28 protein-coding genes are annotated in these 46,002 nt (G+C 33.4%); 12 read left to right on the forward strand and 16 right to left on the reverse strand.

The features are described 5' to 3' along the window. The 4 genes from VGE71_RS13035 to VGE71_RS13050 all read left to right on the forward strand — a co-directional run. Positions 1-209, forward strand: a 209-nt coding sequence (locus tag VGE71_RS13035; protein WP_331138721.1) for a glycoside hydrolase family 97 C-terminal domain-containing protein, incomplete at its 5' end; no start/stop codon positions are given. A gap of 103 nt (positions 210-312) precedes the next feature. Next, positions 313-1,311 (forward strand): aldo/keto reductase, encoded by a 999-nt coding sequence (locus VGE71_RS13040; protein ID WP_331138722.1) that lies wholly within the window; start codon positions 313-315, stop codon positions 1,309-1,311. 18 nt (positions 1,312-1,329) lie between these two features. Further along, positions 1,330-2,229, forward strand: coding sequence for a helix-turn-helix transcriptional regulator (locus VGE71_RS13045; protein WP_331138723.1), 900 nt, complete (start codon positions 1,330-1,332; stop codon positions 2,227-2,229). Between the two features lie 76 nt (positions 2,230-2,305). Then, positions 2,306-2,593 (forward strand): hypothetical protein, encoded by a 288-nt coding sequence (locus tag VGE71_RS13050; protein ID WP_331138724.1) that lies wholly within the window; start codon positions 2,306-2,308, stop codon positions 2,591-2,593. A 56-nt stretch (positions 2,594-2,649) separates the two neighbouring features. On the opposite strand, the gene VGE71_RS13055 is transcribed toward VGE71_RS13050, so the two are convergent. The 15 genes from VGE71_RS13055 to mprF form a co-directional block, all read right to left on the reverse strand. After that, complete coding sequence (locus tag VGE71_RS13055; protein ID WP_331138725.1) at positions 2,650-4,005, reverse strand: serine hydrolase; 1,356 nt, start codon at positions 4,003-4,005, stop codon at positions 2,650-2,652. Between the two features lie 66 nt (positions 4,006-4,071). After that, entirely contained in the window at positions 4,072-6,084 is a 2,013-nt protein-coding gene (locus VGE71_RS13060; RefSeq protein WP_331138726.1) for a DUF2264 domain-containing protein, read from the reverse strand. A 53-nt stretch (positions 6,085-6,137) separates the two neighbouring features. Next, positions 6,138-7,163 (reverse strand): glycoside hydrolase family 43 protein, encoded by a 1,026-nt coding sequence (locus VGE71_RS13065; protein WP_331138727.1) that lies wholly within the window; start codon positions 7,161-7,163, stop codon positions 6,138-6,140. 79 nt (positions 7,164-7,242) lie between these two features. Then, the gene (locus VGE71_RS13070; RefSeq protein WP_331138728.1) at positions 7,243-8,370 is read right to left on the reverse strand and encodes a glycoside hydrolase family 43 protein; all 1,128 of its coding nucleotides are present in this window, start codon (positions 8,368-8,370) and stop codon (positions 7,243-7,245) included. 5 nt (positions 8,371-8,375) lie between these two features. Beyond that, positions 8,376-9,221 carry a glycoside hydrolase family 16 protein gene (locus tag VGE71_RS13075; protein WP_331138729.1) on the reverse strand — a complete coding sequence of 282 codons (846 nt, stop codon included), beginning with the start codon at positions 9,219-9,221 and terminating at the stop codon, positions 8,376-8,378. Between the two features lie 137 nt (positions 9,222-9,358). After that, positions 9,359-13,234 carry a glycosyl hydrolase gene (locus VGE71_RS13080; protein WP_331138730.1) on the reverse strand — a complete coding sequence of 1,292 codons (3,876 nt, stop codon included), beginning with the start codon at positions 13,232-13,234 and terminating at the stop codon, positions 9,359-9,361. Between the two features lie 379 nt (positions 13,235-13,613). Then, complete coding sequence (locus VGE71_RS13085) at positions 13,614-15,593, reverse strand: RagB/SusD family nutrient uptake outer membrane protein (RefSeq protein ID WP_331138731.1); 1,980 nt, start codon at positions 15,591-15,593, stop codon at positions 13,614-13,616. A gap of 13 nt (positions 15,594-15,606) precedes the next feature. Next, a complete protein-coding gene (locus VGE71_RS13090; protein ID WP_331138732.1) occupies positions 15,607-18,939 on the reverse strand; it encodes a SusC/RagA family TonB-linked outer membrane protein in 3,333 nt (1,110 codons plus the stop codon). 711 nt (positions 18,940-19,650) lie between these two features. Beyond that, positions 19,651-20,808 carry a glycoside hydrolase family 88 protein gene (locus VGE71_RS13095; RefSeq protein ID WP_331138733.1) on the reverse strand — a complete coding sequence of 386 codons (1,158 nt, stop codon included), beginning with the start codon at positions 20,806-20,808 and terminating at the stop codon, positions 19,651-19,653. A 46-nt stretch (positions 20,809-20,854) separates the two neighbouring features. Further along, a complete protein-coding gene (locus VGE71_RS13100) occupies positions 20,855-24,946 on the reverse strand; it encodes a hybrid sensor histidine kinase/response regulator transcription factor (protein ID WP_331138734.1) in 4,092 nt (1,363 codons plus the stop codon). 101 nt (positions 24,947-25,047) lie between these two features. Next, a complete protein-coding gene (locus VGE71_RS13105; protein WP_331138735.1) occupies positions 25,048-28,161 on the reverse strand; it encodes a glycoside hydrolase family 2 TIM barrel-domain containing protein in 3,114 nt (1,037 codons plus the stop codon). A 521-nt stretch (positions 28,162-28,682) separates the two neighbouring features. Further along, positions 28,683-29,993, reverse strand: a complete 1,311-nt coding sequence (locus VGE71_RS13110; RefSeq protein ID WP_331138736.1) for a BNR repeat-containing protein — start codon at positions 29,991-29,993, stop codon at positions 28,683-28,685. A 313-nt stretch (positions 29,994-30,306) separates the two neighbouring features. Then, positions 30,307-31,740: an AcvB/VirJ family lysyl-phosphatidylglycerol hydrolase gene (locus VGE71_RS13115; protein ID WP_331138737.1), complete on the reverse strand. Its 1,434-nt coding sequence runs from the start codon at positions 31,738-31,740 to the stop codon at positions 30,307-30,309. 207 nt (positions 31,741-31,947) lie between these two features. Beyond that, positions 31,948-32,595: a DUF998 domain-containing protein gene (locus VGE71_RS13120; protein ID WP_331138738.1), complete on the reverse strand. Its 648-nt coding sequence runs from the start codon at positions 32,593-32,595 to the stop codon at positions 31,948-31,950. Between the two features lie 14 nt (positions 32,596-32,609). Further along, positions 32,610-35,231: a bifunctional lysylphosphatidylglycerol flippase/synthetase MprF gene (gene mprF, locus VGE71_RS13125; protein ID WP_331138739.1), complete on the reverse strand. Its 2,622-nt coding sequence runs from the start codon at positions 35,229-35,231 to the stop codon at positions 32,610-32,612. A 188-nt stretch (positions 35,232-35,419) separates the two neighbouring features. Here mprF and VGE71_RS13130 point away from each other — a divergent pair, with 188 nt between their 5' ends. The 7 genes from VGE71_RS13130 (at position 35,420) to VGE71_RS13160 (ending at position 44,370) form a co-directional block, all read left to right on the forward strand. Then, positions 35,420-36,097, forward strand: a complete 678-nt coding sequence (locus VGE71_RS13130; protein WP_331138740.1) for a response regulator transcription factor — start codon at positions 35,420-35,422, stop codon at positions 36,095-36,097. Beyond that, positions 36,090-37,355: a HAMP domain-containing sensor histidine kinase gene (locus VGE71_RS13135; RefSeq protein WP_331138741.1), complete on the forward strand. Its 1,266-nt coding sequence runs from the start codon at positions 36,090-36,092 to the stop codon at positions 37,353-37,355. The genes VGE71_RS13130 and VGE71_RS13135 overlap by 8 nt, the downstream gene beginning before the upstream one ends. Positions 37,356-37,420: 65 nt before the next feature. Further along, positions 37,421-39,832, forward strand: a complete 2,412-nt coding sequence (locus tag VGE71_RS13140; protein WP_331138742.1) for a TonB-dependent receptor domain-containing protein — start codon at positions 37,421-37,423, stop codon at positions 39,830-39,832. Positions 39,833-39,943: 111 nt separating this feature from the next. Beyond that, positions 39,944-40,705: a phosphatase PAP2 family protein gene (locus tag VGE71_RS13145; protein ID WP_331138743.1), complete on the forward strand. Its 762-nt coding sequence runs from the start codon at positions 39,944-39,946 to the stop codon at positions 40,703-40,705. Positions 40,706-40,732: 27 nt separating this feature from the next. Beyond that, positions 40,733-41,044: a helix-turn-helix transcriptional regulator gene (locus tag VGE71_RS13150; protein WP_331138744.1), complete on the forward strand. Its 312-nt coding sequence runs from the start codon at positions 40,733-40,735 to the stop codon at positions 41,042-41,044. Positions 41,045-41,231: 187 nt separating this feature from the next. Further along, a complete protein-coding gene (locus VGE71_RS13155; protein ID WP_331138745.1) occupies positions 41,232-43,613 on the forward strand; it encodes a TonB-dependent receptor in 2,382 nt (793 codons plus the stop codon). A gap of 13 nt (positions 43,614-43,626) precedes the next feature. Continuing rightward, positions 43,627-44,370 carry a hypothetical protein gene (locus VGE71_RS13160; RefSeq protein WP_331138746.1) on the forward strand — a complete coding sequence of 248 codons (744 nt, stop codon included), beginning with the start codon at positions 43,627-43,629 and terminating at the stop codon, positions 44,368-44,370. Between the two features lie 47 nt (positions 44,371-44,417). Here the strand turns inward: VGE71_RS13160 and VGE71_RS13165 are convergent, their stop codons facing one another. Next, positions 44,418-44,834, reverse strand: a complete 417-nt coding sequence (locus tag VGE71_RS13165; RefSeq protein WP_331138747.1) for an EamA family transporter — start codon at positions 44,832-44,834, stop codon at positions 44,418-44,420. A gap of 271 nt (positions 44,835-45,105) precedes the next feature. On the opposite strand from VGE71_RS13165, the gene VGE71_RS13170 reads away from it, so the two are divergent. Next, entirely contained in the window at positions 45,106-45,933 is an 828-nt protein-coding gene (locus VGE71_RS13170; RefSeq protein ID WP_331138748.1) for a phosphatase PAP2 family protein, read from the forward strand. The last annotated feature ends 69 nt before the right edge of the window (positions 45,934-46,002 follow it).

Below are 46,002 nucleotides of genomic sequence, written 5' to 3' on the forward strand. Positions count from 1 at the left end.
GAAACAAATGGTATATAGCAGCTATTAATGGTGAAAATAAAGAAAAGACAATTCACGTTAATCTGCCGATGCTGAAAGGTAAAAACACAAAAATCATCAAGGATAGTCAAAATTCTGATTCGGAGTTAATGAATAAAAAATTCTCTGGAAATACGGAGCTTGATTTAAAATTGGCTCCAAACGGCGGTACGGTTATTTATGAACTTTAGAAATCTATTTTACTACCTGTAATCTGAATACAATCTTCTGTAATCTGCAAACTTTTAGTTATAGTCTTCTTTCGAAATTTGTATGGAACAAAAATTAGAAAAGATGAAACAGATTAAATTAGGAAATCAAGGATTAATCATTCCTCCAATTGGTTTGGGATGTATGGGAATGACGGGTTTTGAAGAAGGTAATATGTATGGACCTTCAGATGAAAAAGAAGCTATTCATACCATTCATCGTTCGCTGGAACTTGGAGGTAATTTTCTGGATACGGCTGATTTGTACGGTCCTTTAAAAAACGAACAGCTAATTGCTAAAGCTATTGGAAAAGATCGCAGCAACTATATCATAGCAACAAAATTCGGCTGGGAAATTGATGACAGCGGAAAAGTAACTTGGGCCATAAACGGAAGCAAAAAATACATCAAAAAAGCAGTTGAACGTTCACTCCAAAATTTGAATACCGATTATATCGATCTGTATTACATGCATCGTCTGGACAAAAATACTCCAATAGAAGAAACAGTAGATGCTATGAGTGAACTTGTTAAAGAAGGAAAAGTGAAATATATCGGGCTATCAGAAGTGTCTTCTGAAACTATTAAAAAAGCTCATAACATTCATCCTATAACGGCTGTTCAAAGTGAATATTCTTTGTTTGAAAGAACCGTGGAAGAAAGAGGTGTTTTGAAAACACTAGAAGAACTTGGAATCGGTTTTGTGGCGTATTCTCCTTTGGGACGTGGTTTTTTATCAGGACAAATTCGTTCTATTGATGATCTTCCAGAAAATGATTTTCGCAGGGCTATTCCGCGTTTTCAGGAAAAGTATTTTCATAAAAATATTGAACTTGTAGAAGCAGTAGAAAAAATGGCCGAAGAAAAAAAGGTAACTTCTTCTCAGCTTGCACTCTCATGGATCATCAGCAAAGGAATTGTACCTATTCCGGGAACCAAGCGCAGAAAGTATCTCGAACAAAATATAGCCTCGGTGGATATAGAATTGAGTCATAACGATCTTCTAAAACTTGAAAGTATCGTACCTTTGGGAACAGATACCGGAGCTCCTTATGATGAATTCAGTATGGGACTTCTAGACTAACTTTAAAAAGACGCTTTTATGAATACTATTGCATCTGTATCTGCTTTTCATCGCTTACTTTCTCTTCCCGAACCTAAACACCCTATGGTTAGTGTTATCAACTTATCTGAAAGTGTTTTTCTTGATGATGAAGTATGGAAAGGTTTTGTCAATAAATTCTATTGTGTTGCTTTAAAAAGAGAGGCAAAAGGAAAAATCAGATACGGTCAAGGACATTATGATTATGATAAAGGCGTACTAAGTTTTACTGCACCTAATCAGGTGCAGTATTTGGATTATCATAATATGGAATGTGGAGCGGGCTATTTACTCATATTTCACGAAGATTTTCTGTTGAAACATCCTTTAGCACAGCGAATATTTGATTTCGGATTTTTCTCTTATGCAGTAAATGAAGCCCTTCATCTGTCAGAACAAGAAGAAAAATATCTGATCGAAATATTGGACAGAATCGACAAAGAATGCCAACATATTGATCGTCATACTCAGGAAATTATTTTATCACAGATTGATCTGCTTCTAAACTATTCCAGCCGATTTTACGAAAGACAGTTCATTACACGAAAAAATAACAGTCATGCTCTGCTTACAAAATTTGAAAAGTTTATAAATGATTATTACAATGATGACTTGGTAGAAAAAGGTCTTTTAAGTGTTGGTTCAATAGCCGAAGCGATGAATCTTTCTCCTAATTATCTCAGCGATTTTCTTAAAATACATACGGGAAGAAACACAAAAGAACATATTTATGAAAAACTAATCCATAAAGCCAAAGAAAAACTATCGGCAACAGAATTGTCTGTTAGTGAAATTGCATACAATCTTGGTTTTGAACATCCACAGTCCTTTAGTACACTTTTTAAAAAAAGAACACAAATGGCTCCCTTGGAATTTCGGGATAAGATTAGAAATAATTGAAAGTTTAATCGTAACCAATTATCGTATAAAACTAAAATGAGTGGATCTTCGTATATAGAAGTAAAACGATTTTAGTATGGAAAGTTTACCTACCCTTTTTACAAAAATTTTGCAGCTACTTTCAACACGATACAATGGTAGTTTCACTTTAGAAGAATTAACTTCATTTATAAATTCAACTTCAACCATTTCTGCTGCAACTTCCGATAGAATTTCTAATGAAAGAAAAGAACAAGTAGAAATATTGGAGGCTTTAATACAACTGAGTGATGCGGGTTACATTTTTTTAAATCCAGTTACCGACCAAAGTTGCATTACTTTAAAAGGACTTATTAAAATAGACAATAAAGCATATTTCAATTAGTTTTGTCCTTCTCCTAAAAACTGAAAAAATTGTCCTGAACGTCGCTTCAAAATGCATTATTTTATTTTAATCCATTCAAAAATCCCATTCTGACTTATATTAAATTTTGTAACCTTTCCATTTTCTTTTACGAATTCACATTCTGCACCTAAAATATTCTTAAACTGAAATTTTGTTTCCGATTGAAAAATTAATGGAATTGTTCCCTGTCCAGAAATCTTTGCAAGTAAATGCCCATTTTCATTTGTGATGGTTATTGTCCTATTTGTATCTATCGATAAGGTATAAATACCAACATATTGGCTTAGCAAGGCGCTATCTACTTTTACTTCCTTCTGAAATGTTTTGCCCAATACAAGTCTGGCAATATCAACCGACACTTCATCCTTTGGAGCACATTCACAATTAAATAATGCTGCTATAAATACATTCTCTTCGGGATAATAGATTTCATTGCTTAAAAATCCAGTAATTGCACCACCATGTTCAATTGATTTTATTCCATTTACATTTTTTAGTATCCAGCCATAACCATATTCTGTCAGACTTCCATCTTTTAGTTTAAAGGGTACAAATGCTTTTTCTAAGGTTTCTTTTTTTAGAATTTTATAAGAATACAATCCTTCATTCCATTTCCATAAATCTTCAACATTTGAAATCAATTCACCTGCAGCATAAGCAATAGTCATGCTCCAGTAATCAGCATTTTTAAATTTCGCATTATCCTTTCTATAGCCACTTACTCTGTTGGGAATAATGTTATTGGTGGTGTCAAAATAAGTGTGATTTAAAGCCAAAGGTGTCAAAATATTATCCTGCAAGTAAGCTTTATAACTTTTACCCGTTACTTTTTCGATAATATAACCTAATAAATAATAACCCGAATTGCTGTATTTATACTTAGTGCCAGGTTCAAATTCTAATGGAACATTTTTAAAAAGATCAATAAGTTCTTTCGGTTCAAAATCTCTTCTTTCTAAATAAGGTTCCTGAAAGTCAATCTGCATATAATCCTTTATTCCTGAGGTATGAGTCAATAGATTTTCAATAGTTATCTTTTTGATATTTGATGGAAAATCTGGAACAAATTTTTGCAGGCTGTCTTGCAAAGAGATTTTACCTTGCTCTACCAATTGTAAAATCGCTACAGCTGTAAATTGTTTTGTTATAGACCCCAACTTAAAAACCATATCAGGCTTAATAGGTACGTTTAATTCGAGGTTTGCGCTTCCAAAAGCTTTTTTATAAACTATTTTTCCATTTTGTGATACCAATACGGAGCAACCAGGCGTTTCAGCAGAAAAATGTGAAGCTAACAATTTGTCCAATTCTTTCTCGGAACGGAAATTTTGACCATAACTATTCAAACACAAGAAAAGACAAATCGTTTGAGCAAAAAATAAGAGTTTCATCTTTATATCTTTTTTACATTTAACAACACATTTCACTCTATAAAACTAAAATACAAGCTATTACAATCAATTAAAGTCAACTGTTTTCTTTACACCATTATTGAATTGAACTACTACTGAATTAGCAGTCTGTTCAATACTTTTTACTGGAACAAGCTCTTCTTTTTTCCATTTTTCTCCAGACTTTTTCCATAACATCAAAGTCGCATAAACAGTAGATTTTTTATCATTCGGATTAAAGTTATTCGTAACATCAATTACCTTACTGATTTCACTTTCAGGATGTAACCCTTTACAAGAAACAACCTCAGTATTATCCCAACCTAAAAACGGAATCATCGCTACCTGATATTTTCCATTATCAATAATCGTAACTGTTTTTCCTTCTACTTTTTGTGTTGTCGTTTTAATTTCTTTGTTTAATTGAGGAAGAGCATAATGACCTAATCTAACAGAAACAGCCTCAGCACTATTATTTTTATCAATTCTCAAAATACCGTTTGCCAAAGGAATATCAGCCAAATTCATCTGAATTTTTTCATTGGTTTCTAAAACGGCATTGCGGTAATAAACACCATCTTCAAACTTTTTGAAAGTAAATAGTCGCAATGGTTCCCATTCTTGTTTTGCATTTTTAAAAACATAATTCATTGCCACTTCTCCGTTAGAACCATCAGCCTGCCAAAGAAAAGCACTGTTGTAAGACAAACGATTATAGTTTTCTGTTGATCTGAATCCCTGCCAGTCATCTTTCTTTTTTTCGTGACACCAAGCTCTAATTTCTGAAGCTCCAATAGCTGGGTAATCTGTAATTAAAATCTTTGAACCATTTAAGAAATTATTATAGACATTGTCTTTTTTGAATTTGTTTTCCCAATCTCCCTCATTTTCCTTTGCTGTCCAAAACGGATTATCATCTGGCAATAAAAGTCCCATGAAAGCTTTTCCCATCCAATACACACTTCCTCTACAGCTGTAAACCTGAACCGCTGGCTCAAATGCGCCATAAAAACCAAGTGTTGGCACATTGTCTTTCATAAAATCAGGATTCTCTAAAAATTGTTTTAAAACTCCTGATGAAATTCTACGTAACCAGCCATTATTGACTGACGGATCATTTTCTAATCCCATAAAAGGAAAAGCCGCAATTGATGCAATTCTATAGCTAATACTTCTGCCAAACATAATCATCTCGCCATTTTTGCTGAACATCAAAGGATAATTAGAATTAAGATCTCTAAAATTACTTCTGAATTTTGCAGCATATTCAGGATAATATTTGTTTCCGAAATATTCAGCCCAAAGCGAACCATACAATTGAAATCCCCACATACTGTAATAATCGTAAGCAGGACTATCATTATACCAGCCTTCGCCTCTGTAATCGTTTAAACATTTTTGCAGATATTCTTCCAACAGTTTTTCGTTAACTGTGTAACCTTGTTCTTTGAAAAAACTCAAAACGAAAATGTTGAAAAACTTCCAATTAGACGACACTGTTGGTCCATCACCATAACTCAACATTGATTTTGCTAATGCATCTTTTTGATCTTGTGGTAATGGTTTCCAAAGCACTTCAGGATTGGTAAGCAAAGACATCGCTATAGCTCCGTATTCAACCAAATTCTGACTTGGTCCACCATTTTTAGGTCTTGGAACAATATAAGACGGACTATTTGGATCGACTAATTTGCTAAACTGATATCTGTAATAATCAGCAACCTTAATGTTATTGATAACCAAATTCGGATTTTCTTTAAGAAGTGGAGAAGCAATAAATAGCGTTCTGCTCAAACCTTCCAGTTTCTCTGTTGGCACTCTGCCTTCATCCTGCGGATAACTTTTTCCTAGTTGTTTTGGAAACTTCATCGGATCATCCAAATTATGAATGTAGCTAAAAGCACCTTCCAATAAATAAAGTCCAGCATCTTTCCAATGTTGCTTTGTCATTCCAGTATAAGGACTTAGTTTATAATCCGGTTTAACAATTTTAAAAACGGTATTGGTATTTTCTTTTTTTTGTGAAAATAGAGACAGACTAAACATTGTGGTTAAAAGCCACATTTTCAAATTATTCATTCTTAAAGTTTTTTTCAAATTTTTCAATTCAATACATTTCTTGGTTTTCTGTTTTAGGGCAAATAAGGTTTTCCTACCACTAATTTATCTCCCGATAAATCAACCTCAAAAAGTTTTGGTATTCTCACTGTTTTATCTCCAACCTTTTTGTGGCTATGAACCGACATTAGCCATTTGCCTTCAAAAGTTTTAAACAACATTCCATGACCGAAATTTGGAGGCGTTATAGGATCTTTTTCCTGAATCCACGGGCCGTCTAAAGTGCCACTTTTAGAATAAGCTACTCCTTGAGTGTAAACATCATAAATCCAGCTGGTCCAAATCATTCCTAAACGTCCAGAACCTGTATGAAACAAATAAGGACCGTCTGTAACTTTATTCGGTTTGTCATTTCCATTCTTATCTTTTTCTCTGCTCCAAGGCGAATCGCTTGCTTTAAAAAGTAATTTCCCCTCTCCTATTGAACCACTTAAATCTGGTTTGAGTTCTATTTTTTCCATTGTTCCGTTACCGTTTTGCAACCATTCATAACAATAGATCATATAAGGTTTTCCGTTTTTATCGACCCAAAATGTGCCGTCTAGCGTTGGTTTATTGGCTGGTAAATAAATTGCATCTTTCATTGGTGTATAAGGCCCTTCAGCTTTATCACTAACCAAAACATGACTCGCACGACGTTCTATACTGATTCCATCAACGGTATCTATAATCTTTTTTTGATTGGTGAAAGTAGCGAAGTAGTAATATTTGTTTTTATAAAGATGTAATTCTGCCGCCCAAATCATAGGTTTTGGTCCCATCCAAGAATTTGGATCTGTTTTCGCAATATCATACGGACCGCTCCATAATTTTAAATCTTTGCTTTTCCAAAGTCGCCCACCTGTACCCGTCATATAATACATATTGGTTTTCTTATCTGCTAAAATAGCGGGATCACTTAACCTGATCGAGTCTAAAGGGATAGCCTCTTTTACTGTTTTACTTTTCTGAGCAATAGCGAAAAAAAAATAAAAGAGACATAGAAACATCGAAAAAACAAAATGTGATTTTTGTTTAAAATAATTTTGCTGAGTTTTCATTTTTATCATTTTTAAAACCATGGGCATATTTAGTAACTCCTAATTTATAAATTTACTGGTACTTAGCACTGTTTTATTTTTATTGATTTTCTGTAAAAGTGTCTAAATTCCATTTGTCTAACCATTTTATAATGGGTTTATCGTTTTCTAATTTTATTGGAAGCCAAACATAAGTACCATCGATTGGATTTTTTGGATTCCATCGATCGGCCATAAAAATAAACTGATCCTTTTTTCCTTGTACCGGAAGAATATAAGTACTTTGTGAATGAAAAGTAAGTTCTGAATCTTTACCTACACACGGATTCCCTAAAGATTCCCAAGGTCCAAAAATTGATTTAGATTTAAATGATCTTGCTTCATTCGGATCCCAGCCCGTACAACCAGATGTTATCATATAATAATTTCCGTCTTGTTTAAAAATAGCAGGAGCTTCATTATGACCTGCCGGAGCCATTCTCGTCCATTTATTAGTAAAATCTAAATAATCATCTGTAAGTTCTGAAATATGAAGCGTCAAGTTCTCTTCTGAAGAATGAATCAAATAGGCTTTGTCATTATCATCCACATAGACTGTCATATCTCTTGACATTTGTCCTTTTTCAAAATCTTTACGAACCAGCATTCCGTTTTTAATTGCAGTCAGCCATTCTGGAGTCCACCATTTTAAAGAAGTTTCATTATTTAAAGACTTCTTGTTTTCGTCTTTAAAATCTAAAGGCCAAACTCCTTTATTAGGACGATATGATTTTGCAAATTTAAAAGGTCCTTTAGGAGAATCACTTATTGCAACGGCAGCTTTTGCAGCATCATAACCTTGTCCTTTTAGTTCCAAATGAAACCACATTACGTATTTACCTGTCTTTTTATTAAAAATAACTTTCGGACGTTCCATTACACATCCTTTTGTAATTTCTGAATTAGGATCTTGTTCTACTTTTAAAACAATTCCTTCGTTGTGCCAATTGTATAAATCTTTTGAGGAATAACAACTAATTCCTTCTAATGAGGTATTTCCTGAACGGCCAGAAGTTTTATATTCTCCATACCAAAAATAAGTTCCTTCAACGAAAACAATACCGCCACCATGGGCATTAATATGAACTCCATTTGTATCTTTCCATTGTTTTCCCGGAACAAAATAATTGTTTTGCGAAAAAACAAAAGAACATACAAAACTGATAATGATCGAAAATTTTAATTTCATTTTTTTTACTTATTTTTTTGATAAACCCTGATATAATCTATAATGTATTTTGATGGAAGATCGGCTTTGGTAAATTCTCCTCCATTTATTCCTCCAACGGCGAGATTCACCAACAAATAATGAGGTTGTTGAAACGGAATAATTTCCTGATTGGCGGAGTTTATTGTTTTGTCAACCTTAATTTCATTTAATAATTGATTGTCTACATATAACTTAATAGAATGCGCATCCCAATCCATTTTCCAAATATGAAATTGGTTTGCCCATACCTTGTCTTTAAAATCACTTAGTTTAAATGTTTCACTATCCCAGGCTGTTTTAGACTCTTTCGATTTCCATGCTGCATTAGCCAGAATTTTTCCTGTGTAATATTCCATAATATCAATTTCGCCATTTGCTGGCCAATTGCCTTTTATTCCCAAGCTCCAAAAGGCTGGCCACATTCCTTTTCCTACTGGAATTTTAGCTCTCATTTCGAATCTTCCATATTGCCAGGAATGTTTCCCGCGTGTAATTAAACACGAAGAAGTAACTTTTATGGAATCTCTATTTTTGGCAAAATCTTTATGATTTTTAGATACAAAATTCGGATTGATTTTGTTTTCGTTTTTGGCTTCAATAATTAAAAATCCATCTTTACAAACAGCGTTTTCTTTTTGATACCATTGGTTTTCTTCATTCCTTACAAAACCTGTTTCATAGTTCCAGTTTTTTTCATCAGGAGGACCATTTGTATTAAATTCGTCTGCCCAAACCAACTTAAAATCTTCAGAAATCAATTCCTTTTGTTTGTATCTGACGAAACCAAAAAGCAGCATCAAGACAATTCCTAACACCAAAAACTTACTCATAAATCTCATTTTATATTTATTTTTAATCTTAAACAATCTTTGTAAATGCTAAAGATTCTGTATTATGACAAGGGATCTCGAAAGACCCCTCATCACTTCTACACTTAACCAAACTTTACTTATTTTTCTGCAATTCGTTATTTTTTAATGATTCTAAGTGTTGTATCAGGATGTGATTGGATTTTAATCAAATACATTCCCGAAGGCTGATTTTCAATATTCAAATGAATTTTACCATCAACATTTTTGTAATCACCGTTTGAAATTACTTTACCGTCTAAAGTGTAAATTCCGATTCTCGCACTATTTTCGTTCAGCGGCAAAAGAATGTCAAACTGACCATTTGTTGGATTTGGAAATGCGCTGATTGTATAAACACTTCCATCCATATTGGAGCCCGTTATATTTGCATTTTTTGTTGATAAACTACCAGATGACAACGTTTTAACCTGTAAAGCAACAGAGTATTCACTTTCTCCTCCTGCATTTTCTGATGCTACTTTATAGAAATAATCTTTGTTTGCTTCTAAATTAGTATCAGCGAAAATGGTGTCTTTTACATAAGCATTTATGATTTCGTAAGTACCATTAATTGTTGTAGATCTCTTTATTTTATAAGATTCAGCACCTGTTACAGACAACCATTTTAAATTGATTGCTGATGATGAAACCGCTTCTCCAGTTAAATTTGTCGGAACGGCAGGAATAGCTGGCTGATCGTAAACCAATATCGCCGAATATGCCGACTCCACATTGTCTTTACCGATAACTTTAATTCTATATTCTGCATGTGAATGAACCAAATCAATTTTCTCTATAACATTGTAATTGGTTGATTCATAAAAAACTGAAAATGCGCTCTCACCAGCTAACTTTCTTTCCAAAACATATTTATTTACTAACTCCTGATTGGTTCCTGTCCATTTAAGAGTAATATTTTTGTAATCTGAAGAAAGCGTATAACTCAAGGTTTCTACTTTTGTTTTCCATAACGGAATATATTCTCTGCTTGAACTATAAGCTTTTGCCGATGCATTATTGGCATAATATTGTCCGGCAGGAGTTAAAACCGTATAATCTGTTGCTGTTGTTGAAATTACTGGAGCGGTTTGCAGCCAAACATAATTTTGCCAGTTTGGATTTCTTGTTTTAAAAGCATCATTAATGGTAACATACATTGCTCTGGCATCTTGTACCCAATTGTATATCGAATAGCGTTCTACATAATCGGCACCTTCTAAAACAGCCAAAATCGCAGCTAAATCATTTTTATGTTTTGTTGCATTGGCATCTGTCAGCGTAGTCACATCATCTGGGAAATTATTTGCAGTCCAGTTTGCTCCAATATTCCATTCTGTAATCCAGATTGGTCTTTTGTATTTGTCGTAGATGTACTGTAAATCACTTTTCCATTGTGCGGCACTTTTATACCAATAACAATGCAATGCTACATAATCAACTCTGTAATTTTTAGCTTCTGCCTGTGTCATAAAATTCCCCATCCATGCATTGTACGGATCCGAAGTTGCAGGAGAACCTACTCTTAAACCTGATTTTAAAAGCGCTGGCCATGAATCTATTGCAGCTTCAACGGACATGTTCGCCTGATCTGGTCGATCTGGTTCATTAAATCCTAATAAATGAGTGTATCCTTCTTTGGTATAAGCTGGTGCAAATGCTGGCCACCATTGGGTTTGACGAATTGGAACATATTCCACGTTTGGTGTAGTATCCATTCCGGTATTCCAATTGTAATACCAAGTAATATTGGTTGAATTAATAGCTTCTGTACTTCCGCCAGCAAGTCCTTTTTTATTAACCTGATGCCATTTCATTGTTCGAACAAACGAAATTGTTCCATTTAAATTAATTGGTAAAGCTGAAATTTCAAGATCTTCATTTTCTGCAATATAAACTCTGCTGTATCCAGATCCGTCTGCACTTGTAGCAAAAGTTGCCATATATCCTTTTTTTAATTTGAATGATTTAATGGCATTATCAAATGATCCTAAGTTATCAAATGGAGTCACTGTAACATATTGCTGAGAACTTCCTCCAAAATTTTCTTCTGTAAAAACCTGCAAAGGCTTATAATCTGCAACATAAGGCGTAACAACTGAACCTGAACCATAATTGGTAACACTTACAGTTGTACCATTGCTTGCTAAAACGCCGTTTACCGAAACATACTGTAACTGAGTACTGATTACTTCACTAGGTTTGATATTTTCAAAATACAAACTGTTATCTGTAGAAGTTAAGTTTACTGTTGAATTGATTAAAGGATTATAACCGTTTTTAAGGTATAACGAAGCTGTTCCGCTTAAAACTACTTTTGATTTTGAAAAAGCTCCTGTACTTGTATTGCTTGAAATGTTTACAGTTTGAAGTGACGGACTAATCACTTTTTCTGGTGAATAAGCTACGTTTTCGAATGTAACTGAAGTAATTGCCATATCTACAGCTCCAGCTGCATAGTTTTTACCAATTACAATATTTGCTGTCTGTTGTTCCTGAACTTTTAAATCTGCTATTCCAAAAAGTGCTTTGGCTCCGCTAATGTTGATATAATACGTTCCTGCCGTTTGTGATTGAAATAACAAATCTCCCTTTCTTAGTTTATTGACAGCTCCTGATGTAAAATTTTTAGTTTCTAAAACTGTTCCTCCACCATTTGCAGCAGTAGAAACAGATACAGTCATTTGAGAGCCCGGACTAAGATTTGAAATATATTCATATAACCATGAAAATTGGTATCCTTTTGAAGCTTCTAATTGCACTGGAAAAGAATAAACTGAATTCTCTAGAACAGTAGTGTCCCATCTTATATACATTAATCTTCCGCTGTAAACTGAATTATCCGATTCAAAAGTATGACCCGAAGTTACATCCATAAATCGTGTTCCGCTTGTACTGTTTGCGGTATTAAAAATGGATGGAGAGGCAACATTAGTCCATCCATAAGTGGCTGGTGATCCTGCATTGTCATTAAAATAACCGTCCCAAGTATTGATTAAGTTGGAAGATTTAAGTTTTAAATCGGCAATAGCAAAAAGTGCATAATCACCCGTGATAGTCAGGTAGTAATTTCCATCTAAATTTGAAACAAAAGATAAATCTCCTTTTCGCAATTTATTTGCACTTCCTGTTGTAAATGTTTTGGAAGCGATAACTCCCGATCCGTCAGCTCCTGAAGATATTGCTACGTTAAGTTTTACTCCTGGCGAGGCATTAGAAATGAATTCATAAATCCATGAAAATTCATATCGTAAACCTTGCTCCAGTTTGATCGGATAACTATATGTCGCAGCTGAGTAAGCTGCATTATCCCAACGAATGTACATTATTCTTCCGTTGTAAACAGTATTGTCTGACTCGAATGTATGTCCAGAAGTTACATCTAAATATCTTACTCCTGAAGTTGAATTCGCGGTATTCCAAGGAAGACTTGTTGAAGTACTTGCCCAACCATAATCGTTAGGTTTTCCAGAGTTACTTCCAGTAGTTCCAGCCCATCTTCCCAACAAATTGTCAGTGCCGTATGCTATGGCAGCTCCAGAAGTATCATTTAAAAAATCAAGAGTTTTAGAAGTTAAATAGTGACCATCCTGATAAATATTGACAACACCATTTTTTACAGCATAACGATAAGTTTGTTCCTGTGCATTATCTACAGAAGTACTTAATTTTTCTGGAGTTGATAAGATAGTAGTACTATTAAAAGTAGTTTTGTCTAAAGAAGTTCTAAATCCGACACCAATTGCATTTTTAACCTCAACATCTAATCCTCTGCCAATAGCCGAATTAACTTTGCCTTTTACCTCTAAGGTAAACTCTGTCTGATTGGATAATGGAAAAGAAATAACATCTGAACTTGTAGCATTTGTAAATGTTTTAGAACCATTTAATGTTGTCGCTAAATTTGCCTTTACAGGTAAATTAGGAACTTGCGCATGTATCTTGAATACAAAAACCGATAACCATAATAATAAAAATGCGTAGAGATTTTTCATATGAAGTATTTGTTTTAAAAATTATTTTAAAATTTTTGTTGAATGCTTTCATTGTTAACCGGCAAAATTATTGGCGTAAGAAAATGTCAAACTCTTTGTTTTTAAGCATAAAAAAAGAGTACGAAAGTTTCTTTCGCATTTATTAACAGGCAAAATTGTATTGGAAATTATGTTTTTGTTAAACCCGAACTTTTGTAAATCAAAGCCAAAATATATTTTTATTCGAGTTATAATGACTACTAGTATCACCTCCAAAACACAATAGAGATGATACTTTAATAGTCAGTATTTATAAAAATTAGAAATCTTTATAAAGTTTCAACTGCAATAACATGAACAATTCGATACGGCAGTTTTAAGTTTATTCTTTTAGAAATATTTAAAGTTGACTTTCATCTGCGACAGCATCCTGCCATTTGTCCCAAACCTTAACATTCGGATCATAACCATCATAACCAAAGTTCTGACTTAATTTACCTTTAATATTGGCCGTTATGGCGCTGTTTGGAATTGGCCAGTAATTATTACGCTTGTCCATAGTATAAAACTTAGTTCCATTTGGCACTATGATTCCACTTGGATATTTATTGTAAAGGGTATAATGTGAAATACGTTGATACCAATAACTGCCTCCAGCTGGATCAGTTCCTGACTGTTTATCCCAATTGGTTTTACTGTATGTTTGGCCCCATTCATCTGCTTGTCCGCTGAGTGCAAGACAGTGCGAAATACGTTTTAACTCCACATTTCTCCATTCTTCCAGATAAAGTTCTCTTCCTCTTTCTGCACAAATATCACCAATAGTAACTTGTCCATACATTTGTGATGCACCTGCTCTGGCTCTGATAACATTTACGTCTTGAGTAGCGCCTCCAATATTTCCTTGATAAAAACGGGCTTCAGCTCTTAACAAATATGTTTCGGCTAAACGATATAAATACCAATGTGCTTTACTTCCTGTACTTGCTCCCTGAAAATCATTTGCATTTGGATTGGTTTCATTTACAACATCATGCAGATAGATTTTATACAATGGGAAATCAAACCATTCACGAAGAGTATCTCTTGATAACAACGTTGTACCATTTCTCATTCTAAAATTCTGTTGATAGAATGTAGAAGTCTTATCACTGTATTTAAGGTCTTCCATATTTACCCAGTTCCCAACAGTATTATTATGTCTAAGATCTTGTTTGTCTTCAATACCATTTACAACCCACATAGGATGTTGTGAGTAATAGGAAGCACTAATAGTAGCAATACCACGTCCTAAAGCTCTTGCATAATCATATTTTGCTTGGTAATTCGCATTATTTGATGCAAAACGATTTGCCGCTTGTTTACCGTCGGGAGTAGTTAAAGTACCCGAATTCCAGTTTGGACCAAAAATTCTCATAGAAGCAAATGGCAAAAAGGATTGTACTCCGCCATTTGGCATCACTAGGATAGCTTCTCTGTTAGCAGCAATAACTTTATTTTCTGGTCTGTGTAAATCCCAGATTACGTTTCTTGTAATTGGCCATGTTGTTGGATTTCCTCCTGCGTCAAAAGTTCCAAAAGAACCTTGCATTAGAGAATATCCTGATTGATTGATTAACAAATCTGCCTGATTTTCTGCATCTTTAAATCTTCCAGAAGCTAAGTAACACTTAATCAACAATTGACGACATGCTCCTTTGTTTACTACTCCTAAATAAGGTAATTTAGATTGTTCTGGCACCCATTCTACTGCTTTTTCCATATCTGCTGTAATCATTTCGATAATTGCTTCTTTTTTAGTAGAATAATAACTTTGTTTTGGAACTTCCAAAATCTTTGTAATCAATGGAATATCTCCAAATTGATATACTAGATTCAGATAACGATACGCTCTATGAAAATAAGCTTGACCAATGTATTTACGTTTTACTTCTTCTGTTAAACTTGTCACTTTATCAATATAAGTCAGTACGGTATTAGCATGTTTAATACCTGTGTAAGCTTCTGTCCAATAAAATCCAAAGTAAAAATCATCATTTGTTGCAGTTTTATAACTCATAGTAGGCACTATAGTATTGGCAAAATCAGAAATAGTACTCGTATTATCTGTTTTTCCATATTTTGACATATCAGAGAAAACATATTCAGTACCAATTGGCACACTGTTACCGGCATTATTATAGTGAATGTAATTATTACGAAGTTGTTTATCGGCACTAGCTAAAACCGCCTGCAATCCAGATTCTGTACTAAATGTAGTTTCAGGCTCGTAAAACGAAAGCGGATCTGGCTCCAAAAAATCCTCTGAACAAGAAACCAAAAGAGCGGAAGCTACTAAAGGTACAAGGATTAAAATTTTATTTTTTATATATTTTTTCATTGTTGAATAATTGTTAAAGTGAAACGTTAAATCCTAAATTAAACATTCGCGTAGCAAGACCTCCTGTTTCCGGATCACCATAGTATTTCCATTCTTTAGAAGCTGACCATGTTGCAGCATTCTGAACTGAAGCATAAATTTTGAAATTTCTAACATGGATACGATCAATAAGATCTTTTGGAAGTGAATAAGCCAAAGAAATATTGTCTAAACGAATAAAACTACGATCGTATAGTTTTGCGACTCCTGCTCCTGCTGGTCCTCTCGCATCAAGACGGGCCCAGTCATTGGTTGGATTGTCAATTGTCCAATACGGATTTACGAACGGATTATAATTATTCGTATACAAACTACCATCGTTATAAGTATTCATATAACGTCCATCCATTGATTTGTGTCCCATGTACGCATACATGTTAATAGCCAAATTCCAATTTTTATAAATTTTAAATTCATTACGTAACGACCAGTTAATCGGCGGTGTTGTCTGACCTAAAAACTGTTTGTCTTTTTCATTATAAGTTGGTTTTCCATTTACATCATCAGCTGTATAGCTATTTTCAACTTTTGGATCTCCAGGACGCTGCCCGTATTTTGCAGCTTCTTCCACCTCGTTCTTTTGCCAAATACCGATTACTTTATAATCCCAGATTTGAGAAATAGGTCTGTCAATAAACCAGCCATTCGTTTTATCATCTGCTTCTCTTCTTCCAATAACATTTCCGTTTGCATCTTTAATATCTTCCATATTACCATACAATGCATTAATAGTATTCTTGTTGTAAGAGAAAGCCACCATTGTAGTCCATTCAAAGTTTTGTCTTTTCATATTCATCGTATTAAGACTTATCTCAATACCTTTATTTTCAACTTGCCCTAAATTGGTTGCAATTGATGAAAACCCAGTGAACTCAGGTAAACGCTGACTCATAATCATATCGTTCGTAACAGATCTGTAAACATCAATTGTACTTGTAATTCTGTCTTCCAAGAAACCAAGGTCAAGACCAATGTTAGTTGCTGTTGTTTTCTCCCATTGCAAATTAGGATTTGCCATACGGTCTATTCCAAGATATTTCATATCTACAATATTTCCAGAAGCATCTATATATCCCATTGTTGCTCCTGTACCTGAACTTAAATTCGCTAACGCTAAATACGGATCTGCAAGTGATCTATTCCCGTTTTTACCCCATGATAAACGTAATTTACCTGTACTTAATGGTCTCCAGTTCAACCAGCTTTCTTTGTTAAAATTCCATCCTAAAGCTACAGAAGGGAAAGTTGCATAAGGATAAGAAGCTCCAAATGCTGAATATCCATCACGACGGATAGTTCCCGTTACCATGTAGCGATCATCGAACGAATAGAAAAGTCTCGCCATCAATCCGTCAGCTGTTTGATGTGTATCGTTTGAATTAAACGAACTATTTGCCAGTGTTGCATTTGCAATATTATGATATCCTAAAGCATCTGAAGGCTGAATATTATTGGCATCGATACGGTCCCACCATGTTTTAAGATCTTCTGCTTCTTGAACAAAAGTGGCTATAATATGATGTTTTCCATTAAATGTATGATCCCAGGTTAAGGTATTATTTAAATTCCAAGTAAAGTTTTTCCCATTTTCTCTGTCGACTCCTATATTAACAGCATTCCAGTTTTTGTTACCTGCTGATTGAAAATAACGATTATAGAAAAATTGATAACGTGGTGCAGCATTAAATGAATATGTAATTCCAAAAGGCAAAGTTACTTTTGCATTAAAAATGGTATTTAACACTGTATATCCTTTATCAAGATCCATGTATTGACGATCATAGTAATAATTATATCCTCCAATTGTTGCTCCCATTGGTTGTCTTGCATAATCACCATTTGCATCTTTAAAGTTAGAAAACGGGCTGTTTCTTAACATATTTGCATCCCAATAATTTGTTCCTGTACCAACAGAAATATCTCCATCTGAACGATCTTGGAAATTAACGTTTGCTCCAAATTCAAGCCAGTCTGTAATTTTAGCATCTACTTTCATATTGGCACGAACTGCAGAATAATCATTCCCCTGAATAGCTCCTTCTGAAGTCAAGTAACCCAAAGACATATAGTAATTTACTTTATCACTTGCTCCAGAAACGCTTAAGTTATTATCGCGATTAATTCCTGTTCTAAAAGTACTACCATACCAATCGTGCGTTTTTCCTTCTGTAAAGTTTTTCAAAAGCGTAGCATCGGTAATTCCTAGACGAAGTCCCCAAACTTCATTTAGACTTTTTCCTTGAACTTGCGAAGCTGGTTGATAAGCCAACCACTGATCTTGAGTTATACCAAACTGACTTAATTGACTTGGGTTTGTGTAATAACCCGGTTTACCTGCAGCTGTTCCTGTAACCCATGCTTCATAGTTTCCAGTTGTTGTATTAAGTCCGTATGTTTTAGCTGTTTCCCAATCTTGTCTGTATCTTATATATCCTTCAGGAGAATAGACACCGCGATAAGCACTTTTATTGACAACAGTCAAGTTTGTTGTTACATTAATAATCGGTTTTCCTGTTTTTCCTCTTTTGGTTGAAATAACAATAACCCCCGCTGCTGCTTTAGATCCATATACTGCTGTTGCAGATGCATCTTTTAAAATATCAATCTGACCAACATCATCAGGGTTAATTTCAGAAAGCTCTCCGTAAAACTGCATTCCGTCTAAAATAATAAGTGGTGAATTATGATTAGCACCATCGGGATTGTAAACAGAAGTTTGTCCACGAATCTGTAAAGATCCTCCACCTTTTGCAGAAGGATCATACCCTACTTTTAGCCCCGGAACACCTCTCAATAAATCCTGAACTGTTTGCGGATTTTGATTTGCCAAAGCATCTGCTTTAACCTGAACAATTGATCCGGTTAAATCTTTTTTCTTCATTTTACCATATCCCACTACCACCACTTCGTCTAATGAAGCTGCGTTTTCTTTCAATTGAATCGAGATATTCGTTTTACCATTTGTAGCTACTTCTTGCGTTACAAAACCAACAAACGATATTACTAATACAGAACTTCCATCTCCTTCCAGAGTAAATTTTCCGTCAAAATCTGTTATCGTACCTTTCTTTGTTCCTTTTATCGTAACTGATGCTCCAGGAAGTGGAATTCCTTTCTCGTCTTTAACCTGGCCACTAATAGTATTTTGTGACTGTACTTTTTCTGTTTCTTTTATACTACCGGAATCAGTAGAAAATGCATGTACCTGCGACAATGAAACCAAGACACAAAGTAGTGTAAGTTTCTTTTTCAAATCAAATCCAGATCCATAATCAGGATCTTTAATTTTCCTAATAAAGTTTGTCATTTTTGGTTGTAATTTTTGGTTAATCGATTAGTTAATAAGTCTGCAAAATATCGTAACAGCATTAAATAAGTGTGTTTTTTACAATTTTATTTTTCAAAATTTTTTAAGCACACATTATGAAGTGATTACGTGTAGTCTGCATTGCAAATCTAACGTAAGAAGTAAAAGTAAAAGGGGGTAATTACAACATTATAAAAGGGGCAAATCCGCATTTATGGACATAAAACAGCTTTTTTTTATATGAATGGCAAAAAAAGAATATTTAAAATATACAATTGATAATTATTTTGTTTAGAATGTTTCGCTACGCTGTAGCTCTCGGTTTGTTGCCTAAAATTTTTCTATACATATTTAGCTCCGCTGGAGCCTTAGAAATTAGTAGCAACACGAAAAGTAAGAATCTTTAAACCGTTTTAATTTTAATTGAAATTCAAGAAAAAGTCCCAGAGGGACGAAACATTTATAGAAACAAAATGTATAGAAATGTAATAAGAAAAAAAGCTCCAGAGGAGCGAAATATAGGAATTAAACACATCTCTAATAAAACATAGCCCAAGGTTTCAACCTTGGGAGACTTTGGTTAGAAAAAATGTAATGGATTTTCATTGTGTCTAATGCTCAAAACCATTGGTTATGTTCTAAAAATCTATAGCCAGAAAACAAAAAAAGCAGTCCTATTAGACTGCTTTTCAATTTTATAGAATTATTTAATTACTTCACAAAACGGTAAACCTCTGATGCTGCCAATAAGAAAGCCCCCACTCCAAAATCGGCGGTTGAATTTTTATCTACAACCTGTCCCGGAATTGCTTTTTCGCCAATAGGTTGTACATATCCTAAAGTACCATCAGGCTGAAGTGCAAAAGTGGTTAAATAATTCCATGATTTTTGCACGACAGGTAAATACGTTTTTTTATCCAAATATCCATTATTTATTCCCCACATAAAACCATAAGTAAAAAAGGCGGTACCACTAGTTTCTGGACCTGGAGCATGTTCTGGATCTAGAATACTTCTCGTCCAATATCCTTCTTTTTGCTGTGTTTCTGCCAGTGCTTTAGCCATATCTTTAAAACGACTGATATATTCGTCTCTATGTTTGGCTGATTTTGGTAAATCCTGAATAATTTTCGCATATCCAGCAAATATCCAACCATCGCCTCTTGCCCAGAAATCTTTTTTCCCGTTAGCACTTTTATGTTTCGGATAAACATATTTCGCATCTCTAAAATATAATTTCGATTCAGAATCATACATAATACTGTCAGCATATTGCAGGTAAGAATGTAGTTTTTCTAAATACAATTCATTTCCAGTAACGTTGTACAACTTTGTCATCACAGGCATTACCATATACAAACCGTCAACCCACCACCAATAGTCATTTGCAGGAGTACTCATTTCGTATTCCATAACTTCACGCGCGCGGGCTATTTTTTTTGGATCATTTTTCCCAGTAAAATTGTATAAATCAATGTAGGTTTGAAAACAAATCTGCCAATCTCCAAATAATACATGTTTATCTGTTTCTCCGTAATTGTATTTCCATTCTGTTTTATCAGTTGATTTTGCACCCATCCATTGGTTTTTCTCGGCCCAAGCCAAAGAATAATCCAAATATTTTTGGTTCTGAGTGACTTTGTAAGCTTCCATATTTCCAGTATGATAAGCCGAAACATGCCAAAAAGCATTTCCAGGTTCCTGATGTGTCGTCTGCCATCGGTCATTTACTTTGTCAATAATAGCAATAACTTCTTTTTTAGATTCTTTAATTCCGCTTTCCTGCTTTACATTACCGCTTTTACATCCAACAGCTACAAGCGAAACCGAAGCTATTGCGATAAAAAATGATTGTCTAAAATTCATCATTATATTTTTAGATTAAGGTTTAATTATTTTGTTACAAATCAAAGAATCAGGTTGATTTCCAGAAACTTTCATTCAGTATGTATTTATTATCTTTTACGTTTTGATACTTCTTTTTAAACTCAGAAGGATTAATATTATAAAATTGTTGAAAGTGTTTTCTAAAGTACTTAATATCACCAAAACCTGCAATCGAAGCCGCCTGACTGATCTGCAAATCTGTCGTAATTAATAAAGTGGCCACTTTTCGCAAACGCACATTTCTCGTAAATTCTGAAACCGATTTACCAGTAATCTTTTTAATTTTTTTATAGACTAAAGAATAACTCATTCCTAAATGAAAGGCCAGATCATGCACATTGAAATTCTCTATGTCCAAATTAGCGTCAATTATCTCTACAATCTTTTCAATGAGTTTTTTATCCTCATCAGATAGTTTCAGATTCGCTTCTTTTTTAGTTACAGAATTAAGCAGATAGTTTTGTTCACTATCACGTCGTGCCAAAATCCCACTGATTCTAGCTAATAAATATTCATTATCAAATGGTTTTGTAATATAATCGTCTGCTCCAACTTCTGCTCCTTTTAGTTTTACATCTTCTGAAGTTCCTCCCGTAAGCAATATCACAGGAATGTGTTTTAACTCGTCATCCGATTTTATCTGCTTACAAAAAGCGACTCCGTTCATTTCTCCCATTACCACATCTGAAATGACTAAATCTGGTTGTACTTTTTTAATTATAGTTAAAGCTGCTTCTGCATTTTCAGCCAATGTAATATGATATTTTGAGGCTAATATTCGCTTTAAATAATTTCGTATCTGCGGATTATCATCTACAACAAGAATACTTTTGGCATCTTTAATTAAATCACTCACAGTCTCAGGTTCTTCAAGAGTTTGCAATACGTTTTCGCGAATCACTGTATCTTCTAAAGCTTCTTCCAAAAATAAAGTTCTATCGCTTAAATCTTCTCGGATTTCAATATCTCCAAAATGTTCTTTCCCAAGCGGCAATCTGATTTCAAAAGTTGATCCTCCGTGTTTATTGTCACGACAACTTACCTGTCCAGAATGCTGATTCACAAATTGTTTTACCAAATAAAGTCCGATACCAAATCCTTTACGATTGTTTTTTATGTTGGTATTGGACTGATAAAACAGATTAAAAATTTTCTCTTTATCGGCATTTGGAACACCTTCACCATTATCCACAACTTTTATAATCACTTCATTTTCTTTACAACGCAAGTTTACTGCAACACTTCCATTTTCTTTCTCGGTAAATTTTAAGGCATTGGAAATCAAATTAAACAAAGCCATTTCTATTTTCTCACGATCTACATAGACCAGAACTCTTTCTTCAGAAATACTAAAACTGTAGTCTATTTTTTTAGTTTTTGCATGATGAACAAAACAACTAAAAACTTCTTTCGCAAGCTCTACAATATCGATTTGACCAATCTTAAGTTTTCCTGTCTCTGTTTCAGTTTTTCTAAAAAGAAGCAACTGATCTACAAGACTTAATAATCTTCTCGAATTACTGTAAACCATTTCAATTGCACCAGGATCAATCTGCTGATCGGTTCCATAAATGATATCTTTTAACGGATTAATAATCATCGTTAAAGGCGACCTAAACTCGTGAGAAATATTAGTGAAAAAGGTTATTTTTTTCTCATTAAGTTCTTTCTCTTGTTTAGCCAAATCCTGTGATAATTTCACTTCATATTTAAGCTTAGCCTGCTGACGCTGATATCTATCGACTAAATAAATAATAGCGCAAATCATTATAAAATAGATAAAATAAGCCAAGCCGCTTCTGTACCAAGGCGGTAATATTGTTATGGGAAGCGAAATAGATTTTGAATTCCAGATTCCTTCTGCATTCGTCGATTTAATTTTCAATACATAATCTCCTTCTGTAATTCTCGAATAATTGGCACTTCGAATATTATCCACATAATGCCATTGCGAATCCCAGCCTTCCAGAAAATACGCATAGGATATTTTTTCAGGCAAACTATATTCTAAGGATGCAAAATCGATATTAAGCATCGATTCATCGTAAGGCAATTTTAATTGATTAATTCCAAAAGCGCCTACACCATCCTGATCATAAGCTTTGTTATTCACTTTAATCGAAGTAATAATTAGTTTCGGAAAAGCATGAACCTGACTGTTTATTTTGGTATCAATAATGTTAAAACCTTTGATTCCGCCAAAGACAATTTCACCTGTAGAAAGTCTCAGCGCTGCATTATAATTAAACTGATTGCTCTGAAGTCCGTCAGCATCATGATAACTTGTAATTTTGCCGTTTTCTATGTTATAAGCAAATATTCCGTTGTACGTGCTACACCAATAAACACCTTGTTTATCTCTAACAATATTCAAAATGGAATTATTTGGAAGTCCATTTCGTTGTGTTAGAAATTTTCGTTGAAAGGTTTTCGGATTCAAGATCATCAAACCGCCGCCTTCTGTGCCAACCAGCATTTTTGTATCTGAATGCGAAACAACGGAACGAACTGGATATTTTACGTCGATCGATTTACTTTGAAGCGTTTTAGGATTTAACTGAAATAATTTCGAAAAATTCCCAATCCAAAGATGTTGCTGATCTTCTGATATCGAAATAATACCGCGAATTCTGGCATTTACAAAATCAAACTGATCTGTTTTTTCATTGTATCGATACAAACCTTCTTCATCTGGTGAAGCCGCCCACAAAATATTCTTTTTGCATTTGTATAATACCCAAATATTTTTTTGAACTGCTTTTATTTTAGGACTGTAGAGATTGTATTTCTTGAAATTATGGGTTTGGGAATTAAAAAGACAAACGCCCCCACCATAAGTTCCAAACCAAGTTCCTTTATTGTCTTTCAGAATATCTGAAACGAAATTGTTACTAAGCGAATTTGGATTATTGGCGCTATAGGCATAATTGGTAAATGTATTTGTTTTTCGGTTCCAAAGACTTGCTCCTGCTCCATCTGTCCCAATCCAAAGATTTTCTGAATCTTGCTCGCATAACGAAAGAATAAAATCGCTTGGTAAAGTATTTTTAGACTGTTCATTTTTAGAAATCGTAACAAAAGGGCTTTTTGTCTCTTCAATTGTATTTACACCGCCTCTTAAAGTCCCAATCCAAACTCGGTTTTCATTATCGAAATAAAGCGATGATATGGCGTTACTGTTGAGTTTTTCTTCATCAAGACAAGCATTTAGTAATGAAAAAGAATCTTTTATATAATTGTATTTTACAACACCATTTCCGTTGGTTGCAATCCAAAGTTCATTAGCAGAAGCCTTAAACATCAAATCAGAAATAGGATATTGAATTTCCTGATTGTTATAAAGATGACGGATTTTGGTTTTAGTATTGTATTTTAAGAGTCCTTCCTCTGTAGCCAACCAAATATTCGAATATTTATCGATTAAAATACAGCCACTCGCAATAGAACTTTCAAAAACAAGAGAAAGATTTTTTGCTCCCGATTCCATCGATACTAAACCAACTCCTGCAACAGAACACCACAATTTTCCAGATTGATCGAAATCCATTTCCTGCACATGAAAATCCCATTGCATTTTTCCGTTTATTAAAAGCGGAATCTGAACAATTATTCCTTTTTCTTTTGCAGCATAAAGCAAGCCTTTTCCTGCTGTGGCAATGTACATTTTCGATTTATAATCGCGAATTTGATTGACAACAATATCGATTCTTGTACTTTTAGAAGTTTTTGCATCGATATAATTTTTTGTCTTAAACTGATTGCTCAGATAATCATAAACCGAAATTCCTCCTTTTGTTCCAATCCAAATTTCATTTTGAGTACCGCAAATACTTACAATTCTATTGTTGGCTAAAGAATTTGGATCGTTTGGTTCGTTTCTGAAATTCAAAAAATTGTAACCATCATATCGACTTACGCCGTCATAAGTTCCAAACCACATTAAACCTCTTTTATCTTTGTAAACTGAGGTTACAGCATTATTCGCCAGACCGTTTTTGATTCCGAGATATCCAATATTATATTTTTTCTGTCCGAATTTGGGAATAGAATTCCCTACAGTCTGTGGCTTAGCTGTAAAACAAATTACAAATGCTAAAAAAACTAGGATTTGCTTTTTCACGGGTTGGTTTGGTTGGTTTGGTTGGTTTTTGGAAACTTAGATAGTCAAAAAACCTATGAGCAGAACTCATAGGCTTCTTTTTACAAACATAACTAAAAACACTAATTTACAAGTGAAATTATATAAGAATAATGGTATTGTTTGTCTAATAATCGATATTGATCATGTGGCAAACGTCCCCAGCTGTCATCACCGCCTAAACCTCTTTGTTTATAATCGAGATGAAGATATACTGCTTCTTTAGAATCTAAATCCAAATCGGATGGGTGTCTTTGTGCTTTGGTTTTCCCTGGATCCAACGCTTCGGTTGAAATATTTAAAGCACTAAATCCAAGTGGCTGTAATCCTTCGATTTTTACTCCTTTACCGTTTGCATTTTGTAATTCTAACCAACGAACATCTGTTTTATAACCACCTTCTTGTGGACGAATATAATTTTTAGTGTACTGATTGATTACTTTATCTGAATATTCTCCAATAAATGCTGCTGAATTTCTATCCGAATAATTTTCCCAAGGACCTCTTCCATAATAACTTAAATTCTCGAATGCTCCATTCAATTTGGCACGCATTCCAAAACGAGGCATTTCTGGCAATTCTTTTCCTCCCAAATCAATAGCGGCAGTAACTTTTATCGCTCCATTATTTTGAATCAAATAATCCACTGTGTAAGGGAGATCGACTCCTGCTAATTTGTAAACTACTTTGATTACTAAACCTTCAGAAGATTTTTTGTCTACTGTTGCACTTACCACTTTTGCATTTTGCGATGCTTCTTTCCAAACTACCAATTTATTTTCCATGTTGCTTCCAAAATCATTATCGGTTGGAGCACGCCAGAAATAAGGTGTTGGGAAATTGGTAAAAATTGGATTTGATTCGTTTTTCAAATTGTATTTTAAAATTTCTCCTTTTTGAAGATCAAATTCTCCCGCAATCTTTTCTGTTTCAAATGACACCAAATTACCTTTTACAGCATACTTTAATTTTGAAGTACTTTTTTCACTGTTATTGTTTTTAAAATAAGAACCTTTTCCTATTGCAAACTGTTCTCTTGCAAACTCATGTCCTTTTTTTACTAATGGTGCATCGTGTTTTGAAACTGCATAAACATTTAAAAAATATTCTGAATTTTCGTCAATTGAACCTAAATCTAAAGCGACTTTTTTACTTTCTGCAGGCGCATTATCTAAATTAAATTCTCCTGATTTTACTTTTGCACCATTTTTAGTCAATTCCCATTTGAAATTATAATCAGAAAGAGTGGTGAAATTATACAAATTCGTTACCGTTAAATCTGACCCAGCAAATTGAAAATGAATATTTTGATATACTTTTTTAATCTCGCTTAAAGCTGGTTTTGGCGTTCTATTCGAAAAAATAACTCCATCGGCGCAGCCATTTTCATCATGTTGCAATTTTGAACCACCTAAATCTCCACCATAAGCCCAAAATATTTTTCCGTTTGCGTCTTTGGTTTTTATTCCTTGGTCAACCCAATCCCAAATAAAACCACCTTGCATATGTTTACTGCTGTTGATGATATCCCAATATTCCTGAAAATTTCCACCGCTATTTCCCATCGCGTGTGCATATTCACACATAATGTATGGACGGTTTTTATTAGCTTCAGCATAAGATTTCATGCTTTTAATTCCAGGATACATCGGACAAACAATATCCGTATTTCTATTTTCTCCAGCTTGCTCAAACTGAACAGGACGTGTTGTATCGACTTGTTTTAACCAATCGTAGGCATCATAAAAAACAGGTCCGTTTCCGCATTCATTTCCTAAAGACCAAATAATGATCGACGTATGATTTTTATCAAATGCGAACATTCTTTTGATACGATCTAAATGTGACGGCGCCCACTCTGGCAAATATGCAGGATGTTTTTTCTGATCAAACCAGTTTTGCCATTCTGCACCCATTGCATGTGATTCGATATTGGCTTCGTCAACGACATAAAAACCATATTCATCACATAAATCATACAATTTAGTATCGTGCGGATAATGACTCATACGAATAGCATTGATGTTGAATTCTTTCATTAACTGAAGATCTTTTAACATTAATTCTTCGTTTGGAACGTGTCCATTAACATCATCATGTTCGTGAATATTGACACCTTTTACCATCACTGCTTTTCCGTTAACCAATAGCTGTGCGTTTTTAATTTCAACTTTTCTAAAACCTGTTTTTTTAGAAACTGCTTCCAGAATATTTCCTTTACTGTCTAATAATGAAATGGTGTAGCGATATAAATTTGGTGTTTCAGCATTCCATTGTTTTACATTTTCAATGATTTTTGAAAAACTGATATTAGTATCTTTTGCGTTTACTTTTTTACTTTCAGAATAAACCGTTTTTCCTTCTTTATCAAACAATTCTACTTTTACAGACGGATTTTTGATTTTACTGTTTTGAAAAGTTTTCAACGTAACGTCCAAATTAAAAAGTCCGTTTTTGTATTGATTGTCTAAATCGCTTTTTACAAAATAATCCCAAACCGTTGTTTTTGGCATTGCCTGTAAATAAACATCTCGTTCAATTCCGCTTAATCTCCAGAAATCTTGATCTTCCAGATAACTTCCGTCGTGCCATCTAAAAACCTGAACCGCAATTAAATTGTCTCCTTTCTTTAAAAAAGAAGTAATATTAAATTCAGCAGGAGTTTTGGATGCCTTTGTCATTCCGACTTCTTTTCCGTTCAAAAATACTCGCGCATAACCTGAAATAGAACCAAAATGAAGTATAATTTCTTTATCATTCCAAGAATCAGAAATCGTAAAATTGCGTCTGTAACTTGCAACCGGATTATAATCTCCCGCTATAAAAGGAGGATTTTTAGGAAACGGATACACAATATTGGTATAAATAGGAATATCATATCCTTGCAACTCCCAGTTTGAAGGCACCTGAATTTCTGACCATTTACTGACATCAAGTCCTGGCTCGAAAAAATTCGTCGGTCTTTGTGCCGGAGTCTTCACAATATCAAATTTCCAAAGTCCGTTTAAACTTTGATATAATGCCGATTTTTTGGGATTGTTTTCCTTTAATTCTGCTTCATTACTAAATAGAAGAAATGAACTTCGTCCTGCTTCTTTGCCTCGATCCAAAATTTGAGGATTTTCCCATTCATTATTCTGGGCATAATTATTTTGCAGACCCAAAAACAAAGTAAGTGCTAATACAATTTTTTTCATTTAACTACACAATGGTTTTTAAAATTTAATACTCTTCCATTTATTTCAGATCGGGCAATAAATACTTATTAGAAATACATTTTAAAAAAATGCATTTTCCTCACTAAAAAATAACCTGCCTAGTTCCGAAATAAAATCAACTTCACAAATTTAGATAACCACCTATAAGATAAGAGGGGCGTTACAGTAAATTAGAAGGGGTATATCCGCAAAAGGACATTAAAAATGCATTTATAAGGCATTATTTCACATTATTCATAATTATCAAATTGAAAAATGCTAGTGGGAAAAATTATATTTCTAATAAAAATTTCCCCAAGAATTAACTAGTTTTAGATTTAGTTTCAACCCATAGAAACATAGCATCTGTACTTAAAAGAAACCTACAATGAAGAAATAAATTTCTTTATTGTAGGTCTCGTGATGTTCATTTAAACAAATGAAATACTTTTCTCAAGCTTCTTAAATCTATACTTCAATGTGTTTGAAATAATTTAAGATTTATTTCTTTTACCAAATTATTACTCTTTCAAAACTGGTAGTTGTTTTACTTCTAAAATTTGTACAGGCTCCGGATTTGCGTTTACTAATCCTTCACCATCTGCCTGATTTACATTTTGAGAAAAAATGTGTAGTTCTTGTTTTTCTTTCCAAAGCTCTTTATCAAAATTTGGTTCCCATTGCCCTACTGTAAGTCGACTTACATCATTTAATTGCCATTTTTTAGTTTTTAAATTGGCAGAAGCTAAGGTTATTTTATTGTTTCTTTCCTCATCTCTAAAAAGCAAATACAACATCGATTTGTTTACCAAGATTTCAGGACGCGAAATAGGAATTCTTTTTGTACCACCCCCACCAAGGTTAAAAGATGTTTTACGAAAATCGGTATCCATTAAATTCCATTTTCCATCAGATAAATAGACTACTTTGTATTGTGGCTTGCTGTTATTATTCCAATAAGTTGCGATATAAGGATTGTCTTTTTCGTCTACAGTCATAGCAGTTTGGTTAATTAAACTGCTGTTTTGTGGTACTTCCCAAGCATGTTCGGCTGTTGCTTTTGTAATAGGCAAAATGTATTTCTCTCCTGTAGACTTTTGCCATGTTTTTCCTCCATCGGCAGAAAAAGCATAACAAACATCATGGTTTGTCGACACATCCCAGCTTTCTCTCCAAACCCACGAAATATAAATTCCTTTTTTACCCATACACATTTGCCAATACGCACTTCGTTGATTTTCTCCATCCAATAAATTATTTTGTAAGGAGGTCCATTCTTGCTTTTTTAAATCATAAGATTTTATAACTAAATTTCCTCTTCCAGAAGCTCCAGAACGGTAACAAAACAATAGATTTCCGTTTGATAAGTTATGAAATTCAGGATACGTTACTTTATCTTCATCTATTCCTGTCATTGGTTTTTCTTCTCCTAATTCTAAAGAAAATGGCTTTTTGCTTCTAGCATAACGCAAGCGTGTATCGTGATGATCCCAGCTCACGTGAAGATAACCTTCGCCATCTATTACAATGCTGATATCATTGTGGGCATCTTTTACATTTCCGCTGTATGGAGTAATGAGTTTATTCCATTTTTTTGAGTTTAATTTTCTTTTGGCTAAAACCATTCTCCCTTCCGGATCATAATAAGCTGTGTATTGATCTCCTTTGAAAGAAGTAAGCGCACTATTTCTAAAAATAACTGTATTGACAGAATTATTACTCCAACCTAATCCAACCTCGCTCTCAGTAGTTTTTAACTGAGCATTTACACTAACAGAGAAAACGATCAGCATTAAAATTTTACTTAACTGACTATTTAAATTGATTTTCATTTTTCTTTTTCTTTTAACAAAATAATTAATTAGGATTGCTTTTTTTGTTGATTGAGTATAAATGTCTCTGCAGTTAAAGTAATCCCAGAATAAAAGTTTTCACTTTTATCGATATACTTTACTTTTCTTTTTAAGAAAAACTTGCAAAATTTCGGAATGGCATCACAAATTAATTCATTCTTATTTGAATTAACAAATTGTACTGAAAGTATAATGCTATTTCTGGGTAATTAAAAAACGCTAAACCGAAAGATTTAGCGTTTTTATATCTTTTGAAAAATTAAGCGAAAATAACAAACTTAAAAATCGTCTTTTACAATTTCATTTCTTTTAAAATAATTTCTACAATTTTAGTGTAATCATTGTTATAATGATGCGAACCTGGAATTTCGACGGTTTTTATATCCGATTCTGTAAAACGTTTTCTAATTTCTGGATCTTCTTCACTTCCAAAAAAACAAACAGGATTATAGGTTTTAATTTTCTTTATTTCAGCAATCACATCATAATTATCATTTGAACTTTCAAGACTGAGCATATCTGCGATATGGATTTCAAAATCGGCTTTGACGTCTGGAGATAAAGAATAGACTCCTTTTAATTTTTCCTTTAAAGGTTCTGGGAAATTAGCTGCTGCAAACGGAACAACAGAAGCTCCAAACGAATATCCAACAAGAATAAAAGTCTTTTTATTCCATTGTTGTAAATAATGTTCTATTGCTTTAGAAATCGCTGCTGCAGTTTCTGTTGGAGTTTTGGCATTCCAAAAATATTTCTGAGCATCGAGTCCAATTACTGAAATTCCTTTTTCTGCCAAAGCCTCTCCAAACGACTGGTCAAAACTTGTCCATCCTCCATCACCTGAAATTAAAAAAGCAATAGGCTGGTTTTCATCTTTATTCTTAGACGGAATCAAGGTTAAAGGCATTTCAAACGGAAGCGGTGTTAAATGCTGTTCTTTCAGTAACGAATTTTGTTCTGATTTCTGTTTGGCATAACTAGGCGTATTGAGAATTTCTTTATAAGCATCAATAAATTGTGGCAGCCAGTTTTTAGTAACAGAAAAACCATGCCCAACTTTCGAAAGTGTAATTAGCTTTCCCAGTTTCAATCCGTCCATAAATTTTTTAGTCTCGCCGTAGTTGCAAACTTGGTCTGTTGTTCCCTGCAAAACAATAAATGGAGCAGTCAGTTTTTGTGTTTTTTCAAGATAATAGGCTTTTCCTTCTTTTAAAACATGAGTAGTCAGTCCAGAACCATCACATAAAGTTCGATCAGTTTCTATATCTGGACAGAATCCTAAGGCAATTGCGCCACTAAAAGTATTCGCTGGAGCCTGTACCAGCATACCATAAACAAGAGTAGCTCCAGACGAATAACCAACTAAAATAGGTTTTAGATATTGTTTCAGTTTCAGTTTTTTTTGCAAAATAAGACTCAGTTCTTCAAAATCTCCTGCAGGGTAATAACATTTGGATTTCTCTTTTTTAATGGCTTTAAAATAATGCTGAATATCAATACCAGCCACCAAAGCGCCTTGATCTACAATATTTTTAGCCATATCAACAACACCACTATTCCATCCTCCATCACCTGAAACGAATAATACAACAGCATTGGGAGTTGTTTTAGGTTTGTATAAAGTAACTTTTCCAAATGCTCCTAAACGAATAGTATCTTCTACTGAAGCAAAAACAATTGTGTTGTAAATAAAAATAGAAAAGATGAGTAATATGTTTTTTTTCATCGTACTTCATTTTAAGTGTTGAACTATAAAATCTAACTCGTTGAGTATAATTCTTTTTAACACATAGAAACATAGTTTAACTTTATGAAAATACCTAAAAGGCGTTTCATTTCCATCAATTCACATAGCTTCTTCCTGTATCTTTAAGACGAATAAAAAACTATGTTTCTATGTGTTATATTAAATAGCTTAATTCCATCCACCGTGTTAAATTCTATTCTTTTTATTGTATATGATAACCGAAATTGCAATTAAATAAACATATAGATTAAGCAGAAAAAGTCGCTGCCATAATCCTCTGTCAAAAATCCAGCTTCTTTGAGCCGAAAACCGAATTGTAAATAAGGCTATTGTAATTAAACCTATAAAAAAGATTATTTTAGAGAATAAACCGAAACGAGAATACTTTTCCTTTTCAATTACTTTTTGCATGACCAAAGGCAGTAATAAAGCCGCAATAAGACCAATTCCTCCCGCAATATCATGGGCGATAAAAGATGGTTTCATTTCACCTCTTATTCGATCAGCTTTAAATAAACCAGAGCCAATACCTTCTCCAATTCCGTATAACATAATTAAAACCGAAGCTAGTTTTGAACTCTTCGGATTTTCATAAAATGCTTTTCTAAAAATGATTCCAAAGAAAATAAATACAATTCCAATAAAAATCCACCAAGCAGAAATAAGATTGGATACGGGACTTATAGTTGCTCCCAGCGAACTAATCGTATTTTTTAACTGGCTATAACCTGGATAATAATTTCCAAGGACAAATAATACAATAAAATCAGCAATACAAATTGTAATGCAGATGATTACCATGATTTTTATTCCGTTTAATTTTAAAATCCCCATAATTTTATTGATTATTACGGTTTGACTACTTTGTTTAAAACTAAAGGTGCCTGCAATAAATCATAATCATGAGAATACACTAAATATTTATTGTACCACACTGGAGAGAATTTTTCTTTATAATCTCTTAATCCTTTGTAATGAGAAAAATATTTAATTCTTTCATAAGCAAACTTCATCGACTTTTCTGGAAAAGTATTTGCTTCTTCAAGACCACTCATTGCTGCTAATCCGAGATTTACAGCGTTACATTCCTGAGATTTCAAATACGTGAATAATTCAATCAAAATAAAATCGATAATACCATTTGGTGCATCATCTGTTTTACGAATTAAATCGTATGTGCCTTCATTTTTGGCATAATCGGGAATGACATTTAAAAAAGCCACAATTTTTTCTTCAGGATTTTCGACTGTTATAATGGTTTGCTGTTTTAATTCTTCCCATTCAAATTTACCTTGCGAAAAAACGAGTTCACTTCTTTCGGTACTATTCAGCCATTCATCGCTAACCGCTTTTATTTTCTGCAAAAGACCATCTTTTACAGGTGCATTATGAATAGTGGTTTTAAAACCTTTTACTTTATTTATGGCATTACGAAGTGTTTTCTTAGCACTTCCTTCTAAAGTAAATGCAGCTAAATCGACAACTCCCTCCTGTCCTATAAACAAACTTTTCTTTTTTAGAGCAGTAAATACATCCAGATTTTCTTCGGGAACACGATAGTAAATACTTCTTAATCCGTTGTTATAGCAGTATTTGTCAAATTCGACAATACATTGTTTCATTTCTTCGACCGATGCTGCTACTGGATTTTCAAGAACAACAGCAAAATTATCAGCAGTGCGATAGGCTAAAAAGGCTTTTTTGTTTTCGGCAATAAAAATGGTTTTGTCATCATAGGTTTTAAAATAATCTAAAGCAGAAGATCCATATTGTTTGAGAATGGTATTGGCTAAAGCGAAATCATCTTCAACTGCTTCTTTTTTAATAGTATAAGGACGAATTAAAGCATAAACCAAAAATCCTAAAGATAAAAAACCACAAATGTTGATAGAGAGTAAAAAACGTCTTGCGAAACGATCCAGCGGAACCAAATCGGAACTCCCTATTAAAAAGTAATTCTGTAATCCATATTTTATAGATTGAAGCCAGTCAAAATCGATATTAAAATGCTTTTTGTCCAACAAGTAAAAACCTAAAATACTGTAGATTAAAACCGTAGCAATGCTTACAAAAACGGTTTTTAAACCTAAACTCTGCAAATGCGAATTGCTTTTGATGTAATATTCTTTTCTGGTTGCTATTAAACTAATCAAAACAATAAGGGCAATTATGGCTTCTTCGTAATCTATAGCTTTGGTCAGATTTCCTATCACCGAAATACCCGTGAGGAAAATCGCAAACCACCAGGCAGTACGCAATCCTTTGAGCATAAAAGCGGCATTAATGAGCATAAACAATCCAGCAGTTATCACAAAATAATTCGAAACTTTGATTGCCGAAATTGGAATTACATTTTCTAAAACATGCAGACGTTCTGAAATGGCAGGAGTTAAAACCGAAATAATATTAATCAATCCTAAAGTAAAAAGTAGAAAAGAAGGCACTACTCGCATTAATAATTTATTGGCACTAAATAGAAACAGTGATGTTCCAACTAAAAGCGGAATCCAAAATTCGAAAAAACGATACAGAAAAGTAACGGCTATAGCATTGACATTTGTAAAACCAAACTTCACCAATATAAAACTCATTGATATTTCGATAGCACCCAATCCGCGGAGGAAAGGAGAGACAATTAAAAATATTACGGAAACAATATATCCTATTATAGCCGCAGTTAAAGAAGGCGTAAATCCTAAGGCGGTCATAGCGACATACAAATGTGCGATGCCAACAAACTCAATAAGAACAGAGTAAAAAACAACATGAAAGAACTTGTTTCTATCAATTTTATTACTTCTCAAATCATCCATAAATACTTCTGCCGAAGGAAAAAACTTTACAATAAAACGATACATTGACCCTTTCTTTAAAACAGAAATATAAATAAAATACAAAAGCATGCTTAATCCTACAACTGCTGCAAAAGCATACCATTCTCCTGATCCGGTAGTTCCCTCCAAGAAAGAATACAATAAAGCTGGAATGGCAACAATGATAACAGAAAGAATTCCGACAAAGCCGTATACGATTGAGGCAAAATGAATCTGAGTCGGTTTAACTCCTTTTTTCTCTATAGGTTTGGTAAAAAATGCCAAAGAAGAAATGCCTCCCGCTGGAAGAAAAACACTGATAAAATTTCGCTTAAGAAATAAAACTACTGCATCTGTAAATGAAATTTCGCTTTGAACTGCTTTAAACGAAGCATAATACATTAATGCCTGAAGCACAATGTAAAAGGCAGCCAATGCAACCCCGCATAAAACCCAAAAACTGCTGGCATCTGCGATTACATTTTTGACTTCTTCTAATTCTGAATTTTCGTGTTTGATAAACCAAATTCCGATTCCAATAAAAAAGATGGTAAAGATAAACTGTCTGATAATTTTATCATTTTCACGTAGAAATGAAATTCCTTTTCTTCCTTTAAAATGATTTAAAAACGTATTAAAAACTGGCAGTACTTTCATACACAGAAGAAATAATTTATTTGTAAAAATCAAATTATGTCTACTAAATGTACGATAATAATTTATTATTTTGGACTTTTTATACACCTTAATAAAATCGTAATCCTGTAAATATTTTTTCCTAATTTTAGTCAATCCAAAAACAGCCCATTCAGATTTTCTTCAAAATTGAAAATAACATTTGCAGCATGAAGATTTTAATTATAGAAGACGAAAAAGAAATTGCTCAAAGTATTAAAGATTACTTTAATAGCAATAGCATACAATGTGAAACGGCTCATACCTACAATCTAGCTCTCAATAAAATTGAAAATTATGATTACGATTGTATCCTTTTAGATTTAATGCTGCCAGATGGTGATGGTTTTGAAATATTAAAAGAATTAAAAAATAAAAATAAGACTGAGGGTGTCATTATTATTTCGGCAAAAGAAACTCTTGAAACCAGAATAGAAGGCTTTAATCTTGGTGCAGATGATTATCTAACGAAACCTTTTCATCTTTCTGAACTTCTTGTACGAATGCAGGCTCTTATACGCCGTAAAAACTTTAACGGAAATAACAGTGTTGTTTTTAACGAAATCACGATTGATATTTTCTCCAAAACTGTTACTGTAAAAGATCAAAAACTCGATTTAACCAAAAAAGAAATTGATTTACTGCTGTTCCTTATTGGTAACAAAGAAAGAGTCTTGTCAAAATCGGCTATTGCAGAACATCTTTCTGGCGATATGGCCGATATGTTGGATAATCACGATTTTATTTATGCTCATATCAAAAATTTAAAAAAGAAACTCAATCAGGCTGATGCTGGCGATTATATAAAAACGGTTTACGGACTTGGATACAGATGGGAAGATGAATAAAAAAAAATTACTTCAAAAAAGCACAGAAAGCTTTCTGATTTTTTCTGTTATCATTCTTATGATAGCGGCACCTGTATTTTATTTCATCAGTCAATGGCTTTATATTTATGAAACCGAAGAAGTTCTTTTAATGCATAAAGGTGCTTTTGTAAAAGAAAGTCATTCTAATTTCACAGAAAATGATATTAAACTCTGGAATAAGTACAATCGTGACGTTGTAATTGTTCCTGATATGGGGGTAAAAAAAGACAGCATCGTAGGTGTCATTATGTATGATGATATAGCAGAAGCTGATGAACCTTTTCGAATCCTTTACGCCCCAGTTACTATTAATGGTAAAAAATATACTTATACAGAAAGAATCAATCTTCTTGAAATGGAAGGAATGGTTTTTAGTGTAGCTGCAATGTTTTTATTAATCATCATCATGCTTCTTGTTGGTATTATATGGCTTTCAAAAATTACATCCGCCAAATTATGGAAACCTTTTTATAATACTTTAAATCAGATTCATGACTTTGAAATTGATAAAAATAAAGCACCGAATTTTCCTCCAACCAAAATAGACGAATTTGACCGTTTAAATAAAAGTCTTGAACTTTTAATTGAAAAAAACACCGCTATTTACAAAAGTCAGAGAGAGTTTATTGAAAATGCCGCACACGAGCTTCAAACTCCTCTTGCTCTTTTTCAGACTAAAATAGAAACTTTATCACAGCTTGATCTTAATAAAGACCAGTCAAATCTTGTTGGTTCGATTTCGAACGATGTTTCCAGACTCAACAGACTTAATAAAAATTTGTTGCTTCTTTCTAAAATTGACAATGAAATTTATCTAGAAAAAAGCCCGATTACCATCAATAGTTATATCGAAAAACATCTTGACTTTTTTACAGAACAAGCCGATTATAAAGACATTACTATTACAATCGATTTTAGAACCACTTTAGACATCAATGCTAATCCTGCTCTGACCGAAGTTCTAATTAACAACCTGTTTCTTAATGCAATTCGTCATAACGAAAAAGGCGGTCAGATCGTGGTAGTTGCACTCAAAAACGAACTTATTTTTCAAAATACTGGTGTTAAAACTTCCCTTGATACCAAAAAACTTTTTAATCGATTTTCAAAAAACAATCCTTCTTCTCAAGGCAGTGGTCTGGGACTTGCGATAGTTAAAAAAATCACAGAGGTTAATAATTGGAAGATCAATTATACTTTTAAAAATGATCTTCACATTTTTAGCGTAAGGTTTTAGTCAATTCAGAATTTCTGCAAAATCACTTTTAATCTTTGTACTGTAATATTTTATAATCCAGTATAATGAAATTAAAAATGATTTTGCTGTTTTCATTTCTATTAATGAAAGTTTGCAGCGTTACCGCCCAAAACCATAATGCATCAGTTTCAGGTCTTATAAAAGATCATGTATCTAAAGAACCTGTTCCTTTTGCCAATATTGTAATTAAAAATGCCACTGATCAAAAATTTATAGCAGGTACCGTAACTAGTGAAGACGGACGTTTTACTATTCCAAATATAACCTCAGGAAATTATCTGCTTGAAATTACTTCTATAGGTTTTAAAACCAAAACACAGAAATTATTTGTCGGAAGTCTTTCTGATTATCTTGATCTAAATACTATTGAAATTGAGCAGGATATCAATAACCTGACTGAAGTTGTTGTTACTGCAAAATCCTCTAATTCAGGAACTCAAATAGATAAAAAAGTCTTTTCTGTTGCAGACAATATTGCACAAAGCGGAGGATCTGTTCTTCAATCTATGCAGAGTCTTCCTGGAATTACAACCAATGAAGGAAAAATTCAGCTGAGAGGAAATGATAAGGTTATGATTTTAATTGATGGAAAACAAACTGCGCTTACTGGTTTTGGAAATCAATCTGGTCTCGATAATATTCCTGCTTCTGCTATTGAAAGAATTGAAATTATCAATAATCCGTCTTCCAAATTTGATGCAAACGGAAATGCAGGAATCATCAATATCATTTACAAGAAAAACAAACAGGAAGGTTTTAATGGTAAAATCGGAATCAGCTCTGGATATGGTGCTTTATGGGAAAGAAAAACAAATCTTCCTTCGGTACGTCCTCAGTACCAAATGACTCCAAAAATAAATCCGTCATTATCCTTAAACTATCGCAAAGAAAAAATAAATGCTTATCTGCAGGCAGATTATTTGTATACAGAAACACTTAATAAAAATGAATTTGTAACACGTACTTATGATGATGGAAGTGTGGTTAATCAGCAGACGGTTAGAAATCGAAACACTCACTTTACCACTCTTAAAACGGGTATCGACTGGAATTACAACGAGAACAATACTTTTGCATTTTCTGGACTTTTTGGAAGTGAAAAAATTATTGATAATGGAGATGAACCTTTCTTTAATCAAGATTATTCACAACGTCTTCGTTTGTGGCAATTTTTAGAAGATGAGCTCAAAACAACTGTTATGGCGAGTGCTTCTTACGAACATAAATTTAAAGAAGCAGGACGTAAATTAACCGCAGGTATTAATTATACCTATCACAGAGAAGACGAACAATATTTCTTCACCAATATAATGCCTGATTTTACTGGAAAAGATGCCTTTAAACTTCTTTCAGATGAAAAGGTTTTGGATTTGAATGTGGATTATGTTCGTCCATTAAAATACGGACGTTTTGAGACAGGTTTCAAACTTCGAAACAGAGAAATTCCAACCAATATGCAGTTTTTTCCTGGTGAAAATTCTCCTATTGATGCCAATGCAGGCGGATGGGCAACGTACAAAGAAATTATTCCTGCCCTCTACTCCAACTATATTTATGAAACGGATAAAATTGAAGCAGAAATTGGACTTCGTTTAGAATACGTAAAATTAAATTACGATGTTAATCCTAATCATCCAACGTATAAAAGTGATGGCTATAATTATACAGAACCTTTTCCGAGCGTACGTTTTGGTTATAAGATAAATGAACAAAATAAAATTACAGCATTTTACAATCGCAGGGTTGACAGACCGAATGAAGTTGATATTCGTATTTTTCCTAAATATGATGATGCAGAGATTATCAAAGTCGGTAACCCTGCTTTACGACCACAATTTACCAGCGCATTTGAATTGGGATATAAAAAAACAATCGAAAAAGGAAGCTTGACCGCTTCTCTATACTATAGAATTATCAACGGAACTATAACGAGAATTGCTACAACAGTTCCCGGAAGTACTTTGATTTACAATGTTTTTCAAAATGCTGACAAAAGTTCTTCGGCTGGTATTGAGGCTATTTATGCACAAGAACTAAACTCTTGGTATTCTTTTAATTTGAATGGAAATATCTATCAAAATACCATTGATGCTTTTTCGGTTACCAATTTATATCCGCAGCCAAGTACTTATTTTGGAGAACGCCAGCAGATAGTTTCAGGAAATCTAAAATGGAACAATACTTTGCAATTCGATAAAACATTAAAAGGTCAAATTTCCATGATTTATTTAGCACCGGATATTATTCCGCAAGGAAAAATCAATTCCAGATTTTCAGTAGATATAGGTCTTAAAAAAACAGTTCAAAAAGGAAAAGGAGAAGTCTTTTTAAATGCCTCTGATATTTTCAATACGCTGGTAATTAAAAGAGAAATTCAGGGAATGGGATTTTCATACAACAGTCGAGATTACTATGAAACACAGATTATTCGCTTTGGATACAGTTATAAATTCTAACATTTTTTAAAAATTCAGATTTAATTCAAAATTGGTTGTGAATTTCGTTGCGTAATATTTAAGCATTTTACTTATCGAAGAAAATTACTTTATTTTTTAACGCTAATTCACATGAAAATCTTTAGAGTAATTTTCGTATTATTTTTTAGTAATGCGCTTTTAAATGCGCAGAACACAGTTAACGATAGTATTGTTAAAGCGGATACTATCACGAATTTAAAATTCAACTATAAGCAGTTGATAATTCCCACTGTCCTAATTGGTTATGGAGTTATTGGTTTGGAAAGCGACCAGCTAAAAAGCTATAATTCTAATATTAGAGAGGAAGTTCAGGAAGACATTGATCATAAAATTACGATTGATGATTTTTCGCAATATGCTCCAGCTGCTTCTGTATATGCTTTGAATGCAATGGGTATTAAAGGAAAAAATAATTTAAAAGACAGATCGATCATTCTCGCAAGTTCTTATTTAATGATGAGTGCTACTGTTTTTGCTTTAAAAAGCATCACAAAAGTAGAAAGACCAGATGGAACGAGTAACAATTCTTTTCCTTCTGGACATACGGCAAATGCATTTGCAGGAGCAGAATTTTTATATCAGGAATATAAAGATCAGTCTATCTGGTATGGTATCAGCGGTTATGTTGTGGCTACAGGAACAGGATTATTCAGAATGTACAATAACAGACATTGGCTAACAGATGTTGTCGCTGGAGCTGGAATTGGAATTCTGAGCACTAAAGCGGCATATTGGTTATATCCTTATGTGAAAAACAAAATATTTCCATCAAAAGAAAACAAAGTTTCTTCGATGATAACTCCTTTTTATAATGGAAAACAGGCTGGATGTGGCCTTGTAATGCAGTTTTAAATGGTAAAAAAAACAAAACTTCAGGAAATGCGCTTAAAGCGACAGATCAAACAAGATGTAATGGCTGTACTTGTAGACATGAAACAAGGAACTTACAGCCGTAAAGAACGTGGTCTTACGAGCATTACTGATTCTGAATGGGACAGGATAGCGTTGGTTTTAGGAGTCAGTAAAGAAGAAATATATGAAAACGATAAGCGTGTAAGCCTTCCATCTGGTAAATACGGTCAGCCTAATACGTTTACACCTTTGGAAATGCTGGAGAAAATAAATGCTCTTGAAAAGGAAAATAAAGAATTAAAGGAAGAAATTAGAAGATTGAAAAGTCTCAACAAATAGTAAAATCTCCTTTTTTAAGAAAAGCCTGCTTATTTGAAATAAGCAGGTTTTTTTTTACATACTGACTATCAAATATTTAATCATCCGATATTAATAAATCGTAATCTTAAGCCATTATTAAGACTAAATCTAAATAATGAGTTTTATATTTGTGGCTCATTTTAAAACTCCATAAATACATTATTTTATGCCAAAATTTTACATGTGTTTAGTAGCATTTCTGCTAGTAAACATAACTGCCGTTCATGCTCAATCTACGGGCTCAATTACTGGTCAGATCAAACTTGTTGATGGGAGGCCTTTTGCCTCAGCTTCTGTTTCTATAATAGAATTAAAAAAATCAACACTTACTGATGAAGAAGGTAAATACAACTTTAAAAATCTGCCTGCGTCAACCTATCACATTTTAATTCAGGTTTTAGGAGCGCCGGAGCAAATTATTGAAACTTCAGTAATTTCAGGTCAAATTACCACTGCCGATTTCCAAATGCCAGAAGAAAATGTAATGGCACTTCAAGAAGTTACAGTTTCTGGAAATGTCAACAGATTTTCTAAAAAAGAAAGTAAATATGTTGCTCGTTTACCCTTGAAAAATTTGGAAAACCCACAGGTTTATAATACAGTTCCAAAAGAAGTTATTATTGAACAATCTGCTATCGATCTTGGGAGTGTTTCTAAAAATGTTCCTGGAGCCGGAATTCCAATGATTGCCAATCAAGGAAGAGTGACGTTTCGTTCACGTGGTTTCGAAACAGAACCTAATGCCCGAAATGGAGTTGCAGGAGCTGCCTTCTCCTCTATTGATCCTGTAAACTTGGAACGCGTTGAAGCGATAAAAGGACCTTCGGCTACTTTGTTTGGAGCAAGTGTTGCCAGCAGTTATGGTGGAGTTTACAACCGTGTAACGAAAAAACCATACAATGATTTTGGTGGAGAAATAGCTTACTTTGGTGGAAGTTATAACTTTAATCGTTTGACTGCCGATGTGAATACACCTGTAAATGAAGACAAAACAGCTTTATTTCGTTTAAATGCAGCTACAACCAATCAGAAAAGTTTTCAGGATTTAGGTTTTACTAAGAACATTAGTATTGCTCCTAGTTTTTCATACCAAATTACAGACAGACTTTCTATTCTTTTAGATGTTGAATTTGGTCAAGAAAAAGGAACTTCTGTAGTTCGTTTTAATCCATTTAACAGAAGTAATAAAACACAATCAATTGTCGATATTGCTTTTCCTTACAAAAGAACTTTCATGAGTAATGATTTGGTTTACAATACTCAAATGCTAAACATCTTCGGACAAATTAATTATAAAATATCTGAAGAATGGACATCTCAAACTATTATCTCAAGAGCGCGTTCTACTATTGATGGTTATATTACTGCAATAAACGGTTTAAGTGATACAACAGCGAGAGTACAAGTTATTACAGGAAACACCAACTTTATTGCGACTGATATTCAGCAGAATTTTATTGGTGATTTTAAAATTGGAAAGTTCAGAAACAGAATGGTCGCTGGTTTAGATTACTATAATAATTATAATGATTTTGACAGACTTACCATCAATTCGCCAACATTTGATTTTATAAATCCGCCTGCAAATTCTGGTGCTAACAAACAAATGATTGATAATTTGGCTGAGTCTGGAAGCGGTACTTTACGTAAAGAAAAAAACAGAGATAATACTTATGCAGTTTATGTTTCAGATGTTTTCAATATTACAGACCGACTTTCGACTATGTTGAGTCTTCGTGTGGATCGTTACGAATATCTTGGTGTTTACAATATTGCAACTGGTGTAACAGCTGGTGGACTTGGTGCTAACGGAACTTCTGCTGGACCATACAATCAGACTTCTCTTTCTCAAAAATTAGGAGCAGTTTACGAAATAAGTAAAGATCATTTATCGGTATTTACCAATTATATGAATGGTTTCTTAATCAAAAGCGGACAGGCATTAGACGGAACTGCATTCAAACCTGAACATGCTAATCAGTTAGAATTTGGTGTAAAAGGTGATGTTTTTGATCATCGTTTAGTGGGTACAATTAGTGTTTACGACATTCGTGTAGCAAATTCATTAAGACAAGATCCAGCAGATACAAACTACTCTATTCAAGATGGAACACAGCGAAGTAAAGGTTTTGAAGCTGAATTTACTGCAAATCCATTTTCTGGTTTTAACGTAATTGCAGGTTATGCTTACAATGACAGCGAATATACCAAAGCAGATGCAACGGTAAACGGACTTCGTCCTGCGCTTTCTGGTCCTGCAAATACCGTAAATTTATGGTTGAGTTATAGAATTCCTGAAGGTAAATTTCAAGGTCTAGGTGCTGGTTTTGGTGCTAACTACGGAAGTATGTCTTATGTAATCAATACGCAAACTACTAAAGTAACTATTCCAGAATACACACTTTTAGATGCTTCTTTATACTATGATCAGCCAAAATACAGAATTAGTGTGAAGGTCAATAACCTAACAAGTGAAAAAGCATGGAACGTAAGATTGACTCCACAAATGCCTGCTCAATTTATTGGTAGTTTTGCTTTAAAATTCTAAAAATTCAATACAAGTGAATCAATCAAATAAATCCAAATACTTATTCTATACTTTCTGTTTATTTTTCTTAACCATTTCTACCTCGTCTTTTGCTGCAGCTTATTGGATTGATGTAAAAGGTTCTGGCAAAGTAAACGAAAAGGTAAAAATTGAATTGTGTTACGGCAGTATGGATGAATTTGGAATAAGACATCGCGATACGGGTAAAGAATTAGATCTAGCTGGTGACTTTCAAATACGAATTATTGATTCTAAAGGTTCCGAACAAATTCTTGTACTTACCAAACAAAATGACTGCTGGCTGGGAATTTTTATTCCGTCTAGCGAAGGAAGTTATCGTATTATTGGAATTAATGACAAACATCCTGTTGTAGATCGTTCTGCTACAGGTGGGAAAAATGTACTACCAATTGATTATATTTCAGCAGTATATAATGTTGATCAAATAACTCAGATTGTAGAAAAGCCTGTTCAAATGCTGGATTTAATTCTTAATAAAGAAGGCAAAAAAGTAACTCTTAAGGCGTTTTTTCAAAATAAACCATCAAAAGAAGGCACAAAAATTCGCATTTTTAATCCTGAAAACTGGGAAAAAGAAGTAATTCTGAACAAAAATGGAGAAGCTGTCTTTTACACTACCATGAAAGGCTTGTATATAATCCGACAAGATTATAATGAACCCAAATCGGGTGTGTACAAAGACGTAAATTATAGCGCTATAAGACATCGCTGTAATTATTTTCTATTAGAAAACTAATAAACTAAAAAGCCAAATCTTTGTATAGAAAGATTTGGCTTTTTTAATTAACTATAGATCATTACAACTGTACCAGAGATAATAAGTACCATTCCTAAGATTCCAAGCGGACTTATTCTTTCATGCAGAAACAAAACCGATAATATTACTGTAATCGCAACGCTGATTTTATCTACTGGTGCAACCTGAGAAACTTTTCCGGTTTGTAAGGCCTTAAAATAAAAAATCCAAGAGAGACCAGTTGCGATTCCTGAAAAACAAAGAAAAATAAGGTTTTCTTTTGTTAGGGAAAAAATACTCTTTGTTCCTCCTCTAAAAAAGGCTATTCCCCAAGCCAGAATCAAAATAATTACTGTTCGAATTGCTGTAGCCAAATCAGTATCTACATTCTTAATTCCCATTTTAGCGAAAATAGCAGTCAAAGCTGCAAAAAAAGCTGAAAGTAATGCAAATATCCACCACATAATTTTATTGTATTAAAGATTAAAAGGATCTTATTCCAAAGCAAATATGGAACGTAAATCTGAAGAAATTCTATGCTATTTACCCAAAACAATTCTTCAAAAAACAGACAAATTTATCTTAAAAAATGACGTATATGAAATTTAGATTAAAGCTGCATTAAATAAAAATTAATCTCAAAAAAAATCAGAATTTATTCAAAATTGGATTATAACCTTCCTTCATTATTTTTTGAAAATACCAGATGTTAAACAAAACTGTAAACAAAAACAAATGAATTCGAGTGTTATAAACAATTATTCAAAACTGAAATTATCGTCATTTTATCCGCCGCTTATTTTCCTCTTTTTAATTGTATGCTTTCTTTATAAAGAAAATGCACTTCATGCAGATTCTTATATAAAAATCCAAAAGGAAGCTTTCTTTTTTATAAATTCTAAATTAGCGCAATATCCTAAAATTCAATACAATCTCACACAAACAGGAAATGCACTGATTCCTTTTTCGTTACTCAGTATACTGATTATTTATGCTCCAAAAATATGGGAATCTCTGCTATCGGCATCTATTATTTCTCTTGTATTTTGTAATGTCCTTAAAAGCTTTTTTGGTGTACCAAGACCTGCTGCTGTTTTTGAAAACAATAGCTTTTTCATTATTGGAAAAACAGTTTGTGGGAACAACAGTCTGCCTTCAGGGCATTCGATAACTATTTTTACAACCTTGACTGTTTTATTGTTCGGATTTATGCCTTTAGAAATGAAAAGCAAAATACTCTGGTCTGCTTTATTTATCATCACAGGATTGATTCTCATCTTTACAAGAGTTGCCGTTGGAGCTCATTATCCTATTGATGTAATTGTCGGAGGAATTATTGGCTATTTTTCAGGATTGCTGGGCATTTTTATAAGTAGAAAATACAATATCTGGCAGTGGATCAACAATAAAAAATATTATCCCGTTTTTATTCTAGGCTTTTTAGCTTGCGCCAGTTGTCTTGTAACTAAAATAATCGATGAAAACCTAACCATATATTATATATCTTTAATCGCCTTAATTATTTCTCTTTATGAAATTACTACAGTATATATCAAAAGGTAATTTAAAAACAGCTCATTTTGCGCTAGTAATGAGTTTCTTAAATTTTTTATTTTTCCATTATCCTTTCTT

Source organism: Flavobacterium sp., from assembly GCF_036405015.1.
Taxonomy (GTDB): domain Bacteria; phylum Bacteroidota; class Bacteroidia; order Flavobacteriales; family Flavobacteriaceae; genus Flavobacterium.

What these genes read in the sequence shown, in the direction of transcription:
- VGE71_RS13050 (WP_331138724.1), top strand. Translation starts at nt 2,306, where the DNA reads ATGGAAAGTTTACCTACCCTTTTTACAAAAATTTTGCAGCTACTTTCA.
- VGE71_RS13165 (WP_331138747.1), bottom strand. Translation starts at nt 44,834, where the DNA reads ATGTGGTGGATATTTGCATTACTTTCAGCTTTTTTTGCAGCTTTGACT.
- VGE71_RS13130 (WP_331138740.1), top strand. Translation starts at nt 35,420, where the DNA reads ATGAAGATTTTAATTATAGAAGACGAAAAAGAAATTGCTCAAAGTATT.
- VGE71_RS13115 (WP_331138737.1), bottom strand. Translation starts at nt 31,740, where the DNA reads ATGAAAAAAAACATATTACTCATCTTTTCTATTTTTATTTACAACACA.
- mprF (WP_331138739.1), bottom strand. Translation starts at nt 35,231, where the DNA reads ATGAAAGTACTGCCAGTTTTTAATACGTTTTTAAATCATTTTAAAGGA.
- VGE71_RS13095 (WP_331138733.1), bottom strand. Translation starts at nt 20,808, where the DNA reads ATGATGAATTTTAGACAATCATTTTTTATCGCAATAGCTTCGGTTTCG.
- VGE71_RS13135 (WP_331138741.1), top strand. Translation starts at nt 36,090, where the DNA reads ATGAATAAAAAAAAATTACTTCAAAAAAGCACAGAAAGCTTTCTGATT.
- VGE71_RS13070 (WP_331138728.1), bottom strand. Translation starts at nt 8,370, where the DNA reads ATGAAATTAAAATTTTCGATCATTATCAGTTTTGTATGTTCTTTTGTT.
- VGE71_RS13045 (WP_331138723.1), top strand. Translation starts at nt 1,330, where the DNA reads ATGAATACTATTGCATCTGTATCTGCTTTTCATCGCTTACTTTCTCTT.
- VGE71_RS13040 (WP_331138722.1), top strand. Translation starts at nt 313, where the DNA reads ATGAAACAGATTAAATTAGGAAATCAAGGATTAATCATTCCTCCAATT.
- VGE71_RS13110 (WP_331138736.1), bottom strand. Translation starts at nt 29,993, where the DNA reads ATGAAAATCAATTTAAATAGTCAGTTAAGTAAAATTTTAATGCTGATC.
- VGE71_RS13150 (WP_331138744.1), top strand. Translation starts at nt 40,733, where the DNA reads ATGCGCTTAAAGCGACAGATCAAACAAGATGTAATGGCTGTACTTGTA.
- VGE71_RS13055 (WP_331138725.1), bottom strand. Translation starts at nt 4,005, where the DNA reads ATGAAACTCTTATTTTTTGCTCAAACGATTTGTCTTTTCTTGTGTTTG.
- VGE71_RS13065 (WP_331138727.1), bottom strand. Translation starts at nt 7,163, where the DNA reads ATGAAAACTCAGCAAAATTATTTTAAACAAAAATCACATTTTGTTTTT.
- VGE71_RS13080 (WP_331138730.1), bottom strand. Translation starts at nt 13,234, where the DNA reads ATGAAAAATCTCTACGCATTTTTATTATTATGGTTATCGGTTTTTGTA.
- VGE71_RS13060 (WP_331138726.1), bottom strand. Translation starts at nt 6,084, where the DNA reads ATGAATAATTTGAAAATGTGGCTTTTAACCACAATGTTTAGTCTGTCT.
- VGE71_RS13140 (WP_331138742.1), top strand. Translation starts at nt 37,421, where the DNA reads ATGAAATTAAAAATGATTTTGCTGTTTTCATTTCTATTAATGAAAGTT.
- VGE71_RS13145 (WP_331138743.1), top strand. Translation starts at nt 39,944, where the DNA reads ATGAAAATCTTTAGAGTAATTTTCGTATTATTTTTTAGTAATGCGCTT.
- VGE71_RS13090 (WP_331138732.1), bottom strand. Translation starts at nt 18,939, where the DNA reads ATGACAAACTTTATTAGGAAAATTAAAGATCCTGATTATGGATCTGGA.
- VGE71_RS13155 (WP_331138745.1), top strand. Translation starts at nt 41,232, where the DNA reads ATGCCAAAATTTTACATGTGTTTAGTAGCATTTCTGCTAGTAAACATA.
- VGE71_RS13105 (WP_331138735.1), bottom strand. Translation starts at nt 28,161, where the DNA reads ATGAAAAAAATTGTATTAGCACTTACTTTGTTTTTGGGTCTGCAAAAT.
- VGE71_RS13085 (WP_331138731.1), bottom strand. Translation starts at nt 15,593, where the DNA reads ATGAAAAAATATATAAAAAATAAAATTTTAATCCTTGTACCTTTAGTA.
- VGE71_RS13170 (WP_331138748.1), top strand. Translation starts at nt 45,106, where the DNA reads ATGAATTCGAGTGTTATAAACAATTATTCAAAACTGAAATTATCGTCA.
- VGE71_RS13075 (WP_331138729.1), bottom strand. Translation starts at nt 9,221, where the DNA reads ATGAGTAAGTTTTTGGTGTTAGGAATTGTCTTGATGCTGCTTTTTGGT.
- VGE71_RS13120 (WP_331138738.1), bottom strand. Translation starts at nt 32,595, where the DNA reads ATGGGGATTTTAAAATTAAACGGAATAAAAATCATGGTAATCATCTGC.